46 protein-coding genes and 2 pseudogenes are annotated in these 53,112 nt (G+C 72.7%); 30 read left to right on the plus strand and 18 right to left on the minus strand.

Going from position 1 to position 53,112, the window contains the following annotated elements; genetic code table 11:
* Positions 1-171: 171 nt before the first annotated feature.
* Together AB0P35_RS31475 and AB0P35_RS31480 are read right to left on the minus strand one after the other, a co-directional pair.
* Positions 172-708 carry an alkyl hydroperoxide reductase gene (locus AB0P35_RS31475; RefSeq protein WP_095873364.1) on the minus strand — a complete coding sequence of 179 codons (537 nt, stop codon included), beginning with the start codon at positions 706-708 and terminating at the stop codon, positions 172-174.
* A gap of 3 nt (positions 709-711) precedes the next feature.
* Entirely contained in the window at positions 712-1,263 is a 552-nt protein-coding gene (locus tag AB0P35_RS31480; RefSeq protein WP_363517634.1) for a peroxiredoxin, read from the minus strand.
* Between the two features lie 140 nt (positions 1,264-1,403).
* Between AB0P35_RS31480 and AB0P35_RS31485 the strand changes: the two genes are divergently transcribed.
* From AB0P35_RS31485 to AB0P35_RS31495, 3 genes are all read left to right on the plus strand, one after another.
* A complete protein-coding gene (locus AB0P35_RS31485) occupies positions 1,404-2,360 on the plus strand; it encodes a LysR substrate-binding domain-containing protein (protein ID WP_095873362.1) in 957 nt (318 codons plus the stop codon).
* A gap of 80 nt (positions 2,361-2,440) precedes the next feature.
* The gene (locus AB0P35_RS31490; protein ID WP_363517636.1) at positions 2,441-3,424 is read left to right on the plus strand and encodes an AAA family ATPase; all 984 of its coding nucleotides are present in this window, start codon (positions 2,441-2,443) and stop codon (positions 3,422-3,424) included.
* Complete coding sequence (locus AB0P35_RS31495; protein WP_363517639.1) at positions 3,421-4,161, plus strand: HNH endonuclease; 741 nt, start codon at positions 3,421-3,423, stop codon at positions 4,159-4,161. Before AB0P35_RS31490 ends, AB0P35_RS31495 begins: the two co-directional genes overlap by 4 nt.
* Before the next feature lie 7 nt (positions 4,162-4,168).
* Here the strand turns inward: AB0P35_RS31495 and AB0P35_RS31500 are convergent, their stop codons facing one another.
* The 3 genes from AB0P35_RS31500 to AB0P35_RS31510 form a co-directional block, all read right to left on the minus strand.
* The gene (locus AB0P35_RS31500) at positions 4,169-5,944 is read right to left on the minus strand and encodes an ATP-binding SpoIIE family protein phosphatase (RefSeq protein ID WP_363517641.1); all 1,776 of its coding nucleotides are present in this window, start codon (positions 5,942-5,944) and stop codon (positions 4,169-4,171) included.
* A gap of 46 nt (positions 5,945-5,990) precedes the next feature.
* Positions 5,991-6,713, minus strand: coding sequence for a class I SAM-dependent methyltransferase (locus tag AB0P35_RS31505; protein WP_363517643.1), 723 nt, complete (start codon positions 6,711-6,713; stop codon positions 5,991-5,993).
* Between the two features lie 418 nt (positions 6,714-7,131).
* A complete protein-coding gene (locus AB0P35_RS31510) occupies positions 7,132-10,107 on the minus strand; it encodes a BTAD domain-containing putative transcriptional regulator (RefSeq protein WP_363517645.1) in 2,976 nt (991 codons plus the stop codon).
* A 213-nt stretch (positions 10,108-10,320) separates the two neighbouring features.
* On the opposite strand from AB0P35_RS31510, the gene AB0P35_RS31515 reads away from it, so the two are divergent.
* The gene (locus tag AB0P35_RS31515; protein WP_095873357.1) at positions 10,321-10,533 is read left to right on the plus strand and encodes a hypothetical protein; all 213 of its coding nucleotides are present in this window, start codon (positions 10,321-10,323) and stop codon (positions 10,531-10,533) included.
* A 61-nt stretch (positions 10,534-10,594) separates the two neighbouring features.
* On the opposite strand, the gene AB0P35_RS31520 is transcribed toward AB0P35_RS31515, so the two are convergent.
* Positions 10,595-12,259 (minus strand): fumarate hydratase, encoded by a 1,665-nt coding sequence (locus tag AB0P35_RS31520; protein ID WP_363517647.1) that lies wholly within the window; start codon positions 12,257-12,259, stop codon positions 10,595-10,597.
* 208 nt (positions 12,260-12,467) lie between these two features.
* On the opposite strand from AB0P35_RS31520, the gene AB0P35_RS31525 reads away from it, so the two are divergent.
* A complete protein-coding gene (locus AB0P35_RS31525; RefSeq protein WP_095873355.1) occupies positions 12,468-13,154 on the plus strand; it encodes a DUF1707 domain-containing protein in 687 nt (228 codons plus the stop codon).
* A 259-nt stretch (positions 13,155-13,413) separates the two neighbouring features.
* Complete coding sequence (locus AB0P35_RS31530; RefSeq protein ID WP_363517649.1) at positions 13,414-13,800, plus strand: WhiB family transcriptional regulator; 387 nt, start codon at positions 13,414-13,416, stop codon at positions 13,798-13,800.
* 55 nt (positions 13,801-13,855) lie between these two features.
* Here the strand turns inward: AB0P35_RS31530 and glpX are convergent, their stop codons facing one another.
* A complete protein-coding gene (gene glpX / locus AB0P35_RS31535) occupies positions 13,856-14,896 on the minus strand; it encodes a class II fructose-bisphosphatase (RefSeq protein WP_095873353.1) in 1,041 nt (346 codons plus the stop codon).
* 216 nt (positions 14,897-15,112) lie between these two features.
* Between glpX and AB0P35_RS31540 the strand changes: the two genes are divergently transcribed.
* Entirely contained in the window at positions 15,113-15,634 is a 522-nt protein-coding gene (locus AB0P35_RS31540; protein WP_363517652.1) for a DUF4245 domain-containing protein, read from the plus strand.
* Between the two features lie 69 nt (positions 15,635-15,703).
* On the opposite strand, the gene AB0P35_RS31545 is transcribed toward AB0P35_RS31540, so the two are convergent.
* Both AB0P35_RS31545 and AB0P35_RS31550 read right to left on the minus strand, forming a co-directional pair.
* Positions 15,704-16,297, minus strand: coding sequence for a malonic semialdehyde reductase (locus AB0P35_RS31545; RefSeq protein WP_363517655.1), 594 nt, complete (start codon positions 16,295-16,297; stop codon positions 15,704-15,706).
* Between the two features lie 176 nt (positions 16,298-16,473).
* The gene (locus AB0P35_RS31550) at positions 16,474-16,752 is read right to left on the minus strand and encodes an exodeoxyribonuclease VII small subunit (RefSeq protein WP_363517658.1); all 279 of its coding nucleotides are present in this window, start codon (positions 16,750-16,752) and stop codon (positions 16,474-16,476) included.
* 73 nt (positions 16,753-16,825) lie between these two features.
* Between AB0P35_RS31550 and AB0P35_RS31555 the strand changes: the two genes are divergently transcribed.
* The gene (locus AB0P35_RS31555; RefSeq protein WP_363517660.1) at positions 16,826-17,359 is read left to right on the plus strand and encodes a GNAT family N-acetyltransferase; all 534 of its coding nucleotides are present in this window, start codon (positions 16,826-16,828) and stop codon (positions 17,357-17,359) included.
* On the opposite strand, the gene AB0P35_RS31560 is transcribed toward AB0P35_RS31555, so the two are convergent.
* Positions 17,346-17,990, minus strand: coding sequence for a sigma-70 family RNA polymerase sigma factor (locus tag AB0P35_RS31560; RefSeq protein WP_363517662.1), 645 nt, complete (start codon positions 17,988-17,990; stop codon positions 17,346-17,348). The two genes, AB0P35_RS31555 and AB0P35_RS31560, sit on opposite strands and share 14 nt — an antisense overlap.
* Positions 17,991-18,176: 186 nt before the next feature.
* On the opposite strand from AB0P35_RS31560, the gene AB0P35_RS31565 reads away from it, so the two are divergent.
* The gene (locus AB0P35_RS31565) at positions 18,177-18,656 is read left to right on the plus strand and encodes a helix-turn-helix transcriptional regulator (protein WP_363517664.1); all 480 of its coding nucleotides are present in this window, start codon (positions 18,177-18,179) and stop codon (positions 18,654-18,656) included.
* Between the two features lie 8 nt (positions 18,657-18,664).
* Positions 18,665-19,261 carry a hypothetical protein gene (locus tag AB0P35_RS31570; RefSeq protein WP_363517666.1) on the plus strand — a complete coding sequence of 199 codons (597 nt, stop codon included), beginning with the start codon at positions 18,665-18,667 and terminating at the stop codon, positions 19,259-19,261.
* A 21-nt stretch (positions 19,262-19,282) separates the two neighbouring features.
* Here the strand turns inward: AB0P35_RS31570 and xseA are convergent, their stop codons facing one another.
* Positions 19,283-20,494: an exodeoxyribonuclease VII large subunit gene (gene xseA / locus AB0P35_RS31575; protein ID WP_363517668.1), complete on the minus strand. Its 1,212-nt coding sequence runs from the start codon at positions 20,492-20,494 to the stop codon at positions 19,283-19,285.
* 113 nt (positions 20,495-20,607) lie between these two features.
* On the opposite strand from xseA, the gene AB0P35_RS31580 reads away from it, so the two are divergent.
* On the plus strand, positions 20,608-21,582 hold the full coding sequence (locus tag AB0P35_RS31580; RefSeq protein WP_363517670.1) for a 4-hydroxy-3-methylbut-2-enyl diphosphate reductase: 975 nt from the start codon (positions 20,608-20,610) through the stop codon (positions 21,580-21,582).
* A gap of 200 nt (positions 21,583-21,782) precedes the next feature.
* Positions 21,783-22,526: a polyphosphate--glucose phosphotransferase gene (ppgK, locus tag AB0P35_RS31585; RefSeq protein ID WP_363517671.1), complete on the plus strand. Its 744-nt coding sequence runs from the start codon at positions 21,783-21,785 to the stop codon at positions 22,524-22,526.
* A gap of 70 nt (positions 22,527-22,596) precedes the next feature.
* On the opposite strand, the gene AB0P35_RS31590 is transcribed toward ppgK, so the two are convergent.
* Positions 22,597-23,163 (minus strand): DUF6542 domain-containing protein, encoded by a 567-nt coding sequence (locus AB0P35_RS31590; RefSeq protein WP_363517672.1) that lies wholly within the window; start codon positions 23,161-23,163, stop codon positions 22,597-22,599.
* A gap of 129 nt (positions 23,164-23,292) precedes the next feature.
* Here AB0P35_RS31590 and AB0P35_RS31595 point away from each other — a divergent pair, with 129 nt between their 5' ends.
* Both AB0P35_RS31595 and ychF read left to right on the plus strand, forming a co-directional pair.
* Positions 23,293-23,673: a glyoxalase gene (locus AB0P35_RS31595; RefSeq protein ID WP_363517673.1), complete on the plus strand. Its 381-nt coding sequence runs from the start codon at positions 23,293-23,295 to the stop codon at positions 23,671-23,673.
* A gap of 73 nt (positions 23,674-23,746) precedes the next feature.
* Positions 23,747-24,820 (plus strand): redox-regulated ATPase YchF, encoded by a 1,074-nt coding sequence (ychF, locus tag AB0P35_RS31600; protein ID WP_095873342.1) that lies wholly within the window; start codon positions 23,747-23,749, stop codon positions 24,818-24,820.
* Between the two features lie 71 nt (positions 24,821-24,891).
* On the opposite strand, the gene AB0P35_RS31605 is transcribed toward ychF, so the two are convergent.
* A complete protein-coding gene (locus AB0P35_RS31605; RefSeq protein ID WP_363517674.1) occupies positions 24,892-25,473 on the minus strand; it encodes a Uma2 family endonuclease in 582 nt (193 codons plus the stop codon).
* Positions 25,474-25,665: 192 nt separating this feature from the next.
* Here AB0P35_RS31605 and AB0P35_RS31610 point away from each other — a divergent pair, with 192 nt between their 5' ends.
* A complete protein-coding gene (locus tag AB0P35_RS31610) occupies positions 25,666-26,910 on the plus strand; it encodes a serine hydrolase domain-containing protein (RefSeq protein ID WP_363517677.1) in 1,245 nt (414 codons plus the stop codon).
* Positions 26,911-26,918: 8 nt separating this feature from the next.
* Here the strand turns inward: AB0P35_RS31610 and AB0P35_RS31615 are convergent, their stop codons facing one another.
* The 4 genes from AB0P35_RS31615 to AB0P35_RS31630 form a co-directional block, all read right to left on the minus strand.
* On the minus strand, positions 26,919-28,289 hold the full coding sequence (locus AB0P35_RS31615) for an FAD-binding oxidoreductase (protein WP_363517680.1): 1,371 nt from the start codon (positions 28,287-28,289) through the stop codon (positions 26,919-26,921).
* 274 nt (positions 28,290-28,563) lie between these two features.
* Positions 28,564-29,217 (minus strand): HAD-IA family hydrolase, encoded by a 654-nt coding sequence (locus AB0P35_RS31620; protein ID WP_363517682.1) that lies wholly within the window; start codon positions 29,215-29,217, stop codon positions 28,564-28,566.
* Between the two features lie 63 nt (positions 29,218-29,280).
* Positions 29,281-29,763, minus strand: a complete 483-nt coding sequence (locus AB0P35_RS31625) for a deaminase (protein ID WP_218835729.1) — start codon at positions 29,761-29,763, stop codon at positions 29,281-29,283.
* Positions 29,760-30,443, minus strand: a complete 684-nt coding sequence (locus AB0P35_RS31630; protein WP_095873337.1) for a dihydrofolate reductase family protein — start codon at positions 30,441-30,443, stop codon at positions 29,760-29,762. Before AB0P35_RS31630 ends, AB0P35_RS31625 begins: the two co-directional genes overlap by 4 nt.
* 240 nt (positions 30,444-30,683) lie before the next feature.
* Between AB0P35_RS31630 and AB0P35_RS31635 the strand changes: the two are divergent.
* A pseudogene (locus AB0P35_RS31635) lies at positions 30,684-31,490 on the plus strand (hypothetical protein).
* 24 nt (positions 31,491-31,514) lie between these two features.
* Here the strand turns inward: AB0P35_RS31635 and AB0P35_RS31640 are convergent.
* Positions 31,515-32,099, minus strand: coding sequence for a pyridoxamine 5'-phosphate oxidase family protein (locus tag AB0P35_RS31640; protein WP_363517686.1), 585 nt, complete (start codon positions 32,097-32,099; stop codon positions 31,515-31,517).
* Between the two features lie 135 nt (positions 32,100-32,234).
* Here AB0P35_RS31640 and AB0P35_RS31645 point away from each other — a divergent pair, with 135 nt between their 5' ends.
* From AB0P35_RS31645 to AB0P35_RS31710, 14 genes and pseudogenes are all read left to right on the plus strand, one after another.
* Positions 32,235-33,047, plus strand: a complete 813-nt coding sequence (locus tag AB0P35_RS31645; RefSeq protein ID WP_095873335.1) for a methyltransferase domain-containing protein — start codon at positions 32,235-32,237, stop codon at positions 33,045-33,047.
* A gap of 143 nt (positions 33,048-33,190) precedes the next feature.
* Entirely contained in the window at positions 33,191-33,754 is a 564-nt protein-coding gene (locus tag AB0P35_RS31650) for a (deoxy)nucleoside triphosphate pyrophosphohydrolase (protein WP_363517689.1), read from the plus strand.
* Between the two features lie 282 nt (positions 33,755-34,036).
* Positions 34,037-36,790, plus strand: coding sequence for a SpoIIE family protein phosphatase (locus AB0P35_RS31655; protein ID WP_363517692.1), 2,754 nt, complete (start codon positions 34,037-34,039; stop codon positions 36,788-36,790).
* A 639-nt stretch (positions 36,791-37,429) separates the two neighbouring features.
* Positions 37,430-39,838 carry a SpoIIE family protein phosphatase gene (locus AB0P35_RS31660; RefSeq protein ID WP_363517713.1) on the plus strand — a complete coding sequence of 803 codons (2,409 nt, stop codon included), beginning with the start codon at positions 37,430-37,432 and terminating at the stop codon, positions 39,836-39,838.
* 134 nt (positions 39,839-39,972) lie between these two features.
* The gene (locus tag AB0P35_RS31665) at positions 39,973-41,721 is read left to right on the plus strand and encodes an ABC transporter family substrate-binding protein (RefSeq protein ID WP_363517694.1); all 1,749 of its coding nucleotides are present in this window, start codon (positions 39,973-39,975) and stop codon (positions 41,719-41,721) included.
* 243 nt (positions 41,722-41,964) lie between these two features.
* The gene (gene typA, locus AB0P35_RS31670; protein WP_363517697.1) at positions 41,965-43,869 is read left to right on the plus strand and encodes a translational GTPase TypA; all 1,905 of its coding nucleotides are present in this window, start codon (positions 41,965-41,967) and stop codon (positions 43,867-43,869) included.
* Between the two features lie 437 nt (positions 43,870-44,306).
* Positions 44,307-45,941, plus strand: coding sequence for an ABC transporter substrate-binding protein (locus AB0P35_RS31675; RefSeq protein ID WP_095873330.1), 1,635 nt, complete (start codon positions 44,307-44,309; stop codon positions 45,939-45,941).
* A 187-nt stretch (positions 45,942-46,128) separates the two neighbouring features.
* On the plus strand, positions 46,129-47,055 hold the full coding sequence (locus tag AB0P35_RS31680; protein ID WP_095873329.1) for an ABC transporter permease: 927 nt from the start codon (positions 46,129-46,131) through the stop codon (positions 47,053-47,055).
* Positions 47,048-47,989, plus strand: a complete 942-nt coding sequence (locus AB0P35_RS31685; protein WP_095873328.1) for an ABC transporter permease — start codon at positions 47,048-47,050, stop codon at positions 47,987-47,989. The genes AB0P35_RS31680 and AB0P35_RS31685 overlap by 8 nt, the downstream gene beginning before the upstream one ends.
* Positions 47,990-48,006: 17 nt before the next feature.
* Positions 48,007-49,056 (plus strand): ABC transporter ATP-binding protein, encoded by a 1,050-nt coding sequence (locus AB0P35_RS31690; RefSeq protein WP_363517702.1) that lies wholly within the window; start codon positions 48,007-48,009, stop codon positions 49,054-49,056.
* Positions 49,049-50,071 carry a dipeptide ABC transporter ATP-binding protein gene (locus AB0P35_RS31695; protein ID WP_363517705.1) on the plus strand — a complete coding sequence of 341 codons (1,023 nt, stop codon included), beginning with the start codon at positions 49,049-49,051 and terminating at the stop codon, positions 50,069-50,071. The genes AB0P35_RS31690 and AB0P35_RS31695 overlap by 8 nt, the downstream gene beginning before the upstream one ends.
* Before the next feature lie 152 nt (positions 50,072-50,223).
* Complete coding sequence (locus AB0P35_RS31700) at positions 50,224-51,867, plus strand: ABC transporter substrate-binding protein (RefSeq protein ID WP_363517708.1); 1,644 nt, start codon at positions 50,224-50,226, stop codon at positions 51,865-51,867.
* A 66-nt stretch (positions 51,868-51,933) separates the two neighbouring features.
* Positions 51,934-52,857 carry an ABC transporter permease gene (locus AB0P35_RS31705; RefSeq protein WP_095873324.1) on the plus strand — a complete coding sequence of 308 codons (924 nt, stop codon included), beginning with the start codon at positions 51,934-51,936 and terminating at the stop codon, positions 52,855-52,857.
* Positions 52,850-53,112: pseudogene (locus AB0P35_RS31710) on the plus strand (hypothetical protein); the annotation flags it as partial. The gene AB0P35_RS31705 and the pseudogene AB0P35_RS31710, both read left to right, overlap by 8 nt.

Consider the following 53,112-nt stretch of genomic DNA (forward strand, 5'->3'; position numbering starts at 1 on the left):
CGATCTTCCTGCTGCACAACTTCATCGCGCAGCTGCCGCGGGACGTGATGGAGGCGGCGGTGGTCGACGGGGCCACCCACTTCAAGATCTATCGGTCACCAGGGAATATTTAGGGCTCCCGGTTCTCGCCGGGAGGTGACCCCACGCACCCCTCGTGGTGTGCCTAGTGCCTCAGATCGAGGCGATGGCGGCCTCGGAGTCGAGGGTCGCGGCGACCGCCTGGATCACCGAGGCGATCTTGATCGACGCCTGGACGACCTCGCGCTCCACGCCGGCCTTCTTCAGCACGGCCTCGTGCGAGTCCAGGCACTGGCCGCAGCCGTTGATCGCGGAGACCGCGAAGCACCACAGCTCGAAGTCGGCCTTCTCGACGCCCGGGGTGCCGATGATGTTCATCCGCAGGCCCGCCCGCATGCTGCCGTACTCCTTGTCGGAGAGCAGGTGCAGCGTCCGGTAGTAGACGTTGTTCATACCCATGACGGCGGCGGCGCCCTTGGCGGCGTTGTACGCCTCCGGCTTGAGGTTCGCCTTCGCCTCGGGCTCCAGCTCGCGCAGCACGGCGGCGGACCGGGTGGCCATCGCGCAGGCCAGCACGGTGCCCCAGAGCTGCTGCTCGGGCAGGTCCGAGTTGCCGATGACCGCGCTCAGGTTGAGCTTGAGGTCCTTGGCGTAGTCCGGCAGGGCGGCCTTGAGGTCGTCGAGGGCCATGGGTCAGCCCGCCAGCAGGGCCTGGGCGTCGAGAGTGTCCTCGCCCTTGGTCCAGTTGCACGGGCACAGCTCGTCGGTCTGCAGGGCGTCCAGCACCCGCAGGACCTCCTTGGGGTTACGGCCGACGGAGCCGGCGGTCACCATGACGAACTGGATCTCGTTGTTCGGGTCGACGATGAAGACCGCGCGCTGGGCGGTGCCGTCGGCGGCCTCGACGCCGCAGGCGCGCATCAGGTCGTGCTTGACGTCGGCCAGCATCGGGAACGGCAGGTCGCGGAGGTCCTTGTGGTCCTTGCGCCAGGCGTGGTGGACGTACTCGGAGTCACCGGAGACGCCGAGGATCTGCGCGTCGCGGTCGGCGAACTCCTCGTTCAGCTTGCCGAACGCGGCGATCTCGGTGGGGCAGACGAAGGTGAAGTCCATCGGCCAGAAGAAGACGATCTTCCACTTGCCCTCGTAGGTCTTGTGGTTGATCTCGGCGAAGGCGTTCGCGGCGTCGAGGTCGACACAGGCGTTGAGGTCGAACTCGGGGAACTTGTCACCGATCGTGAGCACGTTCGCTACTCCTGGATTGGGATATGAGGGAAAGTGCCCGAATTGCCTATGGTTCGACGTATTCGGACGTCATCCACCCTCGCACACCAAGGACTGATCGGGGAAATAGCTAGACTCGTCGTATCTGATCGGAGAGAGCTATCAGTACTGCCCCGCACCACAGCAAGGCCCGCACCCCGAGCGTCGCCCAGCTCCGCGCCTTCGTCGCCGTCGCCGAGCACCGGCACTTCCGCGAGGCCGCCGCGGCCAGCGGCACCAGCCAGCCCGCACTGTCCGGCGCCGTCGCCGCGCTGGAGGAGACCCTCGGCGCCCAGCTCGTCGAGCGTACGACCCGCCGCGTCATCATCACCCCGCTGGGCGAGCGCGTCGCCGAGCACGCGCGCCGCGTCCTCGGCTCCCTGCACTCCCTCACCGAGGCGGTCGAGGCCGCCCGCCGGCCGTTCACCGGACCGCTGCACCTCGGCGTGATCCCCACCGTCGCGCCGTACCTGCTGCCCGCCGTGCTGCGGCTGGTCCGCGACAGCTACCCCGAGCTGGAACTGCACGTCCACGAGGAGCGCACCCCCTTGCTGCTGGAGGGGCTCGCCGCCGGACGGCTCGACGTCCTGCTGCTCGCGCTGCCCGCCGGCGGCGCCGCACCCACCCGGGACATTCCGCTCTTCGACGAGGACTTCGTCCTGGTCACCCCGCCCGGGCACGAACTCGCCGGCCGCACCGGCGTCCCGCGGGACGTCCTGCTCGACCTCGACGTGCTGCTGCTCGAAGAGGGCCACTGCCTGCGCGACCAGGCCCTCGACATCTGCCGCGAGGTCGGCGCCGACGCGGCCGCCGGCACCACCCGGATCGCCGGGCTCTCCACCCTCGTCCAGCTGGTCGCCGGCGGGCTCGGCACCACCCTGCTGCCGGCCACCGCCCTCGACGTGGAGGCCGGCCGCTCCGACCGGCTCGCCGCCGCCCGCTTCGCCGCCCCCGCCCCCGGCCGCCGGATCGGCCTCGCCACCCGCCCCGGCTCCGCCCGCAGCGCGGAGTACGACCGCTTCGCCGCCGCCCTGAAGGACGTCCTGCGCGACCTGCCCGTCCGCATCGTCGACCAGTAGTCCCGGCCACCGGTCCCGGTATCGCCGCGCGGCCCGCTGGGCATACCTCCCTCGAAGATCCGATCGAAGGGGGTGGGCGCGTGTACGTCTCGCGGATCAAGGTGACCGGCCTCGGGTGTTTCGACGGCCCCAGGGCGGCCGACCTCACCGTCGACCCCGGCCCCGGCTGGACGGTCCTCGCCGGGCCGAACGGCTCCGGCAAGACCACCCTGCTGCAGGCCCTCGCCCGCACCCTCGGCGCCCCCGACAGCCCGCCCCCGGCAGGCGGCGCCCCCGGCACCGTCGACCTGCCCGGCCTCGCCCACTGGAGCAGCACCGGCGGGGCCGAGCGGCAGGCCCGCACCCGTGCCCACCACCTCGGCGCCGACCGCACCCCGCCCGCCGCCCTCACCCCGGCCGCCGCCGCCCTGCTCGACGAAGGCCCGCTCCCCGACGGCTGGCGGGTCACCGACCCGGCCCGCGCCCTGGTCGCCCCGCCGGACGGCCCCGCCCGGCCGCTCACCGCACTCGGCAGCGGCACCGCCGCCCTCGCCGCGATCGTCTGCGCCCTCGCCGGCGACGCCCGCACCGAACCCGCCGACGGCGCCACCACCGTGCCCCGCCCCGGCATCGCCCTCATCGACGACATCGACCTGCACCTCCACCCCGTGCGGCAGCAGCAGATCGGCGGCTGGCTCACCACCCGCTTCCCCCAGATGCAGTTCCTGGTCGCCACCCACAGCCCGTACGTCTGCCAGGCCGCCGACCCCGGCACCCTCGTCCGCCTCGCCGCCCCCGGCGAACCGGCGGCACCCCGCGTCCTCGACGAGGACCTGCACCAGCGCGTCCTCTACGGCAGCGGCGACGACACCGCGCTCTCCGAACTCTTCGGCCTGCCCAGCGCCTACTCCGCCACCGCCGAGGCCGAACGCCGCCTGCTGATCCGGCTGGAGCGCAAGCTCTACACCGGCCGCGCCACCAGCGCCGAACTCGACGCCTACCGCCGCCTCGGCGCCAAACTCAACAGCTCCCTCGGCGCCCGCGCGGACGAACTCGCCGCCCGGCTGCTGGGCGACCAGCCGTGATCCCGCTGCAGCGGCCGCCGCTCGGCCCCGCCCTCGCCGCCGAACTCGCCCGCCGCACCGCCGCCATCCGCACCGCCGGGCCGACCACCGCGGCCGGCCGCGCCGCCTGGCGCACCGCCCGCCAGCCCAAGGCCCAACTGCGCGTCATGCTCCGCCGGATGGCACCCGGCCTGGAGCGCTGCATGTACTGCGGGGACAACCTCGGCACCGACATCGACCACTTCGAACCGATCGCCCGCGACCCGCTGCGCACCTTCGACTGGCAGAACCACCTGCTCGCCTGCGCCCACTGCAACAGCAACCAGAAACGCGACCGCTTCCCCTGCGACCCCGTCACCGGCGAGCACCTGCTGGTCGATCCGGCCCGCGAGGACCCGGCCGAACACCTGGTGCTCTACCTGGAGTCCGGCGCCTACGACCCGCTCACCGTCAAGGGCGAGGCCACCATCGACGTCTTCGGCCTCAACGCCCGCGCCGAACTGGTCCGCGGCCGCCGGATGATGTTCACCGTGGTCAAGTCGCTGCTCGCCGCCTGGCGCGCGGCCGGCGCCGCCGGCCGCACCGCCGACCAGCGCGAGTACCTGGACTCGCTGCGGCTGCTGCACCACGCCGACGTGCTGCGCACCGTCCTCGCACTGCGCCGCACCCCACCCCTGGCCGAGGCCGTCCTCGGCCCCGACCTCGCCGCCGCCCTCCACGAACTCGTCGCGGCGGAGCCGGAGTTCGGCACGACCTAGGCCCGCTCTAGACACCCGCGGGGACGGCCCGGCAGCGGGTCGGCAGGCGTTGCTCGAACCAGACGATCTTGCCGGCGCCGAGCCGGGTGGCGCCCCAGTCGTCCGCGCACCGGGCGACTATCTGCAGGCCGCGGCCGTGCTCGTCGTCCGGCCCGGCCCGGCGGGCCCGCGGCAGAGCCGGGCTGTCGTCGCCGACCTCGCAGCGCAGCCGGGAGGTCCGCACCAGGCGGAGCGTCACCGGGCGGGTGGCGTGCCGGATCGCGTTGGTGACCAGCTCGCTGACCATCAGCTCGGTGGTCTCGGACAGCTCCTCCAGCCCCCAGCGGCGCAGCGCGTGGGCGGCGAGGCGGCGGGCCCGGCCGGGCGTCTCGTGCCGGGGCTGCAGGTACCAGTAGGAGACGTCCTCGGCCGGGATGCCGTCGAAGGCGGCGGCGAGCAGCGCGATGTCGTCGGCGCGCTCGCCGGGCGGCAGCACCCGCAGCGCCTCCTGGCAGACGTGTTCGGGGGAGTGCCGGTGGGCGGAGGCAAGCCGGGCGCGCAGCTGCTCCAGGCCGGTCGCCAGCGAGCGGCGCCGGCTCTCGACCAGGCCGTCGGTGAACAGCAGCAGGGCCGAACCCGGCGGCGCCGGCAGCTCGGTGGAGGTGAAGTCGACGCCGCCGACGCCGATCGGGGCGCCCGGCGGCAGGTCGAGCAGTTCGGCGGTGCCGTCCGGGCGGATCAGCACCGGCGGCACGTGGCCGGCGTTGGACAGCACCACGCGGTTGGCGATCGGGTCGTAGACCGCGTACACGCAGGTGGCCAGGTGCTGTTCGGCGCCGAGGTGCTGGGCCTGCTCGTCCAGGTGGTAGAGGACCTCGTGCGGCGGCAGGTCGAGGCCGGCCAGGGTCTGCGCGCTGGTGCGCAGCTGGCCCATCACGGCGGCCGAGGTCAGCGAGTGGCCCATCACGTCGCCGACGATCAGCGCGACCCGGTTGCCGGGGAGTTCCACCGAGTCGTACCAGTCGCCGCCGACCTGGGCGCCGCGCTCGCCGGGCAGGTAGCGGTGGGCGAGCCGCACCCCGTGCGGCTGCGGCAGGTGCGCGGGCAGCATCCGGCGCTGCAGTTCGCGGGCGGTCTCGAACTCGCGGGCGTAGCGCAGCGCGGTGTCCACGGCGAGGCCGGCCTGGGTGGCCAGGTGGCGGGCCATCGCGGTGTCGGCGGGCTCGAAGCGGGCCGGACCGGCCTTGCCCGGGCGGCGGATCAGCAGCAGCAGGCCGAGCACCGCCTTGCGCCCGCGCAGCGGCAGGAGCAGCAGCGCGGTGCCCGCGGCGAGCCGGCCGAGGGTGCGGGCGCCGTACAGCTCGGTGAGCAGCGGGCGCAGCCCGTCCGCGGACGGGGTGCCGAGCACCGCCGGCCCGTACGGGGCAGGGCCCGCCAGCATCCGGGCCAGCGGGCCGTCGGGGGCGGGCCGGCAGAGCCGGGAGCGGCGGCCCAGCCGGGTGCCGTGGCCGTGGTGCAGGCGCATTGCCGTGGGCGGCCCCGGGTCCCGTTCCACCGTGCCCAGCGGGTCGCGCAGGTGCACCACGGCGGCGTCGGCCAGCGCCGGGACGAGCGAGCGGCCCAGGTCGCGCAGCGTGGTGCGGAGGTCGAGCGAGCCGTGGATCCGCCGGGTCGCCGCGTCCAGGTACCCGAGCCGCTCGGCGAGGCCGGGCCGGTCGTCCCGGCGTGGTGCGGAGCGCTGGGCGCCCACCAGTGGCACGGCGGCGGTCGGCCGCCCTGCCTGGGGCGAGGAGTGGTCGCGCACGGGCTGCCCGTTCTTGAGATGTCGAGGGTGGTCGGGCCTGCTGGTCTCAGGTGGTGCGCCGACAGCGCAGGAAGAGCTGTTCCTCCGGCGGCAGCGCGGTCGACGCGGGGGCGTACGGGTGGCCGACGCAGGCCTCGACCTCGAACCCGGCCGCGGCCAGCGTCTGGGTCAGCTCCTCGCGCAGGTAGCCGCTGATCCGCAGCTCACGGCCGAGGAACGGCAGCGGCGCGTCGTCGAGGTCGGCCTCGACCATGCCGAGCGCCAGCAGCCCGCCCGGGCGCAGCAGGGTGCGGATGCGGCCCAGCACCGTGGCGATCTCCGCGCGTGGCAGCAGCACCAGCGAGAAGAACACGGTGGCCGCGGCGAAGGTGCCGGCCGCGTCCGGGCCGAGCCCCGGCACGCCCCAGGCCGCGGCGGCCCGCGGGGTCGCCAGGTCGAACATGTCCATCCGGTGCAGCTCGGCCTCCGGGACGGCGCGGCGGGCGGCCGCCAGCATTCCGTCCGAGAGGTCGATGCCGGTCACCCGCAGCCCGCCGTCGGCGAGTTGCCGGGCGGTCGGCTCGCCGGTGCCGCAGCCCACGTCCAGCACCCGTGCGCCGGCCGCGAGTTCGTTCAGCAGCCAGTCGCCGCAGGCGGTCTGGCCGGTGCGGTCCCGGAAGACCTCGTCGTAGCGCGGGCCGATCGCGTCGAAGGCGACCGCCTGCAGGGCCCGTTCGGAGCGGCGCCGGTGGTCGGCGTGCGCTGGGTCCGAGATCTGTCCGGTTGTCACGCCCTGGGCACCTCTCCACCTGGCTCCCCGGCGGGTCGGGCCCGCCACAGCGTCCGCCCCCGCGTCGGTTTGTCGATGTGTCTGCTGGCCTTCGAGGATAAGCGTGATCACTGTGCCGTGGGGCCCCTTTCCGGCCAACTCGCCGCAGTCGGGCGCAGTTGGCCGGGTTTCGGACGAAACGGGCCGGGGCCGCGGGGGCAGACCGGAGCGGAGCGGGGTGGTGCACTTGACGCCGCACGCCGGAAACCCACTCCGACCTGCGAAAACGCCGTCAACGCAGGCGTTTATCGAACGTCAATCGGCGCCTGCCAGAGTGGTCTCAGCGCCGGGGAAGCGTCAAAGCGTTCCCGCAGCCGGGGGGCTGCGGGAACGCCGGCGCTCCCAAGGGGGAGGGCCGCCCGTCGGGGGGACGGACGGCCTACGGCGCGGGGGGAGAGAAGGGCTCGGTGTGCTCCTGCACCGCGATGAGGTCCCGAACGGGAAGGGCCTCGGGCACACCGAGCCGGTCGAAGATCGAGTGCGCCTCCTGGAGGCAGGCCAGCCCGCGCGCGGGCTGCCCCAACTCCAGGAGCGCCTCGCCCAGTGCCGCGTTCGCCAGGCCCTGGCAGTAGGCGGCGTCGACCTCCTGCGCGATGAACAGCGACTCCCCGGCCGCCGCGGCGGCCTCCGCGTACCGCGCCTCGCCGACCAGACAGGCCGCCAGCCGGGCCAGTGAGTAGCCCTCCCAGAAGCGGTACTGCTGCGACTGGTACAGCTGGTGCGCCTCCCGCAGCTGCTCCGCCGCCTCGGCCGTCGAACCGGTCGCCCGCAGCACCACGCCCAGTTGGTACAGCGTGTCGGCCAGGCACGGGGTGTTGCCCGAGGCCCGGGCGGCCGCCACGGCCTGCCGGGCGGACTCGACCGCCTCCTGGTGCCGGTCCAGCCCTACGTACGCCCGCGCCATGTTCGCCAGCAGCCGGGCCTCGCCGATCGATGCACCCAGCACGCGGCTGATCCCGAGCGCCTGCTCGTAGAACGGCAGAGCCTCGGCCGGGCGGCCGGCCTGGATCAGGACGATGGCCAGCTCGTTCGCAGCCGAACTGCGCAGCTGTGTCGCATCGTCCGCGGGCAGGAGGGCAAGGCTCTGCCGAAGCGAGCCCTCGGCCTCCGCGAGTTCGCCGGCCATCTGGTGCAGATGCCCGACTGCGTACCGGACCCGGGCCAGGGTGGCGGTGTCGTCGTGGCGCTGCGCGTTGTCGGCGGCAGCCAGGAGGGCGGCCCGGATCCGCGGGCCGAGGGTCGGGTCCTCGACCAGTGCCCGCAGAATGAGCACCAGGTCGAGTGCCGGGTGCAGCAGTTCCATCGGCTCCCGGACCACGGCCTCGACACTGCCGAGCAGCAGGGCCACCTCGGACCTGATCCAGGCGCGCGCCGTCTCGCTGTCGCTCAGCCGAAGGCCCGCCGAGGCCGGCTCGTGGAGCAGCTCCGCGAGCACGTCGTCGGGTTCGATGACATGCGCCGCGTTCTGCATCGTCGCCAGCAGCAGGTCGAGCAGCCGCAGCCTGGCGGCCCGCTGCTCGTCGGCGTCGCCGAGCTTCTGGTTCTGCCGCTGCGCGAACAGCCGGAGCAGGTCGTGGTAGCGGTACCGGCCGGGCGTGAAGCACTCCAGCATGTTGGCCTCGACCAGCGCCTCGGCCAGGTCCTCGGCCTCCTGCTCGCCCGTGCCGAGCAGCGCGGCGACGGCGGGCAGCGGAAGGTCGGGAGAGTCCACGACGGACAGCAGACGGAACGCCCGCGCCTCCGCCGGGAGCAGCTGCGCGTAGCCGAGGCCGATGGTGGTCTCCACCGCGAGGTTGCCGAGCTGGAGTTCCTGAAGGCGGTTGCGTTGGTCGGCTAACCGACGGGCCAGGTCGGAGACGCTCCAGCGCGGGCGGCTGGCCAGCCGGGCGGCGGCGATCCGCACTGCGAGGGGCAGGAAGCCGCAGGCCGTCACCACGGCCAGTGCCGCATCGGGCTCGGCGGCCACCCGCTCGATGCCGACGATGGCCGAGAACAGGGCCAGCGCCTCGTCCGGGGTCAGCTCCTCGATGTCCACCAGGTGCGCGCCGGGGATCTCGGCCAGCCGCGAGCGGCTGGTCACCATGACCGCGTTGCCCGAGACACCGGGGATCAGCGGCATCAACTGCCGGGCATCCCTGGCGTTGTCCAGCAGGATGAGCATCCGCTTGTCGGCGAGCACCGAGCGGTAGAGCGCGGCGCGCTGGTCGAGCGAGTCCGGGGCGTCGGCCGTGCCGAGCGCGTGCAGGAAGTCGCCCAGCACCACGGCCGGATCCGCCGGCGTCGCACCCGCCCCGCGGAGGTCCACGTAGAGCTGGCCGTCCGGGAAGTCCGGGCGCAGGCCGTGGGCGACGTGCACGGCCAGCGTGGTCTTGCCGACGCCGCCGATACCGGCGAGCGAGGTGACCACCACGGCCTGGCCCGATCCGCCGCGCAGCACGTCCCGCAGCTCGTTGACCAGTTTGCTGCGGCCGCTGAAGTCCGATACGTCGGCGGGCAGTTGAGCCGGCGGTACGAAGGTCTGCAGCTCCTCGGCCTCGGGCCGCGCGGAGGCCGCCACGGACGGCACCAGGGCGGGGTCGCCGGCCAGGATCCGGCCGTGCATGGCGGCGAGCCCGCTGCCGGGCTCCACGCCGAGCTCCTCGATGAGCAGCTTGCGGGTGTCGGCGTACACGCCCAGCGACTCGGCCTGCCGGCCGCAGCGGTACAACGCCAGCATGAGCAGCTCGCGCAGTCGCTCGCGCAGCGGGTGCGCCGCGGCGAGCGTGCTCAGTTCGGAGACCACCTCGGCATGCAGGCCGACCTCCAGGGCGACGGCGCAGCGCTCCTCGGCCACGGCGATCTGCCGTTCGGAGAGCCGGGCCCGTTGCGTCTCCGCGTACGGTCCGGGCACGCCGGGCAGCGGTCTGCCGCGCCAGAGGGCGAGCGCCGCCAGCAGCGCCTCGTGGGAGGTGCGGAAGTCGCCCTCGGCCCGGGCTCCGGCGGCCTCGGCCACCCGGCGCTCGAACGAGCCGAGGTCGAGGGATTCGTCCGGGATCCGCAGCGCGTAGCCGTCACTGACCGAGACCAGGATCTCGGCCGGCTTGCGCACCTCCCGGTTGGGCTCGATGACCGACCGCAGACGGGAGACGTACGTGCGCAGAGCCGCCACGGCCTGCGGCGGGGTACGGTCGCCCCAGATGCCGTCCACCAGGTCGTCGGTGGTGACCGGCCGTCCCTGGTTGAGCAGCAGCGCGGCGAGCACCGCCTGCTGCTGCGGCGAGCCGAGCGCCAGCTGCTCCTCGCCGCGCCAGGCCTGGACAGGGCCGAGCACCTGGAAGCGCAGCGCGTCGGCCGTGGCCGTCCCGTGAAGCTCCATGTCCTCCCCCGAAGGCGTATGTCGGTGGTTCCCTGCCGCATCTCCCGCCCGATCGGCGGGGCGTCAGCTTATGAGGAAGCGCGCAAACATCCGTGAACCATCCGCAGGACGGGACGTTTATAAGACATTTAACGACCCCTACGATACTGGGCTGGCGCCCAGGACGATCCGGTCGGGGCGCTGAGATCTGATGACCAGAAAGGCGGCGCACCCATGGCCGACGAGACCACCACCACGACCGAGCCGGTCGCCGAGGCCGCCCCCGCCGAGCACACCGCCGCCCCGGTGGACCCGAACGCCATCCAGCACGTGCTGGACGTCCTCGCCGAGGAGCCCGAGCCGAAGGCCGACGAGCAGGCGCCGGAGGGCGACCCGAAGTCCGACGAGATCTACGAGCCGATGGGCTCGATCGGCAACTGCCCCTGAGCGGAAGCACGCCAAGCGCGCGCCCCGGTCCCTGCGGACCGGGGCGCGCGCCGTTGTACGCCTACTCCGCGGAGCGGACCCGCAGGCTGGTGATCAGCGGGCCGTCCGTGACCTCGGCGAAGAAGTCGTTGCCCTTGTCGTCGACGACGATGAACGCCGGGAAGTCCTCGACCTCGATGCGCCAGACGGCCTCCATGCCGAGCTCGGGGTACTCCAGCACCTCGACCTTCTTGATGCAGTCCTGCGCGAGCCGCGCGGCCGGGCCGCCGATCGAGCCGAGGTAGAAGCCGCCGTGCTCGGCGCAGGCCTTGGTGACCTGCTTGGAGCGGTTGCCCTTGGCGAGCATGACCATGGAGCCGCCGGCGGCCTGGAACTGGTCGACGTAGGAGTCCATCCGGCCGGCGGTGGTCGGGCCGAAGGAGCCGGAGGCGTAGCCCTCGGGGGTCTTGGCCGGGCCGGCGTAGTACACCGGGTGGTCCTTCATGTACTGGGGCATGCCCTCGCCGCGGTCGAGGCGCTCCTTGATCTTGGCGTGGGCGATGTCGCGGGCGACGACCAGCGTGCCGCTGAGCGACAGGCGGGTCTTCACCGGGTACTTGGCCAGCTGGGCCCGGATGTCGGCCATCGGCTGGTTGAGGTCGACCCGGACGACCTCGTCGTCGAGGTGCTCGTCGGTGGTGTCCGGCAGGTACTTCGCCGGGTCCGTCTCCAGCTGCTCCAGGAAGACGCCCTCGGCGGTGATCTTGCCGAGCGCCTGGCGGTCGGCGGAGCAGGAGACGGCCATCGCGACCGGCAGCGAGGCGCCGTGGCGCGGCAGCCGGATCACGCGGACGTCGTGGCAGAAGTACTTGCCGCCGAACTGCGCGCCGATGCCGATCTTCTGGGTGAGCTCGAAGACCTTCTGCTCCAGCTCCAGGTCGCGGAAGCCGTGCCCGGTCTTCGCGTCGCCGGAGGTCGGCAGGTTGTCGAGGTAGTGCGCGGAGGCGTACTTGGCGGTCTTGAGCGCGAACTCGGCGCTGGTGCCGCCGACCACGATCGCCAGGTGGTACGGCGGGCAGGCTGCGGTGCCCAGCGAGCGGATCTTCTGCTCCAGGAAGGAGAGCATCGACGACTCGTTGAGGATCGCCTTGGTCTCCTGGTACAGGTACGACTTGTTGGCGGAGCCGCCGCCCTTGGCCATGAAGAGGAACTTGTAGGCGTCGCCGTCGGTGGCGTACAGCTCGATCTGGGCCGGCAGGTTGTTGCCGGTGTTCCTCTCGTCCCACATGGTGACCGGCGCCATCTGCGAGTAGCGCAGGTTCAGCTCGGTGTACGCGTCGTACACGCCGCGGGCGATCGCGGCCTCGTCCTGGCCGGCGGTGAGCACGTTCTGGCCGCGCTTGCCCATGACGATCGCGGTGCCGGTGTCCTGGCACATCGGGAGGATGCCGCCGGCCGAGATGTTGACGTTCTTCAGCAGATCGAGCGCGACGAAGCGGTCGTTCGGGCTGGCCTCCGGGTCGTCCAGGATGCGGCGCAGCTGGGCGAGGTGGGCCGGGCGCAGGTAGTGCGAGATGTCGTGCATCGCCTCGGCGGTGAGCAGCCGCAGCGCCTCCGGCTCGACCTTGAGGAAGGTGCGGCCGTCGGCCTCGAAGGTGGAGACGCCCTCGGAGGTGAGCTTCCGGTACGGCGTGGGGTCGGCACCGGTCGGGAGGAGGTCGCGGTACTCGAATTCCGGGGTGGCCATGGGGGGAGATCCTTAAGCGGGTCGGCTGCGTCTGCGAAGCACCCTCCAATGTAGGTGCAGGCGGCGCGGGGGCGGAGCGCAGGTGAGCCTGCGTGACGGGGCTCACGCCTTTCTCGGCCGAACTCTCGTTCGGCAGGGTCCCGGTGGCTAGGCTTTGCGGGTGGACACTTCGCCGTCGCCGGACGACCAGGGGCAGCAGCCCGTACCCATGACCAAGCAGGAGCCGGCCCCCGTCCCGCAGGCGCAGCCCGCGGTCGCCGCGCCGGTCGCCGAGGCGGACCTCCGGTGCTCGGACGCGGACCGCGAGCGGGTCGCCGACCTGCTGCGCGACGCGTACGCCGAGGGCCGGCTGACGGTGGAGGAGCACTCGGAGCGGATCGAGGCCGCGTACGCCGCGAAGACCTTCGGGGACCTCGTTCCGCTGACCCGGGACCTGCCGGCCGCGACCGGCGCCCCGCTGTCGATGGAGAAGCCGCCGCTGCAGCCGAAGCGCGCGCCGCTGCCGCCCGCCCGCCACGAGGCGCCGACCATGGTGGCGGTGTTCGGCGGCGCCGAGCGCAAGGGCCGCTGGCGGGTGGGCCCGCACCTGAAGGCCGTGGCGGTCTTCGGCGGGGTGGAGATCGACCTCACGGACGCGGTCTTCGAGTCGCCGGAGGTGGTCATCGAGGTGACTGCGATCTTCGGCGGGGTGGACATCAAGGTGCCGGAGAACGTCAGCCTGCACGGCGGCGGCGTGGGCATCTTCGGCGGCTTCTCGGTGCGCGAGCAGACCGCGGCCGACCCGTACGCGCCGGTGGTGCGGGTGAAGGGCGCGGCGGTGTTCGGCGGCTGCGAGGCGAAGCCGCGCCGTGGCAAGAAGCTGCGGGAGTGGGCGCGCAAGCAGCTCGACCTCTGACCCGGCGGCCCGGCGGCCCTGGCGCGGCCCGGCGGTCCGGGCCAACTCAGTTGGGGGCACTCGCCGTTGCGTCCAGTGCAGGGAGTAGTCGGTTGCGTGCGGTGTGCATGAATCGGAGGGCGAGGGGGTAGTTCCCCACGCACATCGGTTCTTGTTACGGCTGTGATCCCGTAGGGCGGCGGCGCCGCGACGGGTGGGCACGGGGCAGTCGGGCAGGGACGAGCTTCCCCGAGTCTCGAAAACCGCGTCAGGAGTTGCCGTGCTGCATCCCATCGAGTCCAGCGTCACCGGCTCCGCCGCCGTCCGCCGCAGTCCGGTGGCGGCGGCGGCCCCTGTGGACCCGCTGGAGGACAACCCGTGGCACACCGGGGCGGCCTGCCGTCGCGACGAGGCCGGGCTGTTCTTCGCGCCGTCCAAGGAGCCGACGGCGGCCAGGCTCGCGCGTGAGGAGCAGGCCAAGCAGGTCTGTGCCCGGTGCCCCGTGCTGTTGGAGTGCCGCGAGCACGCGCTGGCGATGCCCGAGCCGTACGGGGTGTGGGGCGGTCTGACGGCCGCCGAGCGGCGGGTGGTGCTGGCCCGGCGGCGCCGCCGCGAGGCCGAGCTGCGCGAGGCGCGCCGGGTGCCGTCGGGCCGGATAGCCGGCTGACGCGCGACGGCGGCCCCGGGCGGTGTGCCCGGGGCCGCCGTCGCGACGGACCGCGTCAGTTGGCGCGGTCGAAGTCGATCGCGCTGTAGGCCCGCAGCTTGGACAGCCGGTGGGTGGAGTCGATGCGCCGGATCGTGCCGCTCTTGGAGCGCATCACCAGCGAGCTGGTGGTGGCGGTCTCCTGGCGGTAGTGGACGCCGCGCAGCAGCTCGCCGTCGGTGATGCCGGTGGCGACGAAGAAGACGTTCTCGCCGGAGACGAGGTCGTCGGTGCTGAGGACACGGTCGAGGTCGTGGCCGGCGTCCAGCGCCTTCTGCCGCTCCGCCTCGTCCTTCGGCCACAGTCGGCCCTGGATGACGCCGCCCATGCACTTCATCGCGCAGGCCGCGATGATGCCCTCGGGGGTGCCGCCGACGCCCATCAGCAGGTCGACGCCGGTGCCCTCGCGGGCGGCCATGATGGCGCCGGCCACGTCGCCGTCGGAGATGAACTTGATCCGGGCGCCGGCCTCGCGGATCTCCTTGACCAGGCCGTCGTGGCGGGGGCGGTCCAGCACGACGACGGTGACGTCCTCGACGGCGATGCCCTTGGCCTTGGCGACCCGGCGGATGTTGACGGCCGCCGGGGCGGTGATGTCGACGAAGTCGGCGGCCTCCGGGCCGCAGACCAGCTTGTCCATGTAGAAGACGGCGCTGGGGTCGAACATGGTGCCGCGGTCGGCGACCGCGAGGACGGCGACCGCGTTGTGCATGCCCTTGGCGGTCAGCGTGGTGCCGTCGACCGGATCCACGGCGACGTCGCACTCGGCGCCGGTGCCGTCGCCGACCCGCTCGCCGTTGTACAGCATCGGGGCCTCGTCCTTCTCGCCCTCGCCGATGACGACGACGCCGTTCATCGAGACGGTGGAGACGAGGGTGCGCATGGCCTTCACGGCGGCGCCGTCGGCACCGTTCTTGTCGCCGCGGCCGACCCAGCGGCCGGCCGCCATCGCGGCGGCCTCGGTGACACGGACGAGTTCCAGGGCGAGGTTGCGGTCCGGGGCCTCCGGGGCGACCTCGAGCGAGCTGGGGAGGTGGTGCGGGTACTGCGTGGTCATCGTCGTTACCTCTCTGTACGCGACGGCCAGTGAGCGCCCGACTACTGCCAGGTCGGAACGCCGTGGTGAGGGTTGCTGCGATCGTATCCGGCGCCCAGGCGGGTGTCTGTGGCGCACCCGGCGCGACCAGCCGGTCTGCGCCGGTTCGTCCGGCTTCACCCGTTGGCGGGGTACCCGGTGGTCGGGAGCCGGAGGGGGATGGTCCACCATGGACGGGTGGCAGGCAGCAGCAGCAAGAGAGGCCGGCAGACGGTACGGGACATGGTCCTGTCGATGCTGGCGGTCGGTGTCGTGGGCTTCTCCGGGTACCTCTTCATCCCGCACGAGGGCGGCGACGGCGTGCACGTCGTCGACTACCGGTCCGCGCTGGCCTCGGCCAAGCGCGCCGCGCCCTACCCGCTGCTGGGCCCGCAGGGACTCTCCGGCCAGTGGCGGGCGACCTCGGTCGAGTACCGCAAGGACGGCCGGGGCAACGCGGTCTGGCACCTGGGCTTCGTGACCCCGTCCGGCCAGTACGCCGCGGTCGAGCAGTCCAACGGCACTCGCGACGACGTGATCGGCGCCGTGGTGCCGGGCGGCAAGCCGGACGGCAGCGCCTCGGTGGCCGGCCAGGACTGGCAGCGCTTCCAGGGCACCTCGTACCGCGGCCTGGCCTCCGCGGCCGGCACCGCCACCACGGTGGTCACCGGCTCCGCCTCGTACGAGGAGCTGGCGCAGCTGGCCGGCGCGCTGAAGTAGCGCCCGGCCCCGGACACGACGGAGGCCCCCGCGGTGGAACCGCGGGGGCCTCCGGCATGCCGGACCGGATCAGACGGTGGTGACGACCTCGTCGTACTCCAGGCGCGGGGCGCGCGGGAACCAGGCGTCCTCGCCAGGCTTGCCGATGTTGACCACGGCCAGCACCGAGTGGTCGCCGTCCGCGAAGAACTCCTTGTTCAGGCCCGCAGCGTCGAAGCCGGTCATCGGGCCGGCGGCCAGGCCGGCGGCGCGCACGCCGATGATGAAGTAGGCGGCCTGCAGGGCGCCGTTCAGCGTGGCCGAGGCCTCGCGGACGGGGCGCTCGGAGAAGAACATGTCCTTCGCCTGCGGGAAGTGCGGCAGCTGGGTCGGCAGCTCCTCGTGGAACTCGTTGTCCTGGGCGAGGATGGCGACCAGCGGGGCGGTGGCGGTCTTGGCGCGGTTGCCCTCGGCCATGTGCTGGAGCAGGCGCTCGCGGCCCTCGTCGGTGCGGACCAGCACGATGCGCAGCGGCTGCTGGTTGAAGGCGGTGGGGCCGAACTTGACGAGGTCGTAGATCGCCCGGACCTGCTCGTCGCTGACCGGCTCGTCGGCGAAGGTGTTGGCGGTACGGGCCTCGCGGAAGAGCAGGTCCTGTGCGGCGGCGTCGAGTGCCAGAGTCATTGCGGAATCCACCTCGTGCGGAAGACGGGAAAGCGGTCGGGACGGCCGGGAGGACCGTTCATCCGGCTCCAACGTTAGGTGAAACTTAAACTATTCCGCAACCGTGCGTGAGCCACGTCACAGCTCCTCGGTGCGGCACCCGTCACCCCGGGCCCCGGCCCGGCCGGCGCCCCGGGTCATTCGCCGGCGGCGGACTCCTCGGAGGCCAGCGCCGCGTCCAGCCGGGCCCGCGCGCCGTCCAACCAGCGCTGGCAGACCTTGGCCAACTGCTCGCCGCGCTCCCACAGCGCCAGCGACTCCTCCAGCGAGGTGCCGCCGGTCTCCAGCTGCCGGACGACCTCCAGCAGCGCGTCCCTGGCCTGCTCGTACCCGAGCGCCTCGTCGTCGCCGGCCGCGCCCCGGACCGCCTGCCCCGCGCCCGCCGTCGCCGGGCCGCCCTGCTGCTGATCTGCCATGCCGCCAGCGTAGGCGCTGCGGACGACAAAACCCGGTGTGCCCCGGGGCCCGGTCCGGTTAGCGTCCCGGGCCATGACGACGAACCGGCTGATCGCTGTGCGCGAGGCCGTGGTGGAGGACGCCCCCGAACTCGTCCGGCTGCGCGCGCTGATGTTCGCGGCGATGGCCGCCCGGCCCGGCGGCGGCCCCGAGGAGCCCGGCGACCCCGGCCCCGACGGGCCGTGGCGGCGGACCGCCAAGCGGCTGCTCCGCGAGCGCCTCGCCGCCCCGGCCGACCGGCGCACCCTGCAGGCCTACGTGGTGGACGACCCGGAGTGCGCGGGCCGGCTGGCGGCCTGCGCGGTCGGCACCCTGGAGGAGCGGCTGCCGGCGCCCGGCCACCCGGACGGGCGGTTCGGCTTCGTCTTCAACATCTGCACCGACCCCGGCCGGCGCCGCCGCGGCTACGCCCGGGCCTGCACCGAGGCGCTCATCGGCTGGTTCGACGCGCGCCGGGTGACCCGGATCGACCTGCACGCCACCGACGACGGCGAGGAGCTCTACCGGAGCCTCGGCTTCGGCGAGCACGCCCGGCCGCTCTCCCGGCAGCGCCTCATCGTGGACTGAGCGGCCGGCGGGCGGACACCGGGCGGCGTTCGCCGGACGTGCAGCGGTCCGCCGCGGCGCAGCGCTCCGCGGCCGCCGTCGCGAGGGTGCGGCGCAGGCTGCTGCGGGCCCGGTAGGTGAGGGTCTTCACGGCGCCCACCCGGATGCCGATCGCGTCCGCCACCTCCCGCGAACTGAGGTCGTCCCAGTAGCGCAGGGTGAGCGCCGTCCGCTGGTGCTCGGTCAATGTGGCGAGGGCGGCGAAAACGCGCTCCGCCTCGACGAGGGACAGGACGAGGTCCTCGACGCAGATTCCCGCGTCGGAATCCGCGACCGCGGCCACCGTCGACTCGCTGCGGGTGGCCCGCCGTTTGTCGTGGTCGAACATGATGTTCCGGGCGATGGTGAATATCCACGCGCCCATGTCCTTGCCCGTCCAGCGGTAGCCGTCAATGCACGCCATTGCGCGGACGAACGTGTCCTGGGTCAGGTCCTCGGCGAGTGCGCGATTCCCGGTGCGCCGCGTCAGGAAGGCCAGCACCGGCCCCCGATAACGGCGGTACAACTCCGCCCAGGCGTCCCGGTCGCCGGCCTTGGCGGCCTCGATCAGGTGCGGTGTTCCACGCGGCGTTCCACGCAGCGTCCCATCCATACCGGACCTCCCGGAGAGCAGGTGTCGCAACGATACGAGGGGGCATGCATGCGTGCAAGCGTTTCCGAAATTCCGTCAGTTCATCGCGTCGCAGCCCCGATTTGGCAAGACCTGACTGATCGTCACTGGATTGCACGCATGCAAGTCGATGCATCTGGGACATGACACGCGCTAACCTTGCGCGCCATGCAGCCGACAGAGGACACCGCCGCGGAGACCACTCCCGCCCAACGATTCGGTGCCGTCGTCCACGAGGCCGCCCGGCGTGCGGGATACGACCTCACCCCCGGCGCCGGAGGCCGGCTCGCCCTGGCGCGGGACACCGGTATGAGCGCCTCCGCGGTCGGACGCATGCTGCGCGGGGAGACCCTTCCCCGCCCCTCCCAATTCCAGAGAATCGCGCAGGTCGTCCACCTCGACCTGCACGAGCTGCTGGTGCGCGGCGGAGTGATTTCCGAGGAATCCGCAAACGATCTCTCCCAGGGAGTACGCTCACCCATCACCCCTGAGGGAGCGTTGGACGCCTGGGGTGTCACCCACCCCATGATCCGGAAATTCCTTCTCGCCTCCATCGCCCAGGCGATCAGCCTGCAGCAGGAAAGCGAGCGCGGTTCTTTTCCGCCGGACGAGAACCGCGGGGGAGGGGCAGTGCACATGCAGAGGTGAGGCCAGAAATGCCGAGATTCTCTCCGGTGGCGGCCGACGCGCTCAGAGCAGTGGGCGCGGTCGGCGGAACAGCCCTGATCGTCGCCGGCACCTACGACACCCGCTGGATCCCGTTCCTCGGCTGCCTGGCCGTGGCAGCCCTCTTCACCACCGAGTTCGCGCTCGCCAGGACCAGGCGCTTCCTGCGCGAGACCGAGGCCAGAACGGCCCGCCAGGCCGAGCTCGTCGCCGCCCGCGCGGCCGCCCAGGCCCTGCCGCCCGCCGCGCCGCCCGAGATACCGCCACCCGCCGTGCGGCCGCCGGCCGTCCGGCCGCCCGCGGCGCCGACGATCGCGCAGACGGTCGCGCCGACCGTCGCCGGACCGCCGTTCGCCGACGGCCGGCAGCTGGGCGCCGACGCCCTGCTGCGCCTGCTGGAGGCCGTCCACCGCGAACTGCGGCACGCCCACGAGGCGGCCGACCGGGCCCAGGCCGAACTCGCCGACCTCAGCCGGGAGTGGAACGCCCTGGTGCAGGAGAGCATGAGCCCGCCGCCGCACGCGCGGCCGCCCTACCTGACACCCCCGCACCTGAGGCCCCCGCAGGTCCGCGCCCCGGCCGAGTGAGGCCGGCGCCCACCCGGGCACTCACTCCGGCGCGACCGTCACCCCGAAGCCGCCGCCCGCCACCCGGGCGTGCAGCTCCTCGCCGGCCGACACCTGCTCCGGGTCCGTCACCACCGCCCCGTCCGCCCGCTGCAGCACCGCGTAGCCGCGCTGCAGGGTCGCCAGCGGGGAGAGCGACACCACCCGGGCGAGCGCATGCCCGAGGTCCGTCTGCGCGTGGTCCAGCCGGTGCCCCAGCACCCGCCGCGACCGCTCCACCAGCGCCGTCACCTCCGCCGCCCGGTCCGCCACCAGGCGGTGCGGCGCCGCCAGCACCGGACGGCTGCGCACCCCCTCCAGCCCGTGCAGCTCCCGCTCGACCCGGCCCACCACGGACCGCCGGGCACGGTCGCGCAGCTGGCGCACCCGGGCGAGCTCCTCGCCGACGTCCGGCACCACCCGCTTCGCCGCGTCGGTCGGCGTCGACGCCCGGAAGTCGGCCACCCAGTCCAGCAGCGGCTGGTCCGGCTCGTGCCCGATCGCGCTGACCACCGGCGTCCGGGCCGCCGCCACCGTGCGCACCAGGTCCTCGGAGGAGAACGGCAGCAGGTCCTCCACGCTGCCGCCGCCACGGGCCACCACGATGACGTCCACGTCCGGGTGCTCGTCCAGCTCCCGCACGGCCGCCGCGACCTGCGCCGCCGCGCTCGGGCCCTGCACCAGCACGTTGCGCACCTCGAACCGGACGGCCGGCCAGCGCCGCCGGGCGTTCTCCAGCACGTCCCGCTCGGCCGCCGAGCCGCGGCCCGTCACCAGGCCCACGCACTGCGGCAGGAACGGCAGCGGCCGCTTGCGCTCCGGGTCGAACAGCCCCTCCGCGCCCAGCTTCCGCTTCAGCTGCTCCAGCCGGGCCAGCAGCTCGCCCAGGCCCACCAGCCGGATCTCCGAGGCCCGTAGCGAGAGCGTGCCGCGGGCGGTGTACCACTCCGGCCTGGCGTGGACGATGATCCGCGAGCCCTCCTGCACGGCCTCGGCCACCTGTTCGAAGACCGAACGGAAGCAGGTCACGGTGAGCGACACGTCCCGCTCGGCGTCGCGCAGCGTCAGGAACACCATTCCCGCGCCCGGCCGCCGGTTCAGCTGCGCGATCTGCCCCTCCACCCAGACCTCGCCCAGCCGGTCGATCCAACCGCCGATCATCGCCGACACCTTGCCGACCGGGACGGGCGCCTCGGGGGAGCTGCTGTTCGCCATGCCCACGAGGCTAGCGCCGCACGGTGACGTCGCGGCCCGTCCCTTCCGCCCGGTGGCGCGCCTCGGGCCCCTGCGCGTCGGGCGCGGCGGCGGGGCGCCCGTACGATGGAGCCATGTCCACCACTGCACAGCGCCGCGTCCTGCTCGCCGCCCCCCGGGGCTACTGCGCGGGTGTCGACCGCGCCGTCATCGCCGTGGAGAAGGCCCTGGAGCAGTACGGGGCCCCGATCTACGTCCGCAAGCAGATCGTCCACAACAAGTACGTCGTGCAGACCCTCGAGAAGAAGGGCGCCATCTTCGTCGATGAGACGGAGGAGGTGCCCGAGGGCTCGATCGTGGTCTTCTCGGCGCACGGCGTCGCGCCGTCCGTCCACGACGAGGCCAAGGCCGGCAAGCTCGCCACGATCGACGCCACCTGCCCCCTGGTGACCAAGGTGCACAAGGAGGCCGTGCGCTTCGCCGAGGAGGACTACGACATCCTGCTCGTCGGCCACGAGGGCCACGAGGAGGTCATCGGCACCATGGGCGAGGCCCCGGACCGCATCCACCTGGTGGACGGCGCCGAGGACGTCGCGGGCGTGCAGGTCCGCGACGAGTCCAAGGTCGTCTGGCTCTCCCAGACCACCCTCTCGGTGGACGAGACCATGGCCACCGTCGGCGAGCTGCAGAAGCGCTTCCCGCTGCTGGTCAGCCCGCCCAGCGACGACATCTGCTACGCGACGCAGAACCGCCAGGTCGCGGTGAAGCAGCTCGCGCCCGAGGCCGACCTGCTGATCGTGGTCGGCTCCAAGAACTCCTCCAACTCCGTCCGCCTGGTCGAGGTCGGCCTGGAGTACGGCGCCAAGGCCGCGCACCTGGTCGACTTCGCCGAGGAGATCGACGAGGCCTGGCTGGAGGGCGTCACCACCGTCGGCCTGACCAGCGGTGCCTCGGTGCCCGAGATCCTCGTCGACGGCGTCCTGGAATTCCTCGCCGCGCGCGGCTACGCCGACGTCGAGACCGTCAAGACCGCCGAGGAGCACCTGCAGTTCTCGCTGCCCAAGGAGCTCCGCCGCGACCTGCGCTCCGAGGCCGCCGGCAAGCTCTGACCGACCCCGCCGAGCCCGGGCCCCGCACACCGCGGGCGCCCGGGCTTCGTGCTGCCCGCCACCGGGTACCAGAGCGGACGGCACGGCGGGCGGGGCAGACCCCGCGCCCGTAGGTTGGTGCGCAGGCCGTGGTTGTGCACAGGCTGTGGACAACCCCGGGCCGCGCTCGGAAACGGTACGCACACAGGAGGCACGGCGGGATGACGACGGTATTCGGCGTGGACATCGGCGGCTCGGGGATCAAGGGCGCACCGGTCGACCTGGCGGACGGCCGCCTCGCCGAGGAGCGGTTCAAGGTCCTCACCCCGCGGCCGTCCTCGCCGAACGCGGTGGTCGAGGCGGTCGTCGAGGTCGTCCGGCACTTCGGCCACCAGGGCCCGGTCGGCCTCACCTTCCCCGGCGTGGTGGTCGCCGGCCGCACCCGCACCGCCGCCAACGTCGACAAGGACTGGATCGGCATGGACGCCGAGGGGCTCTTCCGCGAGGCCCTCGACCTGCCCGCCACCGTCCTCAACGACGCCGACGCCGCCGGCGTCGCCGAGGTCACCCACGGTGCCGGCCGCGGCCGGGGCGGTACCGTCCTGCTGCTCACCTTCGGCACCGGCATCGGCAGCGCGCTCTTCGTGGACGGCACCCTCGTCCCCAACACCGAGCTCGGCCACCTGGAGATGCGCGGCAAGGACGCCGAGCGGCGCGCCTCCTCGGCCGCCCGGGAGCGCCACGGGCTGAGCTGGGCCGAGTGGGCCCCGCGCGTCGACGAGTACCTGGACCTGGTCGAGATGCTCTTCTCGCCGCAACTGGTGATCATCGGCGGCGGGGTCAGCCGCAAGCACGACAAGTTCCTGCCGCTGCTCAGGGACCGCGACGCCGAGATCGTCCCCGCCGAGCTGCGCAACGACGCCGGTATCGTCGGCGCCGCGATGGCAGCCGCCAAGGCCGGCTAGCGCCCGTCCCGTTCGGTCCGCGCCGGCCCGGTCCGGTCCGGCCCGGCCCGGTCCGGTTCGGGCCGGACGGCTAGCGGGTGCGGCGGATCCGGCGCTGTGCCACGAACCGGGCCGCCACGATCGTGGCCGCCAGGCCCGTCCCGGTGAAGAGCCAGCCCGCGCGCACCGCCAGGCCGCTCGCCAGAGCCACCACCCGTCCGGCCGCCCCGGACGGGGCCGCGGGCTGCAGCAGCGCCAGCGCCAGCGCGAACGCGATCGGCCCGGCGATCGGCGCCGCCGGCAGGTCCGGGTAGCGCACCCGGACGGCCAGCTGGAAGCAGACCAGCAGGTAGCCCAGGCCGAACAGCACGCCCAGGCCGCCGAAGAGCATCCGGTCCACCCAGGCGACCAGCAAGGTCCCGGCGACCGCGGCGACACCGGTGCCCACCGCCGTCAGCCGGGCCGGACGACCTGTCCGGCCCGGGCCGCGGCCCGCCCACGGCAGACGCGGGCGGCGCACCGGCGCGCCGCCGGAGGCCGACCGCAACCGGGAGTCGGCGGGCGCGGCGGGGCTCGGAACGGCGGCCCGGTCGGTACCGACGGCCGACGGCCGCCGCCGGGGCCCGGGGGGCTGGGTACGGATGCTCTGCTGCTCCACTCACCCAACGTACGGTCAGATCATCGCCACAGTGTGTAATGCAGGAATTCCCGCCCGGGCGTGTCCGCGCCAGAGTAGCGTCGCCCGTGATCGAACACGGTTCGCATTCGGACGCAGGGGGCGGGGGTCATGGCGGAATTCGGCTTCGAGCGGCTGCACCACGTGCAGCTGGACATGCCGGCCGGGGCGGAGCCGGCCTGCCGGGCGTTCTGGGCCGGGGTGCTCGGCATGGCCGAGATCGAGAAGCCGCCGGTGCTGGCGGCGCGCGGCGGCTGCTGGTTCCGCGGCGGGGGCGTGGAGGTGCACCTCGGCGTGGTCCCCGAATTCACACCCTCCGCCAGGGCGCACCCGGGCATCCTGGTGGACGGCCTGGACGCCCTCGCCGCCCGGCTCGCGGAGCACGGCCACCCCGTCCGGTGGGACGGCGACTTCCCCGGGTACCGCCGCTTCCACAGCGTCGACGTGCTCGGCAACCGGCTGGAGTTCCTGGAGCCCGACCGGACGGCCTGAGCGCGCCCCGTAGACTGGGGGATCGGTCGCCTCCGGCCGCTCCACGCCCTCCAAGCCCACGGGACATCGCTTCATGTCGCTCACGATCGGAATCGTCGGCCTGCCGAACGTCGGCAAGTCGACCCTGTTCAACGCCCTGACCAAGAACGACGTGCTGGCGGCCAACTACCCGTTCGCCACCATCGAGCCCAACGTGGGCGTCGTCGGCGTCCCCGACACCCGGCTGGCCAAGCTCGCCGAGATCTTCGGCTCGCAGCGCATCCTCCCGGCCACCGTCGACTTCGTCGACATCGCCGGCATCGTCCGCGGCGCGAGCGAGGGCGAGGGCCTGGGCAACAAGTTCCTCGCCAACATCCGCGAGTCGGACGCCATCTGCCAGGTCGTCCGCGCCTTCACCGACCCCGACGTGGTGCACGTCGACGGCAAGGTCTCGCCCAAGGACGACATCGAGACCATCCACACCGAGCTGATCCTCGCCGACCTGCAGACGGTCGAGAAGGCCCTGCCGCGCCTGCAGAAGGAGGCGCGCCTCAAGAAGGACACCGCGGCCGTGCTGGCCGCCGCCGAGGCCGCCAAGGCGATCCTCGAGACCGGCAAGACCCTCTTCGAGGCGAGCTTCGACACCCACCCGATCCGCGAGCTGCACCTGCTCACCGCCAAGCCGTTCCTCTACGTCTTCAACGTGGACGAGGACGAGCTCGCCGACGAGGACTTCAAGAACGCCCAGCGCGAGCTGGTCGCCCCCGCCGAGGCGATCTTCCTCAACGCCAAGATCGAGTCCGAGCTGATCGAGCTCGACGACGACGAGGCCCTGGAGCTGCTCCAGTCCATGGGCCAGGACGAGCCCGGCCTCGCCACCCTCGCCCGGGTCGGCTTCGAGACCCTCGGCCTGCAGACCTACCTGACCGCCGGCCCCAAGGAGACCCGGGCCTGGACGATCAAGAAGGGCGCCACCGCCCCCGAGGCCGCCGGTGTCATCCACACCGACTTCCAGAAGGGCTTCATCAAGGCCGAGGTCATCTCCTTCGGCGACCTGGTCGAGACCGGCTCGATCGCCGAGGCCCGCGCCAAGGGCAAGGCCCGCATCGAGGGCAAGGACTACGTCATGCAGGACGGCGACGTGGTGGAGTTCCGCTTCAACGTGTGACGCGCGGGCGGCGACAGCGCACGGCGGAGGGCCGGGTCCGATGGACCCGGCCCTCCGCCGTCCCCGGCGGCTCAGGCGGAGAGGCCCGGCACGAGGCCGTCCAGGTCCAGGTCGATCTCGACCGGTAGGGAGAGCCGCAGCGCTCGGCGGAAGATCCCGGCCGGCGCGTACGAGCCCGTCGGTGCGTCGAGCTCGTAGACGTGCACCGCAGGGACCCCGTCCTCGTCCTCGACGCACCAGTGGTGCCGGATCCCGGCCTCGGCGTACTTGCGCAGCTTGACCGTCCGGTCGCGATGCGCGGACTCCGGTGAGACGACCTCGACGACGAACAGCACGTCCTCCGGGGAGTACCAGGTGCGGTCCGGGTCGTACGGGGCCGAGGTCAGCAGCAGGTCGGGCTCCGGACGGTTGCGGGCGTCGAGGCGGATGGTCATCTCCCGTTCCACCTCGACGCCGTCCGGCACCTGGGCCATGAGCGCCAGCGTGAGGCCGGTGACGAGGCGGCCGTGCCACGACCGCTGCGGGGACATCATGAAGACGAGTGCTCCGTCGATCAGCTCGGTGTGGCGCGGTGCCTCGGGGAGGCGGTCCAGGTCCTCCGCGAACCAGCCCTCCGCGCGCGGCGGGCGCATCCAGTCGGGCAGTGCGGTCATGGTTTCACCGTAGCGGTCCGCGGCCCGGTGCGGCCCCGAGGTGGCGGGCGGCCCGGGTCGGGGTTGTCCCGGGTGCGGGATCGGGGACGGATGGGGGGTCGTCCCGGATGGTTCGGCGGGCGGATCCCGCGAGACTCCTGTGCGGGGCCGGGCAGTCCGGCCGATCGTGACGAAACGTCAGGGGATGCCGCCGTGACCGCTGTTGTGCGCCGTACTCGTTGGACCGCCGTTGCCGCCGCCGGTGCGGTGCTCGCCGCGCTGGCGGTCGGGACGGCGGCCGGGCCCGCGTCCGCCGTGCCCGGGCCCGCGTCCGCCGTGCCCGGGCCCGCGGCCGCGGTGCGGGAGGCCGACCGGGTGCCGCCGCTGGACCGGGCGGCCGTCCGCGACGTGCTCGCCGGGCTGCCGACCGCCGAGGTGTCCGGGGCGCTGGTGCGGGTGTCCGGCCGCGCGGGCCGGCTGGACGCGGTCGGCGGGGTCGGCGACCCGGCCACCGGGCGGGCGCCGGACGCGGACGGGCGGTTCCGGATCGGCTCGATCTCCAAGGTCTTCACCGCGACCGTGGTCCTCCAGCTCGCCGCCGAGCACCGCCTCGACCTCGGCGCCCCCGTCCAGCACTACCTGCCCGGCCTGCTGCCGGCGTCCTTCCCGCCGATCCTCGTGGGGCAGCTGCTCAACCACACCAGCGGCCTGCCGAACGGGGCGGACGGCCCGTGGGGGGACGGCACCGCCGCGTGGTTCGTCGACCACCGCTTCGATTCCTGGACGCCGGAGCGCGTGGTGGCCACCATGGACGGCCAGGCGATGTCCTTCCCGCCCGGCACGGCGCAGCAGTACAACGGCATGAACACCTTCGTGGCGGGACTGCTGGTCGAGAAGGTCACCGGGCACGGCTACGCCCAGGAGGTGCAGCGGCGGATCATCCGCCCGCTCGGCCTGCACGACACCTCGGTGCCGGCGGTGGACGACCCGGCGCTGGCGCACCCGGCCGCCCGCCCGCGGCTGACCGTCCCGGGCCCGGACGGCACGGTGCGCCGGGCGGACGTGACCGAGCAGAGCCCCTGGCCGTGGGCGGAGGGCGGGCTGATCTCCAGCGCCCCCGACCTGGACCGCTTCATCACCGCGCTGTTCCGCGGCCGTCTGCTGCCGCCCGCCCAGCAGGAGGCGCTGTTCACCGTTCCGGACGTGCCGACCCACCACAGCAGCCACTGCGAGACCGGACCGGCCGCGGGCCGCGCCTGCATGAGCATGGGTCTGGAGCGGACGACGGTCGGTGGCGTCGAGATCTGGGGCAAGACCGGTTCCCGGCCGGGCTGGACGAGTGGGGTGTTCGCCACCCGGGACCTCTCCCGGACGGTGGTGTACTCGCTCAACCCGACCGGCCTGGACGGCGCCGAGACCCCGGTGATCCTGCGGCTCGCCGGCGCGGTCTTCGGCTGAGACGGGCGCTACGGCTTGATGTTGTGGTTGACCCGGAACAGGTTGCCGGGGTCGTAGGCCCGCTTGACCTCCACCAGCCGGGCGTAGCTGCCGCCGTAGTTGTCGGCGGCGCGGTGCTGGTCGTCGTCGGCCATGAAGTTGACGTAGCCGCCGGCCTCGGAGTGCGGGGCGACCGCGGCGTAGTAGTCGCGCACCCAGGCGGTGTTGGCCTCGTTCTCGGCGGGGTCGGGCCACATGCCGGCGATCACGGTGGCGAAGGTGGCCTCGCGGTGGGCGAAGGCGGTCGCCTCCGGGGGCACGCGGTGGCAGGCCCCGTTGATCGAGTAGATGTGCATGGTGGAGTTCATGCTCGGCACCTTCGGCCCGTGCTCCAGGTGGGCGGCGATCGCGTCGTCGGTGAGCTCGGTCGAGAAGACGCCCTTCCAGTAGTGCTGCAGGCCCGGCGGCACCAGGGGGTCGAAGGCGCTGTTGAGTGCCGGGTAGGGCATCGGGCCGACCATCTCCGCGACCCGCGGCGCGATCTCGCGCAGCGGCCGGATCGCCGCCTCGGCCTCCTCCATCGGGCCCGCCCAGCAGGCCACGACGATCGCGAAGGTGTCGCCGTGCCGGTCCTCCGGGATGAACGGCAGCGGCGGGGCGATCTGGAATCCGGGGAAGATGCCGAGCTCCTCCGGGGCCTCCTCGATGTACTCGCGGTAGCGCTTCAGGATGGCCTCGGCGTGCTCCAGTTCGAAGAGCATCGGGCCGCCGAATATGTCCTTGACCGGGCTCAGCGCGAACTCGAAGGAGGTGACGACGCCGAAGTTGCCGCTGCCGCCGCGCAGGGCCCAGAAGAGGTCCGGCTCCTCCTTCTCGTTGACGACCCGCAGCCGGCCGTCGGCGGTGACCACGTCCGCGGACAGCAGGTTGTCGCAGGTCAGCCCCAACTTGCGGGCGAGGTAGCCGAATCCGCCGCCGAGGGTGAGGCCGCCGACGCCGGTGGTGGAGACGATCCCGCCGGTGACGGCGAGTCCGAAGACGTATGCGGCCGCGTTGAGGTCGCCGAGGGTGGCGCCGCCGTCGACCCGGGCGGTGCGGCGGACGGGGTCGACCCGGACACCGCGCATGCCCGTGAGGTCGGCGACCACGCCGCCGTCGCAGGTGCCGTAGCCGGGGACGCTGTGCGAACCGCCGCGGATGGCCAGCGGCATGCCGCTGCTCCGGGCGTGGTCGACCGCCGCCATCACGTCGCCGGCGTTGGCGCAGCGCACCACCACGGCCGGCCTTCGGTCGATCATCGCGTTGTAGACCCTGCGGGCCTCGTCGTACTCCTCGTCGCCGGGCCCGACCACACTCCCGTGAACGGTGCTCGCCAGTTCCTCGATCGTCTTGGTGCCCATGACAGAAGCTCCTGACCGTGCCGGCCCCCTGGGCCGGCCCGGGCACGAAGCGGGGAGCCGACGATCCCCGACCGGCCTCCCTCCACGGTACGTCGCGAGGGCGGGCCCTACCCGGCGGGAGCCGCCGAGGGCCGGCGGCGGCGCCGCGAGGCCGATCACCGCGGTGCCGGACCGTGCCCGCCCCGGGGAACTGGCCGCCGTCCACGGCGCGGTGACGGGGCGGGAGGTGACGTGCCGGGAGAGTGACGACGTCTTCCCCGGCGTGGGGCCGGCCTCAGCCGACGGTGATCCGCAGCGAGCCGTCCGCCTGCGGGGCCACCGCGACCTGCTCCAGGTCCTCGGCGTGCACGGTCGCGGGGTGCGGCAGCGCCCGCCGGCCGATGCCGACCACCGGCATGCCGGCGGCGAGCGCGGCGGTGATGCCGGCCTCGGAGTCCTCGAAGGCCAGGCAGTCGGCGGGCGCGAAGCCGAGCGCGGCGGCGCCCTTGAGGAAGCCCTCCGGGTCGGGCTTGCTGGCGCCGACCGAGCCGGCGGTGATCAGGGTCTCCGGCAGCGGCAGCTCGGCGGCGCCCATCCGGGCGCGGGCGAGCGGCTCGTCGGCGGAGGTGACGAGGGCGTGCGGCCGGCCCCGCAGGGCCGCGAGGAAGGCGGCCGCGCCGGGGATCGGGACGACGCCGTAGGTGTCGGCGGTCTCCTCGGCGAGCAGCTGCCGGTTCTCGGCGAGGTTGATCTCGACGGGCCGGTCGGGCAGCAGCACGGCCATGGTCAGGTGTCCCTGGCGGCCGTGCACGACGTGCATGACGGCGTCGCCGTCCAGGCCGTGCCGGGCCGCCCAGCGGCGCCAGCACCGCTCGACGACCGCGTCCGAGTTGACCAGGGTGCCGTCCATGTCGAGGAGCAGGGCGCGGGCGGTGAGCGTGACGGGCATGCAGCTGGCTCCTCGGGACGACGTGTTTGTCTCTCCAGGATACAAAAGCATCGGGGAACCGGGTCAGCCGTCGAGCAGGTGCGCGTTGACCGCGCGGGCCGGCCCGGCCAGCTCCGGCAGTTCGACGACCTCCACCCCGGCCGCCTCCAGCAGCGCGGTGCCCTGGCAGGCCTGCACGAACAGGTCCGGCTCGCGCCAGGCGACCACCACCCGCGGCACCCCGGCCGCGATGATCAGCTGGGCGCAGGTCCGCGGCCGCGAGGCGCGCTGCCCGCACGGCTCCAGCGAGCTGTAGACGGTGGCGGTGCGCAGCCGGGGGTCGCCGGCCGGCAGCTTGGCGAGGGCGGCCTCCTCGGCGTGGTTGTGCGCGTCGACCTCGCGGCTGAAGCCCTCGGCGAGCACCTCGCCGTCCGCGCCGACGACCACCGCGCCGACCGAGAAGGCCGTCTCGGAGGGCGGGCACCGGCGCGAGAGCTCCACGGCACGCGCGAGCCAGTACAGGTCGGTGCCGGGCGGGTGGTCGCCGGACGGCTCGTCGCGGTTCACGGGGCGGTCTCCTTCGGGGCGTAGCGGAGCAGGACGACGTCGCCCACCGTACGTGCCTCCAACAGCCGCATCCGCCGGGTGGGCCCACCGGGGTAGGCGGCCGGGCCGAGGAAGCGGGGCGCGTCGGCCTGCCCGACCAGCAGCGGGGCGAGCGCCAGCTGGAGCTCGTCGGCCAGGCCCTCGGCGAGGAACTGGGTGTGGATGCTGCCGCCGCCCTCCACCATCAGCCGCCGCACCCCGCGCGCCCCGAGGTCGTCGAGCAGGTCGCCGAGGCGGACGGTGCCGCCGAGGGCGACGACCTCGGCGAGCCCGTCGAGGGCGGTGCGCAGGGCCGGCGCGGCGGCGTCGGTGGTGTAGACGGCCTTGGCGCCGCCGGTGTGCCAGAAGTTGAGCCCGGGGGAGAGGCCGCCGCTCGCCGTGAGGGTGACCTTGAGCGGGTACGCGGGCCGCCCGGCCGCGACCCGGGCGGCCCGGCGTTCGGGTGAGTTGACGAGCAGTCGGGGGTTGTCGCGGCGCAGCGTGGTGCCGCCGACCAGCAGCGCGTCGCAGCCGGCCCGGACCTCGTCCACCCGGTCGAAGTCGGCCGGGTTGGAGAGCAGCAGCCGCTCCGGTGACGCGTCGTCGAGGTGGCCGTCCACCGAGACGGCGGCGCTCAGCAGGACGTACGGGCGGGGTGGCACGGGGAGGTCTCCGATCTTTCGGCTGCGGCTCCACCGTACGGTCACCGCCCGCCCGCGCGGAGTCCGGCCGTGTCCACGGCATCCTGCGTACGGATTTCGAGCGGTGCCGTTCGCCGTCCGGCCCGGTGCCGTACGGCCGTCGTTCGCGCATGGGCCCCACCCTGGTCCGGTTCTCGATCAACCCCCGACGAAGGGCCCGCGTCCGGTCACCGTTCGCTCGCGCTCGCCGCGGCGGCGTTCGTGCTCGCCTCCGTCCCCGTCGCCGCCGCCCCGGCCTCCGCGGTGACGTACGGCACCCCCACCATCTCCCTGTCGGCGGGCTACCTGTCCGGTGCGGTCGGCGCGACCGGCGACCCGACCGTCACCGTCACGGTGGCGCAGAGCGGCGCCGACGCCTCGGCGCTCACCGTCGCGGCCACCTAGCCGACCCTCGGCGGCAGGTACAAGGGCCTGCGCGACGACCTGATCACCTGGGACAAGGCCAACGGCAACTGCTTCGGCTTCGCCGCGGACGCCGCCTCCGGCCAGGTCCCGAAGCAGATCGACGGTTTCAACGTCGAGGGCCTGGAGTTCGCGCCGGGCAGCACCACCACCGCGTACGTCGCCCTCCGTGCGCCGCTGGTGCCGCCGGCACCGGTCACCAACGACAACCAGCTGCCCGGCGGCTCGGTGCACGCCGCGTTCGGCACCCCGATCACCCTGGACCTGGGCGGGCTGTCCGTCCGCGACATCCGCAAGAACGCCGCGGACCAGTACCTGATCGTGGCCGGCTCCTGGGCCGCGGACGACAACTCCGACCCGTACGCGCTCTACAGGTGGACGGGCGTGGTCACCGACGCCCCGGTGAAGCCGCGCGACCTGCCGACCACCGACGCCGGCGCCTGGGAGGCCGTGGTGGACGGGCCGGACCTCACCGCGCCCGGCGCCCGCGCCCAGCTGATCACCGACGACGGCGCCGCCGACCTGTACGACGACGGCACCGAGGCCAAGGACCTCACCCACCCGGAGTGGAAGAAGTCCCGCACCACCTGGTTCACCCTGAACTGACCCGGCGCGCTGCCGCCGCGGGCCTCAGCGGGCCCGCGGCGGCAGCGGCAGCGGCAGTGCGGGCAGGCCGTCGAGGCTGGTGCCGACGAGCTCCTTGCCCTCGCAGTAGGTGGCGAACTCCTCGTCGGTCTTCCGGTCGAAGTACTGGGCGTGCAGGTCGCGGTCGCCCCGGTAGTCCATGAACGGCACGGCGAACCCGCAGGAGTCGCTGACCCGTTCGGCGTGCACCAGCACCACGGCGCGCAGCCCGGAGCCGTCCGCCGCCGGGTCGAAGTGCCCGATCAGGCCGGCGAAGCGCGGGTCGTCGCGGAACACCGCCTCGCCGCGGCCGTGCACCCGCACCACGGTCGGCGGCCCGTCGAAGGAGCACCACATCAGGGTGATCCGGCCGTTCTCCCGCAGGTGGGCGAGGGTCTCCGCGGTGCTGCCGCCGAAGTCCAGGTAGGCCAGGGTGAGTTCGTCCAGGACGACGAGCGTGCCGGCCCGGCCCTTGGGGGACAGGTTGACGTGCCCGTCGCCGGCCAGCGGCGCCGTGGCGGTGAAGAAGACCGGCTGGCTCTCGATGAAGGCGCGCAGCCGGCCGTCGATGCGTTCGTACGTCTTTCCCATGGTCCGATTGTCGCCGCACGGCCCTTCGGGTGGCCATGTCGACGCTCCATCATCTTGAATAGTGGGACGATATTTCTCGTCAAGCGAGACAGGTCTACGCTCGGCGGCATCGTGAGGAGCCGAGAGGAACCGAACATGACGAACCGTCGGGCCGCCTACACCCACGGCCACCAGGAGGCCGTGCTGCGCTCGCACCGCAGCCGCACCGCCGCCGACTCCGCCGCCTACCTGCTGCCCGAACTCCGCCCGGGGCAGCGACTGCTGGACGTCGGCTGCGGGCCCGGCACGATCACCGCCGACCTCGCCGAGCGGCTCGGCCCCGAAGGCCGGACGGTCGCCGTCGACACCTCCGCCGAGGTGCTCGCCCAGGCCGCCGCGCACGCCGCCGAACGCGGTCTGACCACCGTGCAGTTCGAGGTCGCCGACGTGCACCGGCTGCCGTACGCCGACGGCGCGTTCGACGTGGTGCACGCCCACCAGGTGCTCCAACACCTCGCCGACCCGGTGGCCGCGTTGCGCGAGATGCGCCGGGTCACCGCCCCCGGCGGTGTGGTCGCCGTCCGGGACGCCGACTACGCGGCGATGGCCTGGTACCCCGAACTCCCCGAACTCGCCGAGTGGTCGGCGCTGTACCGGCGGATCGCCCGGGCCAACGGCGGCGAGCCCGATGCCGGCCGCCGGCTGGCCGCCTGGGCGAGGGCGGCCGGCTTCACCGACGTCACCGCGACCTCCAGCAGCTGGACCTTCGCCGACCCCGGGCGCCGGCAGTGGTGGGGCGGGACCTGGGCCGAGCGCACCGAGAAGTCCGCCACGGCCGCCACCGCCCTCGCCGAGGGCCTGGCCGACACCGACGACCTGGCCCGGATCGCCGACGGCTGGCGCCGCTGGGCCGCCGACCCGGACGCCTGGTTCGCCGTGCTGCACGGTGAGGTGCTGGCCCGCCGGTGAGCCGCACCGGTCGGGGCGGTCGGTACCCGCACGGTCTTACCGGGAGTTAACCGCCGCCGTACCGGCCGGTAGCAATCCGGGCCTACCGTCGGCGCACGGGTCCGGCCTGTCCCCCACCGGGCCGGGCCCGTTACCGTGGCGCCATGGACGATCACCGGGTGATGCGGCAGGACGACAACGGCAACCGCTTCCTCGTCGCCACCGGGCTGGGCCGTGCCGAGGCGGAGGCACTCGCCGCCGAGTTCGAGGCCCGCGGCCACAAGCAGCTGTACTGGGTCGAGGCGGTCGGGCCCCGCGCCCCGCAGCCGGACGCCGAGGTCCGGTACGTGGTCGGCGGCGCCCTGGTGCACCGGGGCCGGGTGCTCGCCGCCCGCCGCAGCGCACCCCCCGAGACGGCCGGCTACTGGGAGTTCCCCGGCGGCAAGGCCGAGCCCGGCGAGACCCAGGCGCAGGCCCTGGAGCGCGAACTCGCCGAGGAGCTCGGCGTCCGCGCCCGCGCCCTCCACCCGCTGCCCGGCGGCTGGCCCGTCCGGCCCGGCCTGGAGCTGCGGATCTGGGCCGCCGAACTGCTCTCCGGCGAACCCCGCCCGCTGGCCGACCACTCCGAGGTCCGCTGGCTCGGCGCCGGCGAGCTCGACGACGTCGAATGGCTCGCCCACGACCGCGAGGTCCTCCCGCACGTCGCCGCCCTGCTCGCCGACGGCTGAGCCCGCCCGCGGCTGAGCCGCCCCCGGGCCGGGTACTCACCCTGCGCGGGGCGGACCCCGCACGGGCCCGTCGCCGATTGCTCCACGCAGCCGAACCGGCGCCGCCGGATCGCGGCCGAATCGGAAAAGACGACCCGCTTGCCGGGATATCAACCCATTGCATGGGGTATGTCACAGTTCGGCAGAATTCATCGGGACCGGCGGGGCGCGGCGGCGCCCCGCCGACCCCTCCGCACCCGGCCCCGGCCGCGGTGCCCAGCCCACGAGCCGGAGGCGCCGTCGGTGTCGAGCACGGGAAACGGCGGGGGAGAGCGGCGGGTCCGACGCCTCCCCCGGCGCGGATCGCAGCGCACGGCCGCCCCCGGCCTGTCCGGCCGCGCCACCGGTGCTTCGGCCGGCAGCGCCGCCGCCCGCGCCCGGCTGCGCCGCGGCGGCCGCACCGGCCCCGCCGAGCAGGCCCAGCAACGCCCGCAGCCCCGCGACATCCCGCCCTCCGCCTCGCCCCGCGGCCGCCCGATCCTGCCCTTCCCCGGCACCCCCGCCCCCGGCGCCAAGATCGCCGAACCGGCCCGCGGCAGCCTCTTCGACGTCGTCAAGGTCGCCATCGCCATCCTCGACACCTCCAGCCGGGTGGTGCTCTGGAGCCCCGCCGCCGAGGACATGCTCGGCTGGCCCAGCGAACTCCTGGTCGGCCGGCGGATCGACCAGCTGATCGGCGACGAGGAGCTCGTCGCCCAGGCCCGGCAGGCCATCCAGGAGACCCTGCGGATCGGCAGCTGGCACGGCATCACCCGGCTCTCCGACCGGGAGGGCGTGAACGTCCCCGTCGAGGTGCGGATCTCACTGCTCGTCGACGGCGACGGCACACCCTTCCTGCAGGTCGCGCTCGCCGACGCCCGCACCGTCGCCGCCGTGGAGCGCGACCTCGCCGTCCGCGACGCGCTGTTCGAGCAGTCCCCGCTCGGCATCGCCGTCCTCGACACCGAACTGCGCTACACCGCCGTCAACCGCACCCTCGCCGAGATGAACGGCGTCCCGATGGAGGAGCACGTCGGCCGCACCACCGGCGAGACCCTCCCCGAGCGGGCCGCCGACGAGATCACCGCCATCCAGCGCCAGGTCCTCGCCACCGGCGAACCGGTCATCGACGTCACCCTCGCCGCCCCCGTCACCGCCCGCTCCGGCTTCCGCTCGATCTCCTACAGCCGGATGACCGACCGGGCCGGCCGAGTCCTCGGCATCTCCGGCACCGTCATGGACGTCACCGAGCGCTACCGGGCCGTCTCCAAGGTCGAGCACGCCCGCCGCCGGCTCTCCCTGCTCAACGAGTTCGGCTCCAGGATCGGCGACCTCCTCGACGCCTCCCGGATCGCCCAGGAACTCGCCGGCGCCGTGGTGCCCCGGCTCGCCGACTACTCCGCCGTGATCCTGCTGCAGGCCGTCGCGCACGGCGACGACCTGCCCCGGCACGGCCACGACCGCCGCACCTCGCTGCTGCAGCTCGGCACCGCCTCCGTCCAGGACGGCCCCGAGGTCGAGGTCATGCTCCGCCGCGGCGCCCGGATCACCTTCACCGAGGAGTCCGCCTTCGGCCGCGTGCTGCGCACCGGCATCCCGGAGCTCCTCAGCGGCAAGGAGGAGTCCGAGGACCTCAGCTACCCCGGCGACCCCAAGGCCCAGGCCGCCCACGAACTCGGCGTGCACTCCCGGCTGGTCGTCCCGCTGCGCGCCCGCGGCATCGTCATCGGCCTGCTGGTGGTCAGCCGGGCCGGCTACCGGGAGGGCTTCGACCGCGACGACCTGGCCTTCGCCGTCGAACTCGCCGACCGGGCCGGCAGCTCCCTCGACAACGCCCGTCTCTACGCCCGGGAGCGCAGCGCCGCGCTCACCCTGCAGCGCACCCTGCTGCCGCAGCAGGTGCCGCAGCCCACCGGCGTCGAGGTCGCCTACCGCTACGTCCCCGGCAGCAGCGGCACCGAGGTCGGCGGCGACTGGTTCGACGTCATCCCGCTGCCCGGCGACCGCACCGCGCTGGTGGTCGGCGACGTCATGGGCCACGGCCTGCGGGCCGCCGCCACCATGGGCCGGCTGCGCACCGCCGTCCGGGTGCTCGCCGCCCTCGACCTACCGCCGGACACCCTGCTGCGGCACGTCCACGAGCTGGCCGACGACCTCGCCCAGGGCCCCGACGAGGCCCTGTTGGCGACCTGTGTGTACGCGGTCTTCGACCCCGTCCGGCGGCGGCTGACCGTCACCAAGGCCGGCCACATCCCGCCGGTGTTGGTGGTGCCCAAGGACGGCGACGGTCCCGCCCCGACCGCCGGCGGTCCGCTGCCCGGCGGCGTCGGCCAGGTGCTCGACCTTCCCTCCGGCGCCCCGCTCGGCGTCGGCGGCGTGCCCTTCGAATCGGTCGAGATGGACGTCGCCGAGGGCGCCCTGCTCGCCCTGTGCACCGACGGGCTGGTGGAGTCCCGGGACAAGGACCTCGACGTGGGCCTCGGCCGGCTGATCAGCGTGCTGGAGCAGCCCTACGCCTCCATCGAGCAGGCCTGCGAGGCCGTGCTCGACACCATGGAGCAGGGCCGCGAGCCCGACGACGTCGCCCTGCTGCTGGCCCGGCTCAGCCACGGCGAGGCCGGCACCCCGACCGCCGGCTGGACCCTGCCCGCCGAGCCGACCGCCGTCTCCCGGGCCCGCCGGCTGGTGCGCGGCACCCTCGCCGAGTGGGGCGCCGAGCACCTCACCGACACCGCCGAGCTGCTGGTGAGCGAGCTGGTCACGAACTCCGTCCGGTACGCCAGCGCCCCGATCGGGGTCCGGTTGACCCTCGGCGAGATGCTGCTGGTGGAGATCAGCGACCCGCTGCCCGACCCGCCCCGCGAGCGGCACGCCGCCGAGGCCGACGAGGGCGGCCGCGGCCTGGAGCTCGTCCGCCGGCTCGCCCTGCGCTGGGGCGCCAGGGCCGAGGGCATGGGCAAGGTCGTCTGGTTCGAGCTCAACCCGGACGATCCCGAGGGCGACTACAGTGAGCAGTAGTCCGGCCACCTCGGGTCGCCGTGCGCAGCGCAGGCGCCCGGCCGCGGACGGTGGCGGCGCCGTCCGGCAGACGGACGGATAAAGTCCGACTTTTCCGATTTCGGGGCGCCGCGGAGCCGGGCCGCACGGCCGCACGGCCGACCGCCGCCGTCCACCGCGCGACGTGCTGCGGAACACCCGGGGACAGCTGCCCGCACGGGCTGGCGCTGATGAAGTGTCATGTGATGAAATGCCCGAATCCATAGGCGTTTTCGAGACACACGGCAGGGCGATCCTGCCAGATCCGTGCACGACGCAGCCATGTCCGACCCAGCTCTTGACCGAACCGCCCGATCCGTGCAGACCAGGCCGGTTCGAACAGCGACGGCCGGGTAAGGAGCACCGCGCGGGCCTCCCCCGATTCGATGTTGTGATGCTCGGGGGCGTGTGCGCTCGCACCCGGATGATGAATACTCGGTCTTCTCGACATCCGGATGGGCACTGGTTGGAGGGGTCGGTCCGTTGAACAGCATTCCGGCGCCGCAGGCGCCGAGCAGCAGCGGTCATGCCGCCGTGCCCGGACAGCCCGGCGCACCCGACGACGAGGACGTCGCCCCGCGCGGCGACGCCGCAGGTCGGGGGCACGGCGAACCAGGGTCGATCTACGGCTACCTACGGGTCGCCACCTTCGCGATCGGCCCCGACGGCCGGATCAGCCACTGGAGCGGCCGGGCCGCCGAGTTCTTCGGCGTACCCACGGCCGACGCCCTGGGCTCCGACCCCATCACCACCCTCGTCCCGCGCGAGCACTGGCAGCGCGGCCGGGCCCGCCTGGAGCGCGTCCTCGCCGGCGAGGAGTGGACCGGCACCACCCCCTACCGGGACACCGCCACCGGCAGCGAGGGCCTCGCCGAGCTCTACCTGATGCCCGTCGACGGCGGCCCCGCCGCCGGCGCCACCTGTCTCGCCGTCGACGTCGGCCGGCTGCGCGGCGTCGAGGCCGGACTCGCCGCCACCGAGGCGGTCTTCGGCCAGACCCCCACCGGCTTCTTCCTCTTCGGCCCCGACCTGCGGCTGCAGCGCGTCAACCGGGCCTTCGCCGCCTGCGTCGGCCGCGCCGCCGAGGAACTCCCCGGCCTCGCACCCACCGAACTCTTCGCCCCCGGCGAGGCCGAGCGGCTGCTCGTCGCCCTGCGCAAGGTGCTGGAGGGCGGCGAGCCGATCCTCGACCTGCGCTTCAGCGGCGGCGTCCCCGCCGCCGGCACCCGCGACGGCCGCCGCCGCTGGTCCGCCGCCCTGTTCCGGCTCAACGGCCCCGGCGGCGTCCCCATGGGCGTGGCCGGCCAGGTGCAGGACGTCACCAGCCGGCACGTCGCCGAACGCGAGGCCGCCGGCGTCCGCCGCAGCCTCGCCCTGCTCAACGAGGCCAGCACCCACATCGGCTCCACCCTCGACCTGGAGACCACCGCCAAGGAACTCCTGGACGTGATCGTCCCGCAGTTCTGCGACGTCGCCACCGTCGACCTCTACACCGCGCTGCTCTCCGGCGACTCCGGCCCGCTGGCCGCCGGCCCCGGCCTGATCGACGGCTCCGGCGAACTGCGCCGGGTCGCCGTCTCCAGCGTGGTCGGCGGCGCCTCCTCCGTCCTCGGCGAGGGCATCGGCGCCGTCCCGGTCGCCGAGGCCGGCGGCACCCTCTGCTACCCGCCGCGCTCCCCGCACGCCCGCGCCCTGCGCACCGGCCGCAGCGTCGTCCCGCAACCCGGGCCCGACCCGCTGCTGCGCTCCACCCTGGTCGTCCCGCTGGTCGCCCGCGACCAGGTGCTGGGCCTCGTCCAGCTGTCCCGGGCGATCGGCTCCGAGCCCTTCGACGCGAGAGACGTCGCCATCGCCGAGGAGCTGGTCTCCCGCGCCGCGGTCTGCGTCGACAACGCCCGGCTCTACCGCCGCGAGCACGAGCGCGCCCTGATCCTCCAGCGCAGCCTGCTGCCCCCGGGCAATCCGGCGGCCACCGGACTGGAGATCGCCCGCCGCTACCTGCCCAGCAACAACAACACCGAGGTCGGCGGCGACTGGTTCGACGTCATCCCGCTGCCCGGCAGCCGCACCGCCCTGGTCATCGGCGACGTCATGGGCCGCGGCCTGCGCGCCGCCGTGGCGATGGGCCAGCTGCGCACCGCCGTCCGCACCCTCGCGATGCTCGACCTCGACCCGGCCGAGGTGCTCGGCGCCCTCGACGAGATCGCCCGCGGCCTCGGCGCCGACGACCCCGCGGGCGGCCCGTTCGGCGAGGGCGGCTCCGAGGTCTACCTCGCGACCTGCGTCTACGCCGTGTACGACGCCGTCACCCAGCGCTGCACCTTCGCCAGCGCCGGCCACCTGCCGCCCGCGCTGCTCAGCCCCGGCGAGCCGGCCCGGATGCTCGACGTCCCGCCCGGCCTGCCGCTCGGCGTCGGCGGCGAGCCCTTCGAGGAGGTCACCCTCACCCTGCCGGACGGCGCGGTGCTCGGCCTCTACACCGACGGCCTGGTGGAGTCCCGCAAGCACCAGCTGGACGAGGGCCTGAGGGCGTTCCGGGCCGCGCTCACCCACGGCTCCCAGCACCTGGAGCAGCTCTGCGACGAGGTGCTGGACGAACTCATCCCGCACCACGGCGAGGACGACATCGCGCTGCTGATGGCCAAGGTCCAGGCGCTGCCGGCCGAATCGGTCGGCGACTGGAAGCTGCCCGCCGAGCCCACCTCGGTCGGCAAGGCCCGCGAGCGGTCCTGCGACTGGCTGATCAACCGCGGCCTGGACGAGCTGGTCGACACCACCGAGCTGCTGGTCAGCGAGCTGGTCACCAACGCGCTCCGGCACGGCCGGGGCGAGATCCGGCTGCGCCTGATGCGCGACCGCACGGTGCTCTGCGAGGTCTGGGACGACGGCTACGCGCAGCCCCGGCAGCGGCGCGCCCAGGAGACCGACGAGGGCGGCCGCGGCCTGCAGCTGGTCAGCCTGCTCGCCGAGCGCTGGGGCAGCCGGCGCACCCCCAACGGCAAGATCGTCTGGTTCGAACTGACGCTCTGACCCCGCCGCCTACGCCGCCCGGGTGGATCTGTCCGCCCGGGCGACGTGTCGTCGCGGCCGGTCGCGTCCCTTGGCCTTTCAGTGGGTGCACTCCCGGATTCCTCGGGCCGGCCGACACCCCGACGGAGGAGCGCATGCGCGCCAGCCGAGCCGCCGACCGGGCCGCCGCCGCGGCCGCCGCCCTCTGCCTGGCAGCCGGCCTCGCCGGCTGCACCGGCGGCTCCTCGGACGGCCCCGCGGCCTCCGACGTCACCGCCGCCGACCGCGCGCACACCCGCGACGGCGGCACCGTCCGCTGGGCGGTCGACGTCGTCCCGGCGACCCTGAACGTCTACCAGCCGGAGGCGGGCGCCGACTCCGAGCTGATCGCCCGCGCCCTGCTGCCCGCGCTGTTCCGGCTGGACGACCGCGGCCGCGCCGCCCCCGACCCGGACTACCTGGCCGGCGCCGAGTCCACCCCGGCCGGCCGCAGCCCGCAGACCGTCACCTACCGGCTCAACCCGGCCGCGGTGTGGAGCGACGGCTCGCCGCTGTCGGCCGCCGACTTCACCGCCCAGTGGAAGGCGCTGTCCGGCGCCGACCCGGCCTTCCGCAGCGACCGGCCGGCCGGCTACGACGCCATCGCCTCGGTCGCCCAGGGCAGCGGCCCGCACGAGATCAAGGTCGTCTTCAAGCAGCCCTACGCGGACTGGCGCTCGCTCTTCTCCCCGCTGTACCCGGCCGCCCGGACGGCCACCGCGGACGCCTTCAACCAGCCCCTCGACGGCGGTTTCCGCACCTCGGCCGGCCCGTTCGCACTGACCGGCTGGGACAAGGACGGCGGCCGCGCCGTGCTCACCCGCAACCCGCGCTGGTGGGGCGACCCGGCGAAGGCCCAGGAGATCGACTTCCTGGCCGTGCCCGCGCCCGGCCGGCTCGACGCGCTGGCCAAGGGCGAGCTCGACATCGCCGCCGTCACCGCGTCCGTCGACCGGGCCGTCCCGGACGGCACCACGGCCGCCGCCCCGCCGGACGCCGCCGCGATGGTCGAGGCCTCCGCGCACGCCCTGCACCGGGCCGAGACACTGCCCGGCCTCACCCTGCACCGGGCGCCCGCCGCCGCCTTCACCCAGCTCACCCTGAACGCGACGAAGGGCCCGCTCGCCGACCAGGCCGTCCGGCAGGCCGTCGCCCGCGCCGTCGACCGGCAGAAGACCGCCACCGCCGCGCTCGGCCCGCTCGGCCTCGGCGCCGTCCCGCTCGGCAACCACCTGCTGGTGGCCGGCCAGGACGGCTACCGCGACAACAGCAAGGCACTCGGCACGGCCGCCGCCGGCACCCTGCTCGACCGGGCCGGCTGGACCTCCTCGGACGGCACCCGCAGCAAGGACGGCAAGAAGCTCGCCCTCGGCCTGCTCATCCCGGACGGCTCCACCACCGCCCGCCGCACCGCCGACGCGCTCGCCGCCGACCTGGCCGCCGCCGGCATCGCGGTCACCGCCCGGCCCGTCCCGGCCGACACCTTCGTCACCGACCACCTCGCCAAGGGCGACTTCGACCTCGCCCTCTTCTCCTGGCCCGCCAGCGCCTACCCGTCCGACACCCGGCCGCTGTACGCCAAGCCGCAGCCCGGCCCGGACGGCCTGCCCGTGGTCGGCCGCAACTTCGGCGGCGGCGGCACCGCCGAGATCGACCAGCTGCTGGACCGGGCCGCCGGCGAACTCGACCCGGCGGCCCGGCAGGGCCTGCTGCAGCAGGCCGACGCACGGCTCTGGCAGCTCGCCGACGTCGTCCCGCTCTACCGCCGCCCCGACCTGGTCGCCGTCCGCGACGGGGTCGCGGGTGCCGGCGCGTACGGCTTCACCACCCCGCGCTACCAGGACGTCGGCTTCCGGCAGGGCTGACCGCGGAGGGGGTGGGACGGGTACGGCCGGTCCGCGCCGCGATGTGATCTTGCACGCGGTACCACCGGCCGTTTCGGCCCTTGCGGGGGCTTCCCCGTACCATGGGGGTAGCCGTGGCATGGTGTGCCCGGCGGGTGGACCGGTAGTAGCAGGCGGAACGGGCGGCCGCGATCGACAGGGATCGCAAGTCGGCGTCACGCAGCCGGGCGCCGAAACCCACGAAACCGGGAGAATCCGCTCCGCATGCCCACGCGCAACGACATCCGCAACGTCGCCATCGTCGCCCACGTCGACCACGGCAAGACCACCCTGGTCGACGCCATGCTGAAGCAGGCCGGCGCCTTCGCCGCCCACCAGCATCTCGACGACCGCATGATGGACTCCAACGACCTGGAGCGCGAGAAGGGCATCACCATTCTCGCGAAGAACACCGCCGTCAAGTACCACCCGAAGGACGGCGGCGTCCCGATCACCATCAACATCATCGACACCCCGGGCCACGCCGACTTCGGTGGCGAGGTCGAGCGCGGTCTGTCGATGGTCGACGCGGTCGTCCTCCTCGTCGACGCCTCCGAGGGTCCGCTGCCGCAGACCCGCTTCGTGCTCCGCAAGGCGCTCACCGCGCGGCTCCCCGTCATCCTCTGCATCAACAAGACGGACCGCCCGGACGCCCGGATCGACGAGGTCATCAACGAGACCTACGACCTCTTCCTCGACCTGGACGCGGACGAGGACCAGATCGAGTTCCCGATCGTCTACGCCTGCGCCCGTGACGGCGTCGCCTCGCTGACCAAGCCGGAGAACGGCACCGTGCCGGCCGACTCCACCAGCCTGGAGCCGTTCTTCTCCACCATCCTGGAGCACGTCCCGGCCCCGGTCTTCGACGAGAACGCCCCGCTGCAGGCCCACGTCACCAACCTGGACGCCGACAACTTCCTCGGCCGCATCGCGCTGCTCCGCGTCGAGCAGGGCGAGCTGCGCAAGGGCCAGACCGTGGCCTGGATCAAGCGCGACGGCTCGATCCAGAACGTCCGCATCTCCGAGCTGCTGATGACCGAGGCGCTCACCCGCAAGCCGGCCGAGGTGGCCGGCCCGGGCGACATCTGCGCCGTCGCCGGCATCTCCGAGATCATGATCGGCGAGACCCTCGCCGACACCGAGAACCCGATCGCCCTGCCGCTGATCACCGTCGACGAGCCGGCCATCTCGATGACCATCGGCACCAACACCTCGCCGCTGGTCGGCAAGGGCGGCTCCGGCAAGGGCGCGGACGCCAAGTCCGGCGCCAAGGTCGACCGCAAGGTGACCGCCCGCCAGGTGAAGGACCGCCTCGACCGCGAGCTCATCGGCAACGTGTCGCTCCGCGTCCTCGACACCGAGCGCCCGGACGCCTGGGAGGTGCAGGGCCGCGGCGAGCTGGCGCTGGCCATCCTCATCGAGACCATGCGCCGCGAGGGCTTCGAGCTGACCGTCGGCAAGCCGCAGGTCGTCACCCGAGAGATCAACGGCAAGACCCACGAGCCGGTCGAGCGTCTGACCGTGGACGTCCCCGAGGAGCACATGGGCGCCGTCACGCAGCTCATGGGCGTCCGCAAGGGCCGGATGGACAACATGTCCAACCACGGCTCCGGCTGGGTCCGGATGGAGTTCGTCGTGCCCTCCCGCGGCCTGATCGGCTTCCGGACGGAGTTCCTGACCTCCACCCGCGGCACCGGCATCGCGCACTCGATCCACGAGGGCTACGAGCCGTGGTTCGGCGCGCTGAGCACCCGCAACAACGGCTCGCTGGTCGCCGACCGCTCCGGCGTGGTCACCGCGTTCGCGATGACCAACCTGCAGGAGCGCGGCGTGCTGTTCTGCGAGCCGGGCACCGAGGTGTACGAGGGCATGATCGTCGGTGAGAACTCCCGCTCCGACGACATGGACGTCAACATCACCAAGGAGAAGAAGCTCACCAACATGCGGTCGTCGAACGCCGACGTCGCCGAGTCGATCGTCCCGCCGCGCAAGCTCTCGCTGGAGCAGTCGCTGGAGTTCTGCCGCGAGGACGAGTGCATCGAGGTGACCCCGGAGACCGTGCGCATCCGCAAGGTCGTCCTGGACGCCAAGGAGCGCGGCCGCACCGCGTCGCGCGCCAAGAAGGGCTGACCCGCCCCGAAGAAGGCTGACGCGGCGTAGCCGCGGACACCGGCCGGCTCCCACCCCCCGAGGGTGGGAGCCGGCCGGTTTTTCGGGTCCCGGGGGCCGGACGGCGTTCGGAATCCGGTGAGACGGACGAGTCCGGTAATCGTGCGTGACCGACCGTCATTCATGACAACTGTCCGTTTGGTGCCAGTTGGGTATGCCCGCAATGTCCAGTTTGTGAAACCAATTCGTCGCGCATGTGACCAAATTGAGATCCGTAATGGTCGGATCCGTATCTCCCGGTGTCCGATAGTGGGACAGTCGAGCTCGGGTCACGGGTCACGCGCAGGGGTGCGCGCCGAACCTCGGGCGAGGAAGCACCGTCCGGTTCCGGCGCCCAAGCCGTCCACCGCAAGTGCGGTGCTCTCCACGTTTGCAACACGGATTCAGGAGGCACACCCATGCGCGGTGCAAGCCAGGCCAAGTGGGTCGTCGCAGCCGTCGCGGTCGCCCTTGCCGCGACCGCCTGCAGCAGCAGCGGTACGTCCGGCGGTGGCTCGTCCGACGGCGCGGTCAACGCCCAGGGCACCTTCAGCTACCAGAGCGCCGAGCCGCAGAACCCGCTCCAGCCGGCCAACGCCATGGAGAACCAGGGCGGCCGCGTCATCAAGCAGCTCTTCAAGGGCCTGGTCGACTACGACCCCGCCACCGGCAAGCTGCGCAACCAGGTCGCCGACAAGATCGAGACCACCGACGCCCAGCACTACACCGTCACGCTGAAGAGCGGCTGGACCTTCCACGACGGCACCCCCGTCACCGCGCAGTCCTTCGTGGACTCCTGGAACTGGTCCGCCAACACCAAGAACGGCCAGATCAACTCCGACTGGTTCTCCGACATCGCCGGCTACGACGCCGTGCACCCGGAGAAGGGCGACCCGACCGCGGCCACGATGTCCGGCCTCAAGGTCGTGGACGACACCCACTTCACCATCGAGCTGACCGGCCCGGTCTCGTACTTCCAGTACAAGCTCGGCTACAACGCCTTCTCGCCGCTCCCGAAGGCCTTCTTCACCGACCCGGCGAAGTACGGCCAGTCGCCGATCGGCAACGGCCCCTACAAGTTCGTCTCGTGGGAGCACAACAAGGCGATCACCGTCGCCGCCTACGACAAGTACGCCGGCGTCGACAAGGCGAAGAACGGCGGCATCGTCTTCAAGAACTACACCCAGGCCGACGCCGCCTACAAGGACCTGGTCTCCGACAACCTGGACGTGCTCGACCAGGTCGACCCGAGCAACCTCGCCTCCTACAAGAGCGACCTCGGCGACCGCGCCGTCGACCAGGCCCAGGGCGCCATCCAGAACATCAGCTTCGCGCTCTACCAGGGCGACTGGGCCGGTGTCGACAAGGCCAAGGTCCGCCAGGGCCTGTCGATGGCGATCGACCGCGACACCATCACCAAGACCGTCCTCAACGGCTCGCGCCAGCCCGCCGACGGCTGGGTCGCCCCCGGTGCGATGGGCTACAAGGCCGGCGCCTGCGGCGAGTTCTGCACGTTCGACCCGGCCAAGGCCAAGCAGCTGATCCAGGCCGGCGGCGGCGTCCCGGGCAACAAGATCACCGTCGTCTACAACTCCGACGGCGGCCACAAGGAGTGGGTGGACGCGGTCTGCAACTCCATCCGCCAGTCCACCGGCGTGGAGTGCCTCGGCGACCCGAAGCCGGACTTCAAGACCTCGCGGGACCTGATCAAGAACAAGAAGGTCCAGTCGATGATGCGTACCGGCTGGGTGCAGGACTACCCGCTGAACGCCAACTTCCTGCGCGACGTCTACGGCACCGGTGCCGCGGCCAACGACGCCGGCTACTCCAGCCCGGACTTCGACAAGCTGGCCGCCGAGGCGGACAAGGCCACCACCGTCGAGAAGACCGCCGAGCTGTACCAGCAGGCCGAGGCCCAGCTGGCCAAGGACATGCCGGCCATCCCGCTCTGGTACTACAAGACCAACTCGGGCTACTCGAACAACGTCCAGAACGTGAAGTTCGACTCGTTCGGCGACCCGGTCTTCACCCAGGTCGAGGTCAAGCAGAAGTAATCCGAGCCGGCACCGCACGGTTCGAACCGACGCGGCCGGTGCCCGGCCCACCCGACCGGGTGGACGGCACCGGCCGCCGTCGCCCTGCCCGCGGGCCGCCCCGGCCCACCGGCGCCGGGCGGGCGCGCGCAGGCCCATGGACCTCTGAACCGGACGACAGTCCGTCAGAGCATTGGATGGAGGCACGATGGGGCGATTTGTCGCGAGGCGACTGCTCCAAATGATCCCGGTCTTCCTGGGAACGGTCACCCTGATCTTCTTCATGGTGCACGTCCTGCCGGGCGACCCGGTCGCCGCGATGTGGGGCGACAAGGCCCCCGACCCCGCCCAGGTCGCGGCGTTCAAGCACGAGATGGGCCTGGACAAGCCCCTCGTCCAGCAGTACTTCGACTACCTGGGCAACCTCCTCACCGGAGACTTCGGCACCGCGATGGACCACCGCAAGGTGATCGACAAGATCACCGCGGCGTTCCCGGTGACGATCCGCCTGGCGTTGCTGGCCTTCGCCATCGAGCTGGTCCTCGGCGTGACGATCGGTCTGTTCGCCGGCCTGCGCCGCGGCAAGGCCTTCGACAAGAGCACCCTGATGCTCACGCTGCTGCTCATCTCGATTCCCGTGCCGGTGCTGGGCTTCGTGTTCCAGAACGTCTTCGCCACCCAGCTCAAGTGGGTCACCCCGACCGTCCAGGACTCCATGAACATGGGTCAGCTCGTGCTGCCCGCCGTGGTGCTGGGCTCCCTGTCGCTGGCCTACGTCGCGCGCCTGACCCGGACCTCGATCGTCGAGAACATCAAGTCCGACTACATGCGCACCGCGATCGCCAAGGGCCTGCCGCGCCGCCGCGTCATCGGCACCCACCTGCTGCGCAACTCGCTCATCCCGGTGGTCACCTTCCTCGGCACCGACCTCGGCGCCCTGATGGGCGGCGCGATCGTCACCGAGGGCATCTTCAACGTCAAGGGCGTCGGCTTCGAGCTCTACCACGCGATCAACCTGAAGGAAGGCGCCACCGTCTCCGGCTTCGTCGTCGTGCTGGTGCTCGTCTACCTCGCCGCCAGCCTGATCGTCGACCTGCTGTACGCGGTCCTGGACCCGAGGATCCGGTATGCCTGACCTGATCGAGAAGAAGAACTCCGAGATCCCGGCCCAGCGCGCCGAGTCGGCCGCCGAGCCCAAGCCGGAGAAGGCCCGCAGCCTCGGCCTCGACGCGTGGCACGACCTGCGCCGCCGGCCGATCTTCATCGTCTCCGCGCTGCTCATCCTGCTGCTGATCGCCATCGCGATCGCGCCCGGCCTGTTCACCTCGGTCGACCCGCGCGCCGGCGACCTGCGCAACCACTACCTGAGCCCGCCGAACTACAGCCACCTGTTCCAGGCCGACTGGTTCGGCTACGACGGCCAGGGCCGCTCGATCTACGCCCGCGTCCTCTACGGCGCCCGGGCCTCGGTCGTGGTCGGCATCTGCGTCACCGCCGGTGTGACGATCCTCGGCGGACTCACCGGCATGATCGCCGGCTACTTCGGCGGCTGGGTCGACACCCTGGTCTCCCGGGTCACCGACATCTTCTTCGGCATCCCGCTGCTGCTGGGCGCCCTGGTCATCCTGAACGCCTTCACCTCGCGCACCGTGTGGAGCGTCGTCTTCGCGCTGATCGCGCTCGGCTGGACGCAGATGACCCGCGTCATGCGCGGCTCGGTGATCACCGTGAAGCAGGCCGACTACGTGACGGCCGCCAAGGCGCTCGGCGCCGGCACCGGCCGGATCCTGTTCAAGCACATCCTGCCGAACGCCATCGCCCCGGTGATCGTGGTCGCCACCATCGCGCTGGGCGGCTACATCGCCACCGAGGCCACGCTGAGCTTCCTCGGCATCGGCCTGCAGGACCCGACCATCTCCTGGGGCATCGACATCAACTCGGCCCAGAAGGTGATCCGCACCGCACCGTTCGCGCTGTTCTTCCCCGCGGGCATGCTGAGCCTCACCGTGCTGGCCTTCATCATGCTCGGCGACGCGGTGCGCGACGCCCTCGACCCGAAGCTGCGCTGAGAGAGGCGGAGAGCACCATGACCACCGTCATCGAGAAGGCCGAGCCGGCCGATCGGCTCACCCCCGGCACCCCGCTGCTGGAGGTCCGCGACCTGCACGTCGAGTTCAAGACCCGGGACGGCGTCGCCAAGGCCGTCAACGGCGTCAACTACTCGGTCGCCGCCGGTGAGACCCTCGCCGTCCTCGGCGAGTCCGGCTCCGGCAAGTCCGTCACCGCGCAGACGATCATGGGCATCCTCGACATGCCCCCCGGCCGGGTCACCGCCGGCGAGATCCTCTACCGCGGCCAGGACATGCTGAAGATGTCCAACGAGGAGCGCCGGAGGATCCGCGGCCGCAAGATCGCGATGATCTTCCAGGACGCCCTGTCCTCGCTCAACCCCGTGCTCTCGGTGGGCTACCAGCTCGGCGAGATGTTCCGGGTGCACGAGGGCGCCTCCAAGAAGGAGGCCAAGGCCAAGGCCGTCGAGCTGATGGACCGGGTGCGCATCCCCGCCGCCGCCCAGCGCGTCGACGACTACCCGCACCAGTTCTCCGGCGGCATGCGCCAGCGCATCATGATCGCCATGGCGCTGGCCCTGCAGCCCGACCTGATCATCGCGGACGAGCCCACCACCGCCCTGGACGTCACCGTCCAGGCCCAGGTGATGGACCTGCTGGCGGAGCTCCAGGCCGAGTACAACATGGGCCTGATCCTGATCACCCATGACCTCGGCGTGGTCGCCGACGTGGCCGACAAGATCGCCGTCATGTACGCCGGCCGGATCGTCGAGACCGCCCCCGTCCACGAGCTGTACAAGAACCCCGCCCACCCCTACACCAAGGGCCTGCTCCGGTCGATCCCGCGACTGGACCAGAAGGGCGAGGACCTGTACGCGATCAAGGGCCTGCCGCCCAACCTCTACCGGGTGCCGTCCGGCTGCGCGTTCAACCCGCGCTGCGAGTCGGCCACCGACCTGTGCCGCACCGAGACCCCGGCGCTGCACCAGGTGCTCGACAAGGACGGCGCCGAGCTCGCCGGCCGCCGCAGCGCCTGCCACCTCTGGAAGGAGACCCTCCATGGCTGAGCCCATCCTGGAGGTCAGGGACCTGGTCAAGCACTACCCGCTCAACCAGGGCATCCTCTTCAAGAAGCAGGTCGGCGCGGTCAAGGCCGTCGACGGCATCTCCTTCGCCCTGCGCAAGGGCGAGACCCTGGGCATCGTCGGCGAGTCCGGCTGCGGCAAGTCGACCCTCGCCAAGGTGCTGATGAACCTGGAGCGGGCCACCTCCGGCCAGGTGCTGTACAAGGGCGAGGACATCTCCAAGCTGTCCGGCGCCGCCCTCAAGGCGGTCCGCCGCAACATCCAGATGGTGTTCCAGGACCCGTACACCTCGCTGAACCCGCGGATGACGGTAGGCGACATCATCGGCGAGCCCTTCGAGATCCACCCGGAGGTCGCGCCGAAGGGCGACCGCCGCAAGGCGGTGCAGGACCTGCTGGATGTGGTCGGCCTGAACCCGGAGTACATCAACCGGTACCCGCACCAGTTCTCCGGCGGCCAGCGCCAGCGCATCGGCATCGCCCGCGGCCTCGCGCTCAAGCCCGAGGTGATCATCTGCGACGAGCCGGTCTCCGCGCTCGACGTCTCCGTCCAGGCCCAGGTGATCAACCTGCTGGAGCAGCTCCAGAAGGACTTCGAGCTCTCCTACATGTTCATCGCCCACGACCTCTCCATCGTCCGGCACATCTCCGACCGGGTCGGCGTGATGTACCTCGGCAAGATGGTCGAGATCGGCTCGGACGAGGAGATCTACGAGCACGCCACCCACCCGTACACCCAGGCGCTGCTCTCCGCGGTGCCGGTGCCCGACCCGACGGGTCGGGAGAACCGCGAGCGGATCATCCTCTCCGGTGACATCCCCTCGCCGGCGAACCCGCCGTCCGGCTGCCGCTTCCGTACCCGCTGCTGGAAGGCCGAGGAGCGCTGCAGCGCCGAGCTGCCGCTGCTCGCCGTCCCGGAGATCGGCGAGGGCCCGGCCAAGCACGCCTCGGCCTGCCACTTCGCCGCCGTGCGCGAGGTGGCCGCCACGGCCTCCTGACCGTCCGGGCGACCCTTCGCGGGCCCGTGGTGCTAACGCGCCACGGGCCCGCGGTGCGTTCGGCACCCATCCGGCCGTATTCAACTCGCGCCGCCGGTGACCCGATCCTTCGATGGGGTGTGATGCGTCATACACCCAGAGGAGGAAGCCTCATGCCTGCAGCGACCAGAGTGCGCTGGGCCGTGGTCGTCGCGACGAGCGTGGTCCTGGTGGCCACCGGCTGCGGCAGCAGTGGGGGCGGGGGCGGAGGCAGCGGCGCCAGCGGAGGCACCGGCGGCATCGTGACCGCCTGGTGGGGCGACCCGCAGAACCCGCTCGAGCCGGCGAACACCAACGAGACCAACGGTGGCGCCGTCATCGACATGATCTTCACCGGCCTGGTCCAGTACGACCCCAAGACCAGTGAGCCGAGCAATGCCAACGCCGAGTCGATCACCTCGGACGACCAGCAGAACTGGACCGTCAAGATCAAGCCCGGCTGGAAGTTCAGCGACGGCACCACGGTGACCGCCAAGTCCTACGTGGACGCCTGGAACTACGGCGCCCTCTCCACGAACAAGCAGCTGAACAGCAGCTTCTTCTCGTACATCCAGGGCTACGACCAGGTCGCGCCGGCGTCCGGCAACCCGACGGCCCAGACCCTGTCCGGCCTGAAAGTCGTCGACGACAACACCTTCACCGTGGCGCTCACCCAGAAGTTCTCCACCTGGCCCGCCACCCTGGGCTACTCGGCATTCGTGCCGCTCCCGGCGAGCTTCTTCTCCGACCACGCGGCGTACCTCAACAAGCCGATCGGCAACGGCCCGTACGAGATCAGCTCGTGGACCAAGAGCGCGAAGATGGAGCTCCGGCCGTTCTCCGGCTACAGCGGCGCGGACAAGCCGAAGAACGGCGGCATCGACCTCAGGGTCTACACCGACACCAACGCCGCCTTCGCCGACCTCCAGGCCGGCAACCTCGACGTCGACAACGGCCTGCCGAACAGCGCCCTGAAGACGATCGAGAGCGACCTCAACGGGCGCTTCCTCAACACCCCGGCCGGCATCATCCAGACGATCGGGTTCCCGCTCTACGACCCGAACTGGAACACCCCCAACGCTCAGAAGGTCCGCCTCGGCCTCGCCATGGCGATCGACCGGGACACCATCACCAAGGTCGTCTTCAACAACACCCGCACCCCCGCCAGCGACTGGACCTCGCCGGTGCTCGGCGCCGCGGGCGGCTTCAAGGAAGGCATCTGCGGCCAGGCCTGCACCTACAACCCGACCCAGGCCAAGCAGCTGGTGCAGGAGGGCGGCGGCATCCCCGGCGGCCAGCTCACCATCTCCTACAACGCCGACGGCCCCCACAAGGAGTGGGTCGACGCCGTCTGCAACAGCATCAACAACGCCCTCGGCAACACCAGCGCCTGCGTCGGCAACCCGATCGGCACCTTCGCGGACTTCCGCAACCAGGTCACCACCAAGAAGATGACCGGGCCGTTCCGCACCGGCTGGCAGATGGACTACCCACTGATCCAGAACTTCCTGCAGCCGGTGTACACCACCGGGGCGTCCTCCAACGACTCGGGCTACAGCAACCCGCAGTTCGACTCCCTGGTCAACCAGGCCAACGCCAACCCGGACAAGTCCTCCGCGGTCAGCCAGTTCCAGGACGGCGAGAAGCTGCTCGCCACCGACCTGCCCGCGATCCCGCTCTGGTACCAGAACGGCACCGTCGGCTGGTCCTCCCGCGTCGACAACGTCCTGCTCAACCCGTTCAGCGTCCCGGTCTACGACCAGATCACCGTCAAGTAGTCGGCAGCGGCGGCCGGGCCCACCGGGCCCGGCCGCCGCCCCTCCGGCGGCCCCCTGGAGGTTCGCATGGGACGCTACGTCATCCGACGCCTGCTCCAGATGATCCCGGTGTTCCTCGGGAGCACCTTCCTCATCTTCGTGATGGTCCACGCGCTCGGCGACCCGGTGAACGCGCTGTTCGGCGACCGGGCCCCCGACCCGGTCGTCGCCCAGCAGATCCGCGAGCAGTACAACCTCGACGAGCCGCTGTGGCTCCAGTACCTGATCTACATGGGCAACCTGTTCCGCTGGGACTTCGGCACCACGTTCAACGGCCAGTCGGTCACCTCGCTGCTCGCCACCGCCTACCCGGCGACGATCAAGCTGACCGCGGTGGCGTTCACCATCGAGGTGATCTTCGGCGTCGGCTTCGGCCTCATCAGCGGCCTGCGCCGCGGTGGCTGGTCGGACAACTCGGTGCTGATCTTCACCCTGATCGTCATCTCCATCCCCACCTTCGTCACCGGCTACGTGCTCCAGTACCTGGTCGGCGTGCAGTGGGGCATCCTGCCCGCCACGGCCGGCGAGGACCTCAGCCTCGAATCGCTGCTGCTGCCGGGCATCGTGCTCGCCTCCGTCTCGCTCGCCTACGTCGCCCGCCTCACCCGAACCACCGTCGCCGAGAACTCCCGGGCCGACTTCGTGCGCACCGCGGTGGCCAAGGGCCTGCCCCGCCGCCGGGTCGTGCTCAACCACCTGCTGCGGAACTCGCTCATCCCGGTGGTCACCTTCCTCGGCGCCGACCTCGGCGCGCTCATGGGCGGCGCGCTGGTCACCGAGCGGATCTTCAACATCCACGGCGTGGGCTACTACCTCTACCAGGGCATCGTCCGCCAGAACACGGCCACGGTGGTCGGCTTCGTGACCATCCTGATCATCATCTACCTGGCGGCCAACCTGCTCGTCGACCTGCTCTACGCGGTCCTGGACCCGAGGATCCGTTATGCCTGACCAGGAGAAGTACAACAAGGCGGACCCGCTCGCGGACGCCGGCACCGAGGAAGAGGAGATCCAGAGCGCCGTCGAGAGCCGCACCTTCGACCTCGGCACCATGGAAGCGCAGACTTTAATCAAGAACGAGCGACTCGATGACGAACGGGGAGTCCCCGCGGCCGACGACCGCGTCAAGCCGCGCAGCCTGTGGCAGGACGCCTGGCGGGACCTGCGCCGCAACCCGATCTTCATCATCTCCGGACTGCTCATCAT

This window comes from Kitasatospora sp. NPDC085879 (genome assembly GCF_040686255.1).
Classification (GTDB): Bacteria; Actinomycetota; Actinomycetes; order Streptomycetales; family Streptomycetaceae; genus Kitasatospora.

What these genes read in the sequence shown, in the direction of transcription:
- AB0P35_RS31475 (WP_095873364.1), bottom strand. Translation starts at nt 708, where the DNA reads ATGGCCCTCGACGACCTCAAGGCCGCCCTGCCGGACTACGCCAAGGAC.
- AB0P35_RS31510 (WP_363517645.1), bottom strand. Translation starts at nt 10,107, where the DNA reads ATGGAGCTTCACGGGACGGCCACGGCCGACGCGCTGCGCTTCCAGGTG.
- AB0P35_RS31515 (WP_095873357.1), top strand. Translation starts at nt 10,321, where the DNA reads ATGGCCGACGAGACCACCACCACGACCGAGCCGGTCGCCGAGGCCGCC.
- AB0P35_RS31520 (WP_363517647.1), bottom strand. Translation starts at nt 12,259, where the DNA reads ATGGCCACCCCGGAATTCGAGTACCGCGACCTCCTCCCGACCGGTGCC.
- AB0P35_RS31525 (WP_095873355.1), top strand. Translation starts at nt 12,468, where the DNA reads ATGACCAAGCAGGAGCCGGCCCCCGTCCCGCAGGCGCAGCCCGCGGTC.
- glpX (WP_095873353.1), bottom strand. Translation starts at nt 14,896, where the DNA reads ATGACCACGCAGTACCCGCACCACCTCCCCAGCTCGCTCGAGGTCGCC.
- AB0P35_RS31545 (WP_363517655.1), bottom strand. Translation starts at nt 16,297, where the DNA reads ATGACTCTGGCACTCGACGCCGCCGCACAGGACCTGCTCTTCCGCGAG.
- AB0P35_RS31550 (WP_363517658.1), bottom strand. Translation starts at nt 16,752, where the DNA reads ATGGCAGATCAGCAGCAGGGCGGCCCGGCGACGGCGGGCGCGGGGCAG.
- AB0P35_RS31555 (WP_363517660.1), top strand. Translation starts at nt 16,826, where the DNA reads ATGACGACGAACCGGCTGATCGCTGTGCGCGAGGCCGTGGTGGAGGAC.
- AB0P35_RS31560 (WP_363517662.1), bottom strand. Translation starts at nt 17,990, where the DNA reads ATGGATGGGACGCTGCGTGGAACGCCGCGTGGAACACCGCACCTGATC.
- AB0P35_RS31565 (WP_363517664.1), top strand. Translation starts at nt 18,177, where the DNA reads ATGCAGCCGACAGAGGACACCGCCGCGGAGACCACTCCCGCCCAACGA.
- AB0P35_RS31570 (WP_363517666.1), top strand. Translation starts at nt 18,665, where the DNA reads ATGCCGAGATTCTCTCCGGTGGCGGCCGACGCGCTCAGAGCAGTGGGC.
- xseA (WP_363517668.1), bottom strand. Translation starts at nt 20,494, where the DNA reads ATGGCGAACAGCAGCTCCCCCGAGGCGCCCGTCCCGGTCGGCAAGGTG.
- AB0P35_RS31580 (WP_363517670.1), top strand. Translation starts at nt 20,608, where the DNA reads ATGTCCACCACTGCACAGCGCCGCGTCCTGCTCGCCGCCCCCCGGGGC.
- ppgK (WP_363517671.1), top strand. Translation starts at nt 21,783, where the DNA reads ATGACGACGGTATTCGGCGTGGACATCGGCGGCTCGGGGATCAAGGGC.
- AB0P35_RS31595 (WP_363517673.1), top strand. Translation starts at nt 23,293, where the DNA reads ATGGCGGAATTCGGCTTCGAGCGGCTGCACCACGTGCAGCTGGACATG.
- ychF (WP_095873342.1), top strand. Translation starts at nt 23,747, where the DNA reads ATGTCGCTCACGATCGGAATCGTCGGCCTGCCGAACGTCGGCAAGTCG.
- AB0P35_RS31605 (WP_363517674.1), bottom strand. Translation starts at nt 25,473, where the DNA reads ATGACCGCACTGCCCGACTGGATGCGCCCGCCGCGCGCGGAGGGCTGG.
- AB0P35_RS31615 (WP_363517680.1), bottom strand. Translation starts at nt 28,289, where the DNA reads ATGGGCACCAAGACGATCGAGGAACTGGCGAGCACCGTTCACGGGAGT.
- AB0P35_RS31620 (WP_363517682.1), bottom strand. Translation starts at nt 29,217, where the DNA reads ATGCCCGTCACGCTCACCGCCCGCGCCCTGCTCCTCGACATGGACGGC.
- AB0P35_RS31640 (WP_363517686.1), bottom strand. Translation starts at nt 32,099, where the DNA reads ATGGGAAAGACGTACGAACGCATCGACGGCCGGCTGCGCGCCTTCATC.
- AB0P35_RS31645 (WP_095873335.1), top strand. Translation starts at nt 32,235, where the DNA reads ATGACGAACCGTCGGGCCGCCTACACCCACGGCCACCAGGAGGCCGTG.
- AB0P35_RS31650 (WP_363517689.1), top strand. Translation starts at nt 33,191, where the DNA reads ATGGACGATCACCGGGTGATGCGGCAGGACGACAACGGCAACCGCTTC.
- AB0P35_RS31665 (WP_363517694.1), top strand. Translation starts at nt 39,973, where the DNA reads ATGCGCGCCAGCCGAGCCGCCGACCGGGCCGCCGCCGCGGCCGCCGCC.
- typA (WP_363517697.1), top strand. Translation starts at nt 41,965, where the DNA reads ATGCCCACGCGCAACGACATCCGCAACGTCGCCATCGTCGCCCACGTC.
- AB0P35_RS31675 (WP_095873330.1), top strand. Translation starts at nt 44,307, where the DNA reads ATGCGCGGTGCAAGCCAGGCCAAGTGGGTCGTCGCAGCCGTCGCGGTC.
- AB0P35_RS31680 (WP_095873329.1), top strand. Translation starts at nt 46,129, where the DNA reads ATGGGGCGATTTGTCGCGAGGCGACTGCTCCAAATGATCCCGGTCTTC.
- AB0P35_RS31685 (WP_095873328.1), top strand. Translation starts at nt 47,048, where the DNA reads ATGCCTGACCTGATCGAGAAGAAGAACTCCGAGATCCCGGCCCAGCGC.
- AB0P35_RS31690 (WP_363517702.1), top strand. Translation starts at nt 48,007, where the DNA reads ATGACCACCGTCATCGAGAAGGCCGAGCCGGCCGATCGGCTCACCCCC.
- AB0P35_RS31695 (WP_363517705.1), top strand. Translation starts at nt 49,049, where the DNA reads ATGGCTGAGCCCATCCTGGAGGTCAGGGACCTGGTCAAGCACTACCCG.
- AB0P35_RS31700 (WP_363517708.1), top strand. Translation starts at nt 50,224, where the DNA reads ATGCCTGCAGCGACCAGAGTGCGCTGGGCCGTGGTCGTCGCGACGAGC.
- AB0P35_RS31705 (WP_095873324.1), top strand. Translation starts at nt 51,934, where the DNA reads ATGGGACGCTACGTCATCCGACGCCTGCTCCAGATGATCCCGGTGTTC.